Annotated in this window: 59 protein-coding genes (2 of these 59 cut by a window edge); 40 read left to right on the top strand and 19 right to left on the bottom strand. The window is 70.2% G+C overall.

All coding sequences use genetic code 11. The annotated features are described in order from the left end of the window. The 7 genes from pyrF to QQX04_RS10035 form a co-directional block, all read left to right on the top strand. Window positions 1-122, top strand: partial view of an orotidine-5'-phosphate decarboxylase gene (pyrF, locus tag QQX04_RS10065; RefSeq protein ID WP_301128761.1) — the final stretch only. It extends 736 nt beyond the left edge of the window; the window shows 122 of its 858 coding nt (coding positions 737-858); the start codon falls outside the window, past its left edge; the stop codon is at window positions 120-122. 19 nt (window positions 123-141) lie between these two features. After that, complete coding sequence (mihF, locus tag QQX04_RS10060) at window positions 142-456, top strand: integration host factor, actinobacterial type (RefSeq protein WP_301128758.1); 315 nt, start codon at window positions 142-144, stop codon at window positions 454-456. Beyond that, the gene (gene gmk, locus QQX04_RS10055) at window positions 453-1,007 is read left to right on the top strand and encodes a guanylate kinase (RefSeq protein ID WP_301128757.1); all 555 of its coding nucleotides are present in this window, start codon (window positions 453-455) and stop codon (window positions 1,005-1,007) included. The genes mihF and gmk overlap by 4 nt, the downstream gene beginning before the upstream one ends. A gap of 68 nt (window positions 1,008-1,075) precedes the next feature. Beyond that, window positions 1,076-1,342, top strand: coding sequence for a DNA-directed RNA polymerase subunit omega (rpoZ, locus tag QQX04_RS10050; protein WP_301128755.1), 267 nt, complete (start codon window positions 1,076-1,078; stop codon window positions 1,340-1,342). A 10-nt stretch (window positions 1,343-1,352) separates the two neighbouring features. Next, the gene (coaBC, locus tag QQX04_RS10045) at window positions 1,353-2,588 is read left to right on the top strand and encodes a bifunctional phosphopantothenoylcysteine decarboxylase/phosphopantothenate--cysteine ligase CoaBC (protein ID WP_301128753.1); all 1,236 of its coding nucleotides are present in this window, start codon (window positions 1,353-1,355) and stop codon (window positions 2,586-2,588) included. Between the two features lie 52 nt (window positions 2,589-2,640). After that, entirely contained in the window at window positions 2,641-3,807 is a 1,167-nt protein-coding gene (gene metK, locus QQX04_RS10040) for a methionine adenosyltransferase (protein WP_301128751.1), read from the top strand. 8 nt (window positions 3,808-3,815) lie between these two features. After that, window positions 3,816-5,771 carry a primosomal protein N' family DNA-binding protein gene (locus QQX04_RS10035; RefSeq protein WP_301128749.1) on the top strand — a complete coding sequence of 652 codons (1,956 nt, stop codon included), beginning with the start codon at window positions 3,816-3,818 and terminating at the stop codon, window positions 5,769-5,771. 46 nt (window positions 5,772-5,817) lie between these two features. Here QQX04_RS10035 and QQX04_RS10030 read toward each other — a convergent pair whose 3' ends face one another. Then, the gene (locus QQX04_RS10030; RefSeq protein WP_367312954.1) at window positions 5,818-6,330 is read right to left on the bottom strand and encodes a CAP domain-containing protein; all 513 of its coding nucleotides are present in this window, start codon (window positions 6,328-6,330) and stop codon (window positions 5,818-5,820) included. 77 nt (window positions 6,331-6,407) lie between these two features. Here QQX04_RS10030 and fmt point away from each other — a divergent pair, with 77 nt between their 5' ends. Genes fmt through QQX04_RS09945 form a run of 17 tightly spaced genes read left to right on the top strand, consistent with a single transcriptional unit; the run spans window position 6,408 to window position 22,812 of the window. After that, entirely contained in the window at window positions 6,408-7,343 is a 936-nt protein-coding gene (fmt, locus tag QQX04_RS10025; RefSeq protein ID WP_301128746.1) for a methionyl-tRNA formyltransferase, read from the top strand. Then, window positions 7,340-8,704: an RsmB/NOP family class I SAM-dependent RNA methyltransferase gene (locus QQX04_RS10020; protein ID WP_301128744.1), complete on the top strand. Its 1,365-nt coding sequence runs from the start codon at window positions 7,340-7,342 to the stop codon at window positions 8,702-8,704. Before fmt ends, QQX04_RS10020 begins: the two co-directional genes overlap by 4 nt. 30 nt (window positions 8,705-8,734) lie before the next feature. Continuing rightward, window positions 8,735-9,400 (top strand): ribulose-phosphate 3-epimerase, encoded by a 666-nt coding sequence (gene rpe / locus QQX04_RS10015; RefSeq protein WP_301128742.1) that lies wholly within the window; start codon window positions 8,735-8,737, stop codon window positions 9,398-9,400. Window positions 9,401-9,419: 19 nt separating this feature from the next. Continuing rightward, a complete protein-coding gene (gene ribD, locus QQX04_RS10010) occupies window positions 9,420-10,430 on the top strand; it encodes a bifunctional diaminohydroxyphosphoribosylaminopyrimidine deaminase/5-amino-6-(5-phosphoribosylamino)uracil reductase RibD (RefSeq protein WP_301128740.1) in 1,011 nt (336 codons plus the stop codon). After that, entirely contained in the window at window positions 10,430-11,023 is a 594-nt protein-coding gene (locus QQX04_RS10005; RefSeq protein ID WP_301128738.1) for a riboflavin synthase, read from the top strand. Before ribD ends, QQX04_RS10005 begins: the two co-directional genes overlap by 1 nt. Continuing rightward, window positions 11,020-12,261, top strand: coding sequence for a 3,4-dihydroxy-2-butanone-4-phosphate synthase (ribB, locus tag QQX04_RS10000; RefSeq protein WP_301128736.1), 1,242 nt, complete (start codon window positions 11,020-11,022; stop codon window positions 12,259-12,261). The genes QQX04_RS10005 and ribB overlap by 4 nt, the downstream gene beginning before the upstream one ends. Then, on the top strand, window positions 12,258-12,722 hold the full coding sequence (gene ribH, locus QQX04_RS09995; RefSeq protein ID WP_301128734.1) for a 6,7-dimethyl-8-ribityllumazine synthase: 465 nt from the start codon (window positions 12,258-12,260) through the stop codon (window positions 12,720-12,722). The genes ribB and ribH overlap by 4 nt, the downstream gene beginning before the upstream one ends. Before the next feature lie 59 nt (window positions 12,723-12,781). Next, window positions 12,782-13,045 carry a phosphoribosyl-ATP diphosphatase gene (locus QQX04_RS09990; protein WP_301128732.1) on the top strand — a complete coding sequence of 88 codons (264 nt, stop codon included), beginning with the start codon at window positions 12,782-12,784 and terminating at the stop codon, window positions 13,043-13,045. Between the two features lie 14 nt (window positions 13,046-13,059). Further along, window positions 13,060-13,902 carry an ATP phosphoribosyltransferase gene (gene hisG, locus QQX04_RS09985; protein WP_301128730.1) on the top strand — a complete coding sequence of 281 codons (843 nt, stop codon included), beginning with the start codon at window positions 13,060-13,062 and terminating at the stop codon, window positions 13,900-13,902. After that, window positions 13,903-14,868, top strand: coding sequence for a helix-turn-helix transcriptional regulator (locus QQX04_RS09980; RefSeq protein WP_301128728.1), 966 nt, complete (start codon window positions 13,903-13,905; stop codon window positions 14,866-14,868). Further along, complete coding sequence (locus tag QQX04_RS09975) at window positions 14,861-15,784, top strand: helix-turn-helix transcriptional regulator (protein ID WP_301128726.1); 924 nt, start codon at window positions 14,861-14,863, stop codon at window positions 15,782-15,784. The genes QQX04_RS09980 and QQX04_RS09975 overlap by 8 nt, the downstream gene beginning before the upstream one ends. Before the next feature lie 42 nt (window positions 15,785-15,826). Next, complete coding sequence (gene tatA / locus QQX04_RS09970; protein ID WP_301128724.1) at window positions 15,827-16,030, top strand: Sec-independent protein translocase subunit TatA; 204 nt, start codon at window positions 15,827-15,829, stop codon at window positions 16,028-16,030. Beyond that, the gene (gene tatC / locus QQX04_RS09965) at window positions 16,020-16,826 is read left to right on the top strand and encodes a twin-arginine translocase subunit TatC (RefSeq protein WP_301128723.1); all 807 of its coding nucleotides are present in this window, start codon (window positions 16,020-16,022) and stop codon (window positions 16,824-16,826) included. The genes tatA and tatC overlap by 11 nt, the downstream gene beginning before the upstream one ends. Further along, a complete protein-coding gene (locus tag QQX04_RS09960) occupies window positions 16,823-17,758 on the top strand; it encodes a diacylglycerol/lipid kinase family protein (protein ID WP_301128721.1) in 936 nt (311 codons plus the stop codon). The genes tatC and QQX04_RS09960 overlap by 4 nt, the downstream gene beginning before the upstream one ends. A 9-nt stretch (window positions 17,759-17,767) precedes the next feature. Further along, on the top strand, window positions 17,768-20,500 hold the full coding sequence (locus QQX04_RS09955) for a DEAD/DEAH box helicase (RefSeq protein ID WP_301128719.1): 2,733 nt from the start codon (window positions 17,768-17,770) through the stop codon (window positions 20,498-20,500). A 27-nt stretch (window positions 20,501-20,527) separates the two neighbouring features. Next, window positions 20,528-22,066 (top strand): apolipoprotein N-acyltransferase, encoded by a 1,539-nt coding sequence (gene lnt / locus QQX04_RS09950; protein WP_301128717.1) that lies wholly within the window; start codon window positions 20,528-20,530, stop codon window positions 22,064-22,066. Then, the gene (locus QQX04_RS09945; protein WP_301128715.1) at window positions 22,060-22,812 is read left to right on the top strand and encodes a polyprenol monophosphomannose synthase; all 753 of its coding nucleotides are present in this window, start codon (window positions 22,060-22,062) and stop codon (window positions 22,810-22,812) included. The genes lnt and QQX04_RS09945 overlap by 7 nt, the downstream gene beginning before the upstream one ends. A 108-nt stretch (window positions 22,813-22,920) precedes the next feature. Here the strand turns inward: QQX04_RS09945 and QQX04_RS09940 are convergent, their stop codons facing one another. Beyond that, window positions 22,921-23,256, bottom strand: a complete 336-nt coding sequence (locus tag QQX04_RS09940) for an RNA polymerase-binding protein RbpA (protein WP_301128713.1) — start codon at window positions 23,254-23,256, stop codon at window positions 22,921-22,923. Window positions 23,257-23,313: 57 nt separating this feature from the next. Further along, entirely contained in the window at window positions 23,314-24,219 is a 906-nt protein-coding gene (locus tag QQX04_RS09935) for an EamA family transporter (protein WP_301128711.1), read from the bottom strand. An 83-nt stretch (window positions 24,220-24,302) separates the two neighbouring features. On the opposite strand from QQX04_RS09935, the gene QQX04_RS09930 reads away from it, so the two are divergent. Further along, the gene (locus tag QQX04_RS09930; protein ID WP_301128709.1) at window positions 24,303-24,824 is read left to right on the top strand and encodes a MarR family winged helix-turn-helix transcriptional regulator; all 522 of its coding nucleotides are present in this window, start codon (window positions 24,303-24,305) and stop codon (window positions 24,822-24,824) included. A 106-nt stretch (window positions 24,825-24,930) separates the two neighbouring features. On the opposite strand, the gene QQX04_RS09925 is transcribed toward QQX04_RS09930, so the two are convergent. From QQX04_RS09925 to QQX04_RS09880, 10 genes are all read right to left on the bottom strand, one after another. After that, window positions 24,931-25,365 carry a DUF4190 domain-containing protein gene (locus tag QQX04_RS09925; RefSeq protein WP_301128707.1) on the bottom strand — a complete coding sequence of 145 codons (435 nt, stop codon included), beginning with the start codon at window positions 25,363-25,365 and terminating at the stop codon, window positions 24,931-24,933. 83 nt (window positions 25,366-25,448) lie between these two features. Then, window positions 25,449-25,793, bottom strand: a complete 345-nt coding sequence (locus tag QQX04_RS09920) for a hypothetical protein (RefSeq protein WP_301128705.1) — start codon at window positions 25,791-25,793, stop codon at window positions 25,449-25,451. A gap of 123 nt (window positions 25,794-25,916) precedes the next feature. Then, window positions 25,917-26,414 (bottom strand): flavodoxin domain-containing protein, encoded by a 498-nt coding sequence (locus tag QQX04_RS09915; protein ID WP_301128703.1) that lies wholly within the window; start codon window positions 26,412-26,414, stop codon window positions 25,917-25,919. A 93-nt stretch (window positions 26,415-26,507) separates the two neighbouring features. After that, window positions 26,508-29,963 (bottom strand): pyruvate carboxylase, encoded by a 3,456-nt coding sequence (locus QQX04_RS09910; RefSeq protein ID WP_301128702.1) that lies wholly within the window; start codon window positions 29,961-29,963, stop codon window positions 26,508-26,510. A 122-nt stretch (window positions 29,964-30,085) separates the two neighbouring features. Continuing rightward, window positions 30,086-30,664, bottom strand: a complete 579-nt coding sequence (locus QQX04_RS09905; protein WP_301128700.1) for a MerR family transcriptional regulator — start codon at window positions 30,662-30,664, stop codon at window positions 30,086-30,088. A gap of 127 nt (window positions 30,665-30,791) precedes the next feature. After that, window positions 30,792-31,532 carry a transcriptional regulator FtsR gene (gene ftsR / locus QQX04_RS09900; RefSeq protein ID WP_301128698.1) on the bottom strand — a complete coding sequence of 247 codons (741 nt, stop codon included), beginning with the start codon at window positions 31,530-31,532 and terminating at the stop codon, window positions 30,792-30,794. Window positions 31,533-31,538: 6 nt separating this feature from the next. Further along, window positions 31,539-31,964 carry an FHA domain-containing protein gene (locus QQX04_RS09895; protein WP_436968476.1) on the bottom strand — a complete coding sequence of 142 codons (426 nt, stop codon included), beginning with the start codon at window positions 31,962-31,964 and terminating at the stop codon, window positions 31,539-31,541. Between the two features lie 33 nt (window positions 31,965-31,997). Continuing rightward, entirely contained in the window at window positions 31,998-32,585 is a 588-nt protein-coding gene (locus tag QQX04_RS09890; protein ID WP_301128696.1) for a CDP-alcohol phosphatidyltransferase family protein, read from the bottom strand. Window positions 32,586-32,622: 37 nt separating this feature from the next. Beyond that, the gene (locus tag QQX04_RS09885) at window positions 32,623-32,772 is read right to left on the bottom strand and encodes a hypothetical protein (protein ID WP_301128695.1); all 150 of its coding nucleotides are present in this window, start codon (window positions 32,770-32,772) and stop codon (window positions 32,623-32,625) included. 95 nt (window positions 32,773-32,867) lie between these two features. Beyond that, window positions 32,868-33,512 (bottom strand): class I SAM-dependent methyltransferase, encoded by a 645-nt coding sequence (locus QQX04_RS09880; RefSeq protein WP_301128694.1) that lies wholly within the window; start codon window positions 33,510-33,512, stop codon window positions 32,868-32,870. A 65-nt stretch (window positions 33,513-33,577) separates the two neighbouring features. On the opposite strand from QQX04_RS09880, the gene QQX04_RS09875 reads away from it, so the two are divergent. Next, complete coding sequence (locus tag QQX04_RS09875; protein WP_301128692.1) at window positions 33,578-34,036, top strand: MarR family winged helix-turn-helix transcriptional regulator; 459 nt, start codon at window positions 33,578-33,580, stop codon at window positions 34,034-34,036. A 3-nt stretch (window positions 34,037-34,039) separates the two neighbouring features. Continuing rightward, entirely contained in the window at window positions 34,040-35,122 is a 1,083-nt protein-coding gene (locus QQX04_RS09870) for a flavin-containing monooxygenase (RefSeq protein ID WP_301128691.1), read from the top strand. Between the two features lie 48 nt (window positions 35,123-35,170). Here the strand turns inward: QQX04_RS09870 and QQX04_RS09865 are convergent, their stop codons facing one another. Further along, window positions 35,171-38,563 carry a bifunctional proline dehydrogenase/L-glutamate gamma-semialdehyde dehydrogenase gene (locus QQX04_RS09865; RefSeq protein WP_301128689.1) on the bottom strand — a complete coding sequence of 1,131 codons (3,393 nt, stop codon included), beginning with the start codon at window positions 38,561-38,563 and terminating at the stop codon, window positions 35,171-35,173. A 107-nt stretch (window positions 38,564-38,670) separates the two neighbouring features. Here QQX04_RS09865 and QQX04_RS09860 point away from each other — a divergent pair, with 107 nt between their 5' ends. Next, window positions 38,671-39,600 (top strand): LysR family transcriptional regulator, encoded by a 930-nt coding sequence (locus QQX04_RS09860; protein WP_301128687.1) that lies wholly within the window; start codon window positions 38,671-38,673, stop codon window positions 39,598-39,600. Here the strand turns inward: QQX04_RS09860 and QQX04_RS09855 are convergent. Further along, window positions 39,584-40,009: an OsmC family peroxiredoxin gene (locus QQX04_RS09855; protein ID WP_301128683.1), complete on the bottom strand. Its 426-nt coding sequence runs from the start codon at window positions 40,007-40,009 to the stop codon at window positions 39,584-39,586. The two genes, QQX04_RS09860 and QQX04_RS09855, sit on opposite strands and share 17 nt — an antisense overlap. Before the next feature lie 196 nt (window positions 40,010-40,205). On the opposite strand from QQX04_RS09855, the gene QQX04_RS09850 reads away from it, so the two are divergent. Genes QQX04_RS09850 through QQX04_RS09825 form a run of 6 tightly spaced genes read left to right on the top strand, consistent with a single transcriptional unit; the run spans window position 40,206 to window position 45,613 of the window. Beyond that, entirely contained in the window at window positions 40,206-40,988 is a 783-nt protein-coding gene (locus QQX04_RS09850; RefSeq protein WP_301128680.1) for an SDR family NAD(P)-dependent oxidoreductase, read from the top strand. Window positions 40,989-40,991: 3 nt separating this feature from the next. Next, the gene (locus QQX04_RS09845) at window positions 40,992-41,603 is read left to right on the top strand and encodes a TetR/AcrR family transcriptional regulator (protein ID WP_301128679.1); all 612 of its coding nucleotides are present in this window, start codon (window positions 40,992-40,994) and stop codon (window positions 41,601-41,603) included. Between the two features lie 9 nt (window positions 41,604-41,612). Then, window positions 41,613-42,389, top strand: coding sequence for a hypothetical protein (locus QQX04_RS09840; protein ID WP_301128677.1), 777 nt, complete (start codon window positions 41,613-41,615; stop codon window positions 42,387-42,389). Window positions 42,390-42,391: 2 nt separating this feature from the next. Beyond that, window positions 42,392-43,654: an aminotransferase class III-fold pyridoxal phosphate-dependent enzyme gene (locus QQX04_RS09835; RefSeq protein ID WP_301128675.1), complete on the top strand. Its 1,263-nt coding sequence runs from the start codon at window positions 42,392-42,394 to the stop codon at window positions 43,652-43,654. 9 nt (window positions 43,655-43,663) lie between these two features. After that, the gene (locus QQX04_RS09830; protein ID WP_301128673.1) at window positions 43,664-44,908 is read left to right on the top strand and encodes an MFS transporter; all 1,245 of its coding nucleotides are present in this window, start codon (window positions 43,664-43,666) and stop codon (window positions 44,906-44,908) included. 57 nt (window positions 44,909-44,965) lie between these two features. Then, entirely contained in the window at window positions 44,966-45,613 is a 648-nt protein-coding gene (locus QQX04_RS09825; protein ID WP_301128672.1) for a TetR family transcriptional regulator, read from the top strand. Window positions 45,614-45,647: 34 nt separating this feature from the next. Here QQX04_RS09825 and QQX04_RS09820 read toward each other — a convergent pair whose 3' ends face one another. After that, window positions 45,648-46,124, bottom strand: coding sequence for a hypothetical protein (locus QQX04_RS09820; RefSeq protein WP_301128670.1), 477 nt, complete (start codon window positions 46,122-46,124; stop codon window positions 45,648-45,650). Window positions 46,125-46,148: 24 nt separating this feature from the next. Beyond that, window positions 46,149-46,973: a Cof-type HAD-IIB family hydrolase gene (locus tag QQX04_RS09815; protein ID WP_301128668.1), complete on the bottom strand. Its 825-nt coding sequence runs from the start codon at window positions 46,971-46,973 to the stop codon at window positions 46,149-46,151. A 101-nt stretch (window positions 46,974-47,074) separates the two neighbouring features. Here QQX04_RS09815 and QQX04_RS09810 point away from each other — a divergent pair, with 101 nt between their 5' ends. From QQX04_RS09810 to QQX04_RS09795, 4 genes are all read left to right on the top strand, one after another. Continuing rightward, window positions 47,075-47,710, top strand: coding sequence for an alpha/beta hydrolase (locus QQX04_RS09810; protein ID WP_301128666.1), 636 nt, complete (start codon window positions 47,075-47,077; stop codon window positions 47,708-47,710). Between the two features lie 72 nt (window positions 47,711-47,782). After that, the gene (locus QQX04_RS09805) at window positions 47,783-48,496 is read left to right on the top strand and encodes an ATP-binding cassette domain-containing protein (RefSeq protein WP_301128664.1); all 714 of its coding nucleotides are present in this window, start codon (window positions 47,783-47,785) and stop codon (window positions 48,494-48,496) included. Between the two features lie 25 nt (window positions 48,497-48,521). Continuing rightward, window positions 48,522-50,672, top strand: a complete 2,151-nt coding sequence (locus QQX04_RS09800) for a YhgE/Pip family protein (RefSeq protein WP_301128661.1) — start codon at window positions 48,522-48,524, stop codon at window positions 50,670-50,672. A 23-nt stretch (window positions 50,673-50,695) separates the two neighbouring features. Next, window positions 50,696-51,283, top strand: coding sequence for a TetR/AcrR family transcriptional regulator (locus QQX04_RS09795; RefSeq protein WP_301128657.1), 588 nt, complete (start codon window positions 50,696-50,698; stop codon window positions 51,281-51,283). On the opposite strand, the gene QQX04_RS09790 is transcribed toward QQX04_RS09795, so the two are convergent. Beyond that, window positions 51,277-51,861: a MarR family winged helix-turn-helix transcriptional regulator gene (locus QQX04_RS09790; RefSeq protein WP_301128656.1), complete on the bottom strand. Its 585-nt coding sequence runs from the start codon at window positions 51,859-51,861 to the stop codon at window positions 51,277-51,279. The two genes, QQX04_RS09795 and QQX04_RS09790, sit on opposite strands and share 7 nt — an antisense overlap. Window positions 51,862-51,966: 105 nt before the next feature. On the opposite strand from QQX04_RS09790, the gene QQX04_RS09785 reads away from it, so the two are divergent. Then, a complete protein-coding gene (locus tag QQX04_RS09785; RefSeq protein ID WP_301128654.1) occupies window positions 51,967-52,545 on the top strand; it encodes an NADPH-dependent F420 reductase in 579 nt (192 codons plus the stop codon). Window positions 52,546-52,636: 91 nt separating this feature from the next. After that, window positions 52,637-53,599, top strand: coding sequence for a VOC family protein (locus QQX04_RS09780; RefSeq protein ID WP_301128652.1), 963 nt, complete (start codon window positions 52,637-52,639; stop codon window positions 53,597-53,599). A 68-nt stretch (window positions 53,600-53,667) separates the two neighbouring features. Here the strand turns inward: QQX04_RS09780 and poxB are convergent, their stop codons facing one another. Further along, a protein-coding gene (gene poxB / locus QQX04_RS09775) for a ubiquinone-dependent pyruvate dehydrogenase (protein WP_301128650.1) crosses the window boundary here: on the bottom strand, window positions 53,668-54,900 show its 3' portion. 513 nt of this gene lie beyond the right edge of the window; the window shows 1,233 of its 1,746 coding nt (coding positions 514-1,746); its start codon lies beyond the right edge, outside the window — the gene reads right to left on this strand; its stop codon occupies window positions 53,668-53,670.

Genomic DNA, 54,900 nt, shown 5'->3' with positions numbered 1-54,900 from the left:
TCGTGAACCAGTCGCGAGGGGTCCTCAACGCGGGACCTTTCGTGGAGAAGCTGCGCGGCGCGATCCAGGCGGCCGCCGGTGCAGCGCAGTACACCCTGCAGTCCGCGGACGTGCAGGACTAGCGACGAGGAGGAAAGGTCCATGGCCACTCCGGAGCTGTCACAGGAGCAGCGCGCCGAAGCGCTGGTGAAGGCGACGGCCGTGCGTTCCGCACGGCGCGTGTTCAAGGAGGATCTCGCGGGCGGCGGCATGACGCTCGAGCAGGCGATCTCCAAGGCGAAGTCCGACGAGGCGCTCGCCGGGATCCGTGTCAAGGATCTCCTGCAGTGCCTGCCGGGCATCGGGCCCAAGCGCGCGATCGTCGTCATGGACGACATCGGAATCTCGCACGCCCGTCGTATCCGCGGTCTCGGAACGCATCAGGTCGAGGCGCTGCTGGCGCGCGAGCGCCAGTGAGCAGACTCGTCGTGCTTGCCGGCCCTACGGCGGTCGGCAAGGGAACAGTGGTGCGCGCTCTGAGCGAGGCACGGCCTGAGATCTGGGTGTCGGTATCGGCGACGACGCGCGCGCCGCGCCCGGGCGAGATCGACGGCGTGCACTACTTCTTCGTGTCGGATGCCGAGTTCGATCGCATGATCGCGGATGGGGAGCTGCTCGAGTGGGCGACGGTGCATGGCACCCACCGCTATGGCACCCCCCGCCGGCCGGTGGAGGAGCGTCTGGCGAAGGACGTCCCTTGCGTGCTCGAGATCGATCTCCAGGGCGCCCGCCAGGTGCGCGAGGCGATGCCAGAGGCGCTGTTCGTCTTCCTGGCGCCGCCGTCATGGGAGGAGCTGGTGCGGCGCCTCGTGGGCCGCGGCACCGAGTCCGAGGAGGAGCGCGAGCGTCGGCTCCACACGGCTCGTCAGGAGCTCGCCGCCGTCTCCGAGTTCGACGAGGAGCTCGTCAACGACGAGCTGGACACCGCCGTGGCGGGTCTCGCCGCTCTGGTTGACGCCGCACGGTAGACTGAGCAGGTTTGCGGGCAAGGCCCCGCCTATCGAAGCACGACCTCAAGCAATGCAAGGAGCATGACGTGGCTGGAACCGTCGCAGACCCCCAGGGCATCACCAACCCGCCGATCGACGAGCTTCTCGAGAAGGTGGACTCGAAGTACGCGCTGGTGATCTACAGCTCGAAGCGTGCGCGTCAGATCAACTCGTACTACGAGGTCCTCGGCGAGGGCCACTTCGACAACGTGGGCCCGCTCGTCGAGGCCGACCAGACCGACAAGCCGCTGTCGGTCGCGCTGCGCGAGATCAACGCGGGCGGACTGCTCGAGCTCGGCGACGACGCAGAGTAGCCCGCGCCGCATGCGCGTCCTGCTGGGGGTGACGGGCGGCATCGCCGCCTACAAGGTCGCTCTCGTGCTGCGACGCCTGGCGGAGGATGGTCACTCGGTCAGAGTGATCCCCACCGCCAACTCGCTGAACTTCGTCGGGCGTTCCACCTGGGAGGCCCTGTCTGGCGCCCCGGCGCCGACGGATACGTTCGAGGACGTGCCTTCGGTGCAGCACGTGCGGCTCGGCCAGCGCGCCGATGTCGTTCTCGTCGCTCCTGCGACTGCGGACTTCCTGGCGTCGATGGCCAGGGGAGAGGCGCGCGACCTTCTGGGCAACGCGCTCCTGGCCACGTCAGCCCCCGTGGTGGTCGCTCCCGCGATGCACACGGAGATGTGGGAGAACCCCGCCACCCGTGCGAACGTGGCGACGCTGCGTGAACGAGGCGTGCATGTGATCGAACCCGCGGTCGGCAGGCTCACGGGTCCCGACTCCGGCCCGGGCCGTCTGCCCGATCCCGAGGACATCGTCTCGGCGCTCTATCAGGTGGTCGACGGCATCACCCCGGCGCTCCGGGCATCGGGCGGTGCAGAAGGCTGGGGGGACCTCCACGGCGTGCGCGTGGTCGTCAGCGCCGGCGGGACGCGCGAGCCGCTCGACGCGGTGCGCTTCCTCGGCAACCGTTCCACCGGACACCAGGGTTTCGCGCTCGCTGAGGCGGCGCGCGAGCGCGGGGCCGACGTCACCGTCGTCGCGGCGCATGTGAACCTTCCGGTCGGGGAGGGGATCGCACGCATCGACGTGTCGACCACTGCCGAGCTGGGCGCGGCCATGCGCGCACAGGCGGAGAGCGCCGACGTGGTCGTCATGGCCGCCGCGGTCGCGGACTTCCGTCCCGCGCAGGTCGCCGGCCACAAGATCAAGAAGTCGGGCGACGGTGGGCTCACCCTCGAGCTCGTCCCGACCGAGGACATCCTCAAGCGCCTGACGGCCGCGCGACGGCCAGGTCAGCTCGTCGTCGGCTTCGCTGCGGAGACGGGCGATGACTCAGGCTCCGTCGTTGAGCACGGAGCCGCGAAGGCTCGGCGCAAGGGCGCGGACCTGCTGTGCCTCAACGAGGTCGGCGCCGCGAAGGGCTTCGGTGACCGGCCGAACGCGGTGAGGATGCTCGACGCTCAGGGCGCCGAGGTGGCGTCGGTCGAGGGCTCCAAGCTCGTGGTGGCCCACGGGATCCTGGATCAGGTCGTGCGGCTGCGTCACCAGGTGTGATGCTCGTCGCTCAGGGGTCGCCTCGTCGGACCCTGGCCGTACGATGGTGCGCATGACCGAGCTCCGCCTTTTCACCTCAGAATCCGTGACCGAGGGCCACCCCGACAAGGTGTGCGACCAGGTCTCCGACGCGATCCTCGACGAGATGCTGCGTCAGGACGCGCTGTCCCGGGTCGCAGTCGAGACGATGGTGACGACCGGCCTCGTGCACGTCGCGGGTGAGGTCACGACGGAGGCGTACGTCGACATCCCCGGCACGATCCGCAAGGTGGTCAACGGCATCGGCTACACCTCGTCGAAGATCGGCTTCGATGGCGACTCGTGCGGCGTGTCCGTGTCGATCGGCGAGCAGAGCCCCGACATCTGGATGGGCGTCGGCCACGCGACCGACGTCGACGGCGACGACCTCGGCGCCGGCGACCAGGGCCTCATGTTCGGGTATGCGTGCCGCGACACGGAGTCGCTGATGCCGCTGCCCATCGCGATCGCGCATCGGCTGACGGCGCGCCTCGCCGAGGTACGCAAGACGGGTGAGGTCCCCGATCTCCGCCCCGACGGCAAGGCGCAGGTGACGATCGGCTACGACGGCGACGTCGCGCGCACGGTGGACACGGTCGTGCTGTCGAGCCAGCATGCCGAGGGCATCGAGATGACCGCTCTCCGTGGCGCGCTCGAGGAGGCGGTGATCGCTCCGGTGCTCTCCGAGTTCTCGCTCGATGCGACCGGACACCGGAGCCTCATCAACCCCACCGGCAAGTTCGAGATCGGCGGCCCCAAGGGCGACGCGGGGCTCACCGGCCGGAAGATCATCGTCGACACCTACGGCGGCATGGCCCGGCACGGTGGCGGCGCGTTCTCAGGCAAGGACCCGTCCAAGGTCGATCGCTCCGCGGCGTACGCGATGCGGTGGGTCGCGAAGAATGTGGTCGCGGCCGGCCTGGCGGACAGGTGCGAGGTCCAGGTGGCCTACGCGATCGGCACGGCGCACCCCGTCGGTCTCTACGTGGAGACGTTCGGCACCGAGCACGAGGCTCCTGAGCGGATCGTCGCGGCAGTGCGGGAGGTCTTCGACCTGCGCCCCGCCGCCATCATCGAGGCGCTCGACCTCCGTCGCCCGATCTACCGCCAGACGGCGGCCTACGGCCACTTCGGCAGGGAGCTCGACGACTTCACGTGGGAGCGCACCGACCGGGTCGACGACCTGCGCGCGGCGATCTGACCCCCGCGGTGACCCAGCCGGAGGGGGATCGGCAGCGCATCGCGCGGGTCGTGGTGGACTCACCGCTTCCGCATTTGGACCAGCCGTTCGACTACCTGATCCCTGACAAGCTGTCGCGCGTGCGACCCGGCTTCCGGGTGCGCGTGCCCTTCGCAGGCAGGCTCGTGAATGCCGTCGTGCTCGCTGTCGACGACACGACGGAGTTCGGCGGACGGCTGCTCGACATGCGCTCCGCCGCCTATGCCGAGTCGTACACACCCGAGTCGCTCCGGCTCGCGGAGGCGCTCGCGCGGCGCGCAGGCGGTTCCGTGTGGGACGTGCTGCGGCTCATGGCGCCGCCGCGTGTGGCGGCCGTGGAGAAGCGCGAGGCCGAGCACGGAGACCCGCGTCCGCGGCTCGAGGCTGCTGCGGAACGCCTGACCGCACGCGGTGAAGGCGAGGCTCCAGCGCACTCGCCGCGGTGGAAGGGTCGCTCGGTCCTGCAGGCGCTTCCCGACCCTGAGGCACCCGGCGCGACGCCGGCAAGGCTGCTCGCGTCGGAGGCCGTTGCGGCTGCCGCGAGCGGTGAGGGCTCCGCCATCCTCGTGGTTCCCGACGCCCGTGCGGTACGCGCCGTCTCAGCGATGCTCCGAGAGGCGGGGCTCGAGCGGTGGACTCCTCGCGGCGGGGGAGAGTTCGCGGTGCTGGACGCCGACGACGGCCCCCAGGTCCGCTACGGGCAGTACCTGGCGGCGCTCCGCGGAGAGGTCCCGCTCGTGATCGGCACCAGGCCCACGGCCATGCAGCCAGTGCCGCGGCTCGCGGCGATGGTGATGTGGGATGACGCGCACACCGCCTACGAGGATCCCCACGCGCCCTACCTCCACGCCCGTACGGTCGCGAACGTCCGGACGGAACTGGAGGGGAACGGCCTTGTGCTCGCGGCGTATGCCCCCTCGATCGAGGCGGTCTCGCTCGCCGAGCACGGGTGGGCCGAGCTGGTCGCGCCGAGCGCCGACGAGGTGCGCCAGGCGACCGCCACCGTGGACGTGTGGGATGACGCGCGGCGCGAGGAGGAGGGACCGGCGGGCCGTCACTGGATGCCTCCGGGCGTGTGGCGCCGGGCGAATGCCTCCCTCGCGCACGGGCCCGTCGCGATCGTCGTGCCCCGTGCGGGGTATGTCGCGGCGACCGCGTGCGCGCGCTGCGACGCGTGGGCGGAGTGCCGCGAGTGCGGATCCTCGCTGAGCCTCCCCGCGGCGGGAGACGCTCCGGTGTGCGTCGCGTGTGCGCATGTGCACGTGGACTGGCACTGCCCGCACTGCCATGGCGCGCGCCTTGCCCACCGTCGGCAGGGCATCGGGCGGATCGGTGAGCAGCTGTCCGCGATGGCGGGTGACACCCCGGTGTCGCTGTCCTCGGGCGCGTCGGGGGTGCTGGACGACGGCGCGGTGACCGAAGGCTTCGTGGTCGCCACGCCTGGAGCGCTGCCCGCGGCGCCTGGGGGATACGGGCACGTGGTGGTGGTCGACGCGGGGGTCCCTGCGGGGGGTCTGGGGGGCGAGATCGTCGCGCTCCGGCACTGGCTCGTCGCGGCCGCGCACGCGCGCCCGCGCTCGGCGGGCGGAGGCGTCTCGATCGTCGGCGAGCTGCCGGCGCTCACCACGCGAGCGCTTGCGTCGTGGCGTGCCGCAGAGGCGGCGCAGGAGGCCTATCAGGAGCGCCGAGAGCTGGGCCTCCCGCCCTTCACGCGGCACCTCCGTGTCGACGGGCCTCGGGTGGACGTGAGCGCGGCGCTGAGAGCCTCCCGCGCCGAGGAGCAGGGGGCGCTTGTGGCGCGGGACGACGACGGCGCGTCGATCCTTTCCCCCCGTGGAGCGGCGCAGGGATGCGTGGATGCCCTCAGGGAGACGGTACGAGAGCAGTCCAAGGCCGGTCGCGAACCGTTGCGGGTGCGCGTGGACGGTCCGCTGCGGCTCCAGTGAGCCCGCCGCACGGAGTCGGCTGGGGCGTAGCGCTAGACCGCAGGCCTCAGCTCGTGGCGCTGTCGACCACCACGATCGAGCAGGTGACGTACCTGTCGATGTCGATCTCGTAGGTGCGGCATCCGAGACCGACCTGGTCCGCGTCGGCGCTGAAGGCGATGTCGCGACGGTAGCTGGAGCGCTGCCAGTTCTCGACCGCGTACTCGGGGGAGTTGCGACCCCGGATGGCCAGCTCGCCGATCACCGTGGCGCCCTCGCACGGCACCTCGGTGACGAACGTCTCGACCCTCAGGCTCGACTCGTACACCTCGGCGGCCGCGGCGGCCTCCTGGGACACGCACTCGTTAAGCGTGACGGGCGTGAGCCCCGCCTCGACGCGTGTGTCGTTGAGCGCGGTGAGCAGCCGGTTCTCGTACTCGTCCGCGACGGGCACGCGGTCGACGATGCGTCCGAAGGCGACGACCACCACGAGAGCGATGGCCGCGATCCCGCCGAGGATCCACCGGCGGCGGATCTTGCGACGATGCAGCTGTGCTCTCGACTCGGTAGCCGACTCCATTCCCACCCCAGCACTATAGGCGGCGCGAGCGTCTGAGACCGCCAGAGCGGGGACGGCGTCGCACCTACGATGGGGGGATGCGCGTGATCTTCGCCGGCACCCCTGAGGTGGCCGTTCCCAGCCTTGAGGCGCTGCTCGCCTCGGACCACGAGGTGGTCGCCGTCATCACCCAGCCGGATGCCCGTGGGCGGCGCGGCAAGGCGCTCCACCCCTCGCCCGTGAAGGAGTTCGCGTTGGCGCAGGGGCTCGACGTGCTCACGCCCGAGAAGGCCTCCGATCCGGAGTTCATCGCGCAGGTGGCCGCGCTCGAGGCCGACGCGGGCGCGGTCGTCGCGTACGGCCAGATCCTGCGCCCGGCGCTGCTCGAGTCCACGCGTCTGGGCTGGGTGAACCTTCACTTCTCGGTCCTGCCTGCGTGGCGTGGCGCGGCTCCCGTGCAGCGGTCGCTCATGGCGGGGGACGACGTGACGGGGGCGACGACGTTCCTGCTGGACAAGGGCATGGACACGGGCCCGGTGCTGGGCCTCCTGACCGAACGGATCAGGGTGACCGACACGGCGGGCGATCTGCTGGATCGCCTTGCGCAGGCGGGTGCGCCGCTGCTCGCCCAGACCCTTTCCGGCATGGAGGCCGGCGTGATCGTGCCCGAACCGCAGAGCGTCGAGGACATCTCCTACGCGCCGAAGCTCACCAGGGACGACGCGTACGTGCGGTGGGAGCGCCCGGCTCACGTGGTCGACCGTCAGGTGCGAGGCTGCACGCCTGCGCCGGGGGCGTGGACCACCCTCCCCGACGGTCAGGTGGCGAAGCTGGGCCCGGTGTCGCCGCGCCTTCACGCGCCTCGCACGGTGCCGGGTCAGGTCCGTGAGATGGACGGTGAGGTGCTGGTCGGCACCGGCACCGAGCCGGTGGCGCTCAGCACGATCGCCCCGGCGGGCAAGCGCGCGATGGCGGCCGCCGACTGGTGGCGGGGAGCGCGCCTGAGCGAGGGCGCCGCCCTGGGCGAGGCATGAGCCGCCAGGACCCTGCGCGCCTCGCCGCCCTCGAGTGCGTCGAGGCGGTCGACGCGGACGGCGGCTACGCGAACCTGGTCATGCCGCGCATCCTCGCGGCGCACCGGCTCTCCGGCCGGGACGCGGGCTTTGCGACCGAGCTCGCGTACGGCGCGCTGAGGATGCACGGGCTCTACGACGCGATCATCGCGAAGGCGGCTGGCCGGCCCATCGGCAAGGTGGATCCCGCAGTGCGGCGCATCCTCTGGCTCGGCGTGCACCAGCTCCTGGGCATGCGGGTGCCGTCGCATGCGGCGGTGAGCGAGACGGTGTCGTTGGCGCGCGGGCGCGTGGGGGTCGGTCCGTCTAAGTTCGTCAATGCCGTGCTCAGGCGCGTGAGCGAGGCCACCAGGGAGGCGTGGATCGCTCGCGTCGCCCCCGGGTCCGGTCGGGATGCGGTCGCGCTACGAGAGTCGCACCCCGCGTGGGTCGCGGCGGAGCTCGAGCGCGCGCTTGCGGCGGACGGGAGGCGGGGCGAGCTCGCGGCGCTGCTCGAGGCTGACAATGCACCTGCGAGGGTGACGCTCGTCGCGCGCCCCGGCCTCGCCGATCCTGACGAGCTGATGGATGAGGTGCCCGGGGCGGTTCGGGCCGCGTACGCGCCGACGGCGGTGGTCCTTGCGGAGGGCGGCGAGCCCGGCGCGGTGGCCGCTGTCCGCGAGCGCCGTGCGGCGGTGCAGGATGAGGGCAGCCAGGTCGTCGCGTCCGCGCTTGTGGCGGTCGACGGGGTGCAGGAGGGGGAGCGCTGGCTCGACCTCTGCGCGGGCCCCGGCGGCAAGACCGCGCTGCTGGGGGCCTTCGCGGCCCCGAAGGCCGCGACTCTCGATGCCGTGGAGCTGCACGAGCATCGGGCGCGCCTGGTCGAGGACTCGGTGAAGGCTGTGCCGGCGGGCACGGTCGCGGTCTCGGTGGGTGACGGCACGACGTGGGGCGAGCCGGGCGCGTACGACCGGGTGCTGCTCGACGCACCGTGCACGGGGCTCGGGGCCCTGCGCCGTCGACCCGAGGCGCGTTGGCGCAAGTCGAAGGAGGATCTTGCGGATCTTGAGGACCTTCAGGCACGGCTGCTCGAGAGGGCGCTGACGCTCGTGAAGCCGGGCGGACTGGTCGCCTACGTGACGTGCTCGCCCCTGGTGGGGGAGACCCATGACGTCGTTGCTGGCGCTCGAGGCGCGACTCAGCTGGACGCGCGCGACGCCGTCGCACGCGCCACCGCGACGGCGCCCGACCAGTGGGGGGCGGGGCCGCATGTCCAGCTCTGGACCCATGCGCACGGCACCGACTCGATGTTCCTCGCGCTGCTGCGACGCGACGAGGAGTAGCGACGCCTTCACGGGCGTTAGGTTGATCCCATGGCTATCCAGATGGCGCCGTCGATCCTGTCGGCGGACTTCGCGAACCTTGAACGTGACATCACGACGGTGTCGAACGCGGACTGGCTCCACGTGGACGTGATGGACGCGCACTTCGTGCCCAACCTGACACTTGGCCTTCCGGTGCTCGAGCGTCTCGCGGAGGTGTCCCCGCTCCCTGTCGACGCCCACCTGATGATCGAGGACCCCGACCACTGGGCTCCGCGGTATGCGGAGGCGGGCGCCACCTCGGTGACGTTCCACCTCGAGGCCGCGGCGGACCCCGTGGCGATCGCGCGCGACCTACGTGCCCTGGGGGCCCGCTCGTCGGTGGCGCTGAAGCCGGGCACGCCTGTCGACCAGGTGCTGGACATCCTCACCGAGTTCGACATGGTGCTCATCATGACCGTGGAGCCTGGCTTCGGTGGCCAGGCGTTCATGCCTGAGACGATGCCGAAGGTCACGGCGCTGCGCGAGGCCGCGACCGCCTCAGGCCAGGCGCTGCGGATCGAGGTCGACGGAGGAGTCGCCAGGGACACCGTCGCCACGGTGGTGGAGGCCGGCGCCGACGTGCTGGTCGCCGGTTCCGCCGTCTTCGGGGCCGAGGATCCTGCCGCTGAGGTGGAGGCGCTGCGCGCCCTTGCGGAGGAGGCCTCCCATCGCTGAGCTCCCGCCCGTGCACGTGATGGCCGACGACGGCGCGGCCATGGCGAGAGCCGTCATGCTTGCACAGCGTGGTCCCGTGTGGGGGCCCAACCCTCGCGTCGGCTGCGTCATCGTCGCTGCCGATGGTCGAGTGCTGGCCGAGGGCTGGCATCAGGGCGCGGGCACGCCCCACGCGGAGGCGGATGCCCTGTCCAAGGCTGACGACGCCGGGGTGGACGTGGCGGGCGCTACCGCCTACGTGACGCTGGAGCCGTGCACCCACACGGGCCGCACGGGGCCGTGCGCCGATGCGCTGACCGTGGCGGGCGTCGGCCGGGTCGTCTTCGCGGTGGAGGACCCCAACCCGCAGGCGGCGGGCGGGGGAGAGGTGCTGCGCTCTCGCGGGATCGACGCCGAGTTCGTTCCCGATGCCGCGGCGCGCGAGGTCAACCGGCGTTGGCTGCGCGCGATGGAGCTCGGCAGGCCCTATGTGATCGCGAAGTGGGCGCAGACCCTCGATGGCCGGACGGCCGCCTCGGACGGCTCGAGCTTCTGGATCACGGGCGAGGAGGCACGGGCGCACGCGCATCATGTGCGCGCCGAGGTGGACGCGATCCTCGTGGGCACCGGCACCGTCGGCACCGATGACCCGTCGCTCAGCGCCCGCCCGCCCGGGACGGACGAGCCGCACCAGCCGTTGCGCGTCGTCATGGGAACGTCTGCGACCGACGGCGCGAAGGTGTGGCGGGACGGCAACTCGCTCTCCGCACGGACCCATGACCCGGCCGAGGTGCTCTCGGAGCTGTGGAGGCGGGACGTGCGCACCGTGATCGTCGAGGGCGGGTCCGTGGTGACCACCGCCTTCTTCCAGGCCGGACTCGTGGACGAGGTCAACGCCTACATCGCACCCGCGCTGCTCGGGTCGGGCCCGACCGTGGTCGGGGACCTGGGAATCGGCACCATGACCGACGTGTTGAGGGGGACGGACGTGACCTCGACACGGCTCGGCGCCGATACCCTGGTCACAGCAGTGTTCACGAAAGGACCTTGATGTTCACCGGCATCGTCGAGTCGGTCGGCACCGTCATGGCTGTCACCGACAACGGCGCCCAGTCTCAGATCGCGATCTCCTCTCCGGGATTCGGCGACGACTTCGTGCATGGCGAGTCGATCGCCGTGGACGGAGTCTGCCTCACGGTCGCGAAGCACTCGGGCGACACCTGGATCGCAGACGTCATGCGCGTCACACGCGAGACCACCACCCTTGCTGACGTCGCGATCGGTCAGCGCGTCAACCTCGAGCGCGCCATGCGTCCTGACGGACGCCTGGGCGGCCACATGATGCAGGGCCACGTGGACGGCATCGCCGAGCTGGTCTCGCGCGACTCGCAGCCCGACTGGACCGACCTCACCTTCCGCGTGCCCGCCGAGCTCGAGCGCTACGTGGTCGTCAAGGGCTCGATCGCGCTCAACGGCGTCTCCCTCACGGTGGCAGCGCTCGAGGGCGATCTCGCGACCGTCTCGCTGATCCCCACCACGCTCGCAGAGACCGGCTTCGGCGAGATGGCGGTCGGCGCGAAGGCGAACGTCGAGGTGGACGTGATCGGCAAGTACGTCGAGAAGATGCTGGCGGCACGGTCATGACGGCCGAGATGGTGGCGCTCGTCGAGCGCGCCCTCGAGGACATCCGCGCCGGGAAGCCCGTGCTCGTCGCCGACTCCCATGATCGCGAGGACGAGGCGGACTTCATCATGTCCGCCGAGCGTGCCACGGTCGAGTGGATCGCATGGGGCATCCGGCACTCGTCCGGCTACCTCTGCGCGCCCATGACGGGTGACCGGGCCGACGCGCTCAACCTGCCGCTGATGGTGCCTCAGAGCCAGGACCCTCGCCGCACCGCGTACACGGTGTCGGTCGACGCCGCCGAGGGCGTGACGACGGGCATCTCGGCTGCCGACCGCCACCACACCCTGCAGCTGCTCGCTGACCTCGAGGCCGGCACCGAGTCGTTCATCCGGCCGGGTCACGTGCTGCCGCTCCGTGCGGTCCCGGGTGGCGTGTTGCACCGTCCCGGCCACACCGAGGCGGCCGTGGACCTGTGCCGTCTGGCCGGCGTGTCCCACGTGGGCGTGATCGCCGAGCTCGTGAACGACGACGGCACGATGATGCGGCAGGGCTCCGCCACTGCGCTGGCGGAGAAGGAGGACCTCGTCTTCCTGACCATCGCGGACCTGATCGCGTACCGCCGCCACGTGGATGACCTTCCCGAGCCTGTCGCGCCGCAGCCGCATCGCGTGCTGCGCGAGGGAGAGGCGCGTCTTCCCACCATCCACGGCGAGGTCGAGGTCTACGGATACCGCGACGCCCGCACGGGTGACGAGCACGTCGCGCTGTACGTGCCGCCCAAGGACGGCATCACTCCCATCGTGCGCGTCCATTCTGAGTGCCTCACGGGTGACGCCTTCGGTTCACTCCGTTGCGACTGCGGGCCCCAGCTCGACGCCTCGATCGCGAGGGTGGTCGAGGAGGGCGGCGCCGTCGTCTACCTGACGGGGCACGAGGGCCGCGGCATCGGGATCCTGTCCAAGATCAAGGCCTACGGCCTCCAGGATCGTGGCCTCGACACCGTCGACGCCAACACTGAGCTCGGCCTGCCGGTGGACCGTCGCGAGTACGGCGCGGCCGCCGCGATCCTGCACGACCTGGGTCTCGACGAGGTCCGGCTGCTGACGAACAACCCGGCGAAGGTCGAGGGCCTGAGGGCTTCCGGCATCGCCTGCATCGAGCGCGTACCGCACCACGTGGGCGCGCATCCTGAGAACGAGTTCTACATCCGCACCAAGCGCGAGCGGATGGGCCACCTGCTGGGAGAGGACGCATGAGCGGAGCCGGAGCACCTGAGATCGCCGTCGACGGGAGCGGCCTGACGGTCGAGATCGTCGCCTCGTCGTGGCACACGGAGGTCATGGACGGCCTCGTCGCGGGCGCCGTGCGTGCCGCCGAGGCCGCGGGCGCCGGCTACCGCGTCACCAGGGTGGCCGGGGCCGTCGAGCTCACCGTCGTCGCCGAGGCCCTCGCCCGGCGTGGCGCCGACGCGATCGCATGCCTGGGCGTCGTCATCCAGGGCGAGACCCCGCATTTCGAGTACGTCTGCCAGTCGGTCACGCAGGGCCTGACCGACGTGGCGCGCGAGCATGCCGTGCCGGTCGGTTTCGGCGTCCTCACCGTGGACGCGCTCGATCAGGCGCTCAATCGTGCGGGCCTTCCCGACTCCGACGAGGACAAGGGCGCCGAGTCCGTCCAGGCCGCGCTGCAGACGGCCGTCACGCTCCGCTCCCTGTAGTCCGGCATCCGGTGGCGGCTCGGTCGCTGGTCCCGCTCGCGCCCCGATAGGGTGGTCGCGTGAAGACCTTCGAAGAGCTGTACGCCGAGCTGAGCACCCGAGCTGCCGAGCGCCCTGAGGGCTCCGGCACCGTCGCCCTCCTTGACAAGGGCGTCCATGCCATCGGCAAGAAGCTCGTGGAGGAGGCCGCCGAATCCTGGATGGCCGCCGAGTTCCAGACGGACGAGGAGGCCGCCGAGGAGATCTCTCAGCTGCTCTATCACGCGCAGGTGATGATGATCGCCAAGGGCCTGTCCCTCGAGGACGTCTACCGCTACCTGTAATCGACGGAGGCACAGTGCTTCGCATCGCAGTTCCCAACAAGGGCTCCCTGTCCGAGCCCGCCACGCAGCTCCTCAAGGAGGCCGGCTACAAGCAGCGCCGGGATCCCCGCGAGCTCGTGCTGGTGGACTCCCGCAACGACGTGGAGTTCTTCTTCCTCCGCCCCCGTGACGTGGCCGTGTACGTCGGCTCCGGCACGGTGCAGGCGGGCATCACCGGGCGTGACCTGCTGCTCGACTCGGGTGCGCCGGCCATCGAGCACCTCGAGCTCGGCTTCGGCGGGTCCACGTTCCGCTACGCGGCGGCCGCCGGCGTGGCGTCCTCGGTCGAGGACGTCCAGGGCAAGCGCGTCGCGACCTCGTACCCGCGCCTCGTGAAGCACCACCTGAAGTCCTTCGGTGTGGAGGCCGACGTGGTCCGCCTCGACGGCGCCGTCGAGTCCTCGGTGCGCCTGGGCGTCGCGGATGTCGTGGCCGACGTGGTCTCCACCGGCACCACGCTGCGTGCGGCGGGGCTCGAGATCTTCGGCGACCCGATCCTGAAGTCCGAGGCGATCCTCATCAAGGGGCCGGACACGACGGACGACGAGATCTCCGTGCTCGTGGGCCGCCTCCGGGGCGTCCTCATGGCCCGGCAGTACGTGATGGTGGACTACGACGTTGCGGCGGACAAGCTGGCCGACGCGCTGGCCGTCACCCCTGGTTTCGAGGGGCCCACCGTCTCCCCGCTGCACGGCTCCGACGGCTCCGCCGTGCGGGTCATGGTTCCGCGCGTCGAGATGAACCACATCATGGATCAGCTCTACGCCGTAGGCGCGAGGGCCATCATCACGACCGAGCTGCTGGCGGTGCGCGTCTAGATGGCGGACGCGACGGCGCGGCTCCTCAACCTCATCGTCGCGCTGACCGACACCGGTCGGCGCATGACGCGTGAGACCATCCGTGCCACCGTGGAGGGCTACGACCCCGTGCCGCAGGGCGCTGACGCGGAGGAGCTGTCCCGGTCCGAGGCCGCCTTCGAGAGGATGTTCGAGCGCGACAAGGACGCGCTGCGCAGCCTCGGCATCCCGTTGCGGACCATCCAGGACGCGGTGCACGGCGACGACATCGGCTACCGCATCGACAGCGCCGACGCCGCGCTCCCCGCGCTCGACCTGACGGCCGCGGAGCTCGCCGTGCTCTCGGTCGCGGGCGCCTACTGGGAGGATGCGACGCTCGGAGACGACGCGCGTCAGGCGCTGACCAAGGTGGCGTCCGCCGCGTCGTCCCGCCCCACCGAGGGCGTGCTCGCCGCGGCGCGCACACGCGGGTCCGAGCGTGCAGTCTCCGTGCTGCTCGAGGCACGTGACGAGCGCCGCGCCGTCACCTTCGACTACTCCTCGACCACCTCGGGGCTCCAGCGCCGGACCGTGCAGCCGTGGAGGCTGCTGACGCGGTCAGGGGTGCTGTACGTCCAGGGTCTGGACACTGACAGGGGTGCGCCGCGCACGTTCCGTCTGTCGCGCGTGCAGGGCCGGGTGAGACCGGTCGGGGACGAGGGCGCGTACGAGATCCCACCCGAGCTGCCGGCGGCCTTCTCGCCCGAGCAGGGCGGGACCGCGCTCGTCGCCATCCGCCCCGAGGCGGGTCACGCGCTTCGCGCGAGGGGAGAGGCAGCCGGTTCCGTCGAGGGATGGGACCTGGTCCGCGTCGAGTTCCGACACCCCGACGCCGTGCGCGACGAGGTGCTCGCGCTCGGAGGCGCGGCACGCATCGTCGAGCCCGCGGCGCTTGCGGAGCAGGTGGCCGAGCACGCGCGCCGCGCCCTGGAGGTGGCCGGTGGCTGAGAAGGCTCTTGCACGCGTCACGCGGCTGCTCGGCATCGTGTCGGTGCTCCAGCACCAGGACGAGGCCAGCTTCGAAGAGCTCGGCGAGCGGTTCGGCGTCTCCGCGGAGCAGATCCGTTCCGACGTCATGCTGCTGTTCACGACCGGCAAGCCCGGCGGGATGCCGGACGAGTACGTCGACTTCGATCCGGATGCGCTTGATCGGGGCATCGCGCGCCTGTGGGACGCCCAGGGGCTCACCCAGGTGCGGCTGAGCGCCCGCGAGGCCGTAGCGCTGATCGCGTCGCTCGGCACCCTCGTCGCCTCGGGCGCCGCGCCTGCCGCTGCCGAGCCCGCGCTCGCCAAGCTCAGGGACGCGATCGGCTCCGAGCCGATCGACGTCGTCACCGACGCGCGGGTCGACCCGGCGCGGGTGCAGCCCGTGCGCGACGGTGTGGAGCAGCGTCGCGCGGTGCGGCTCGACTACGTGGATGCGCAGGATCGCCGGTCGGAGCGGGTGATCGAGCCTCATCGGCTCGTCGCGATCGACGGCGTCGGCTACATCGAGTGCTGGTGCAGACGTGCCGGGGACTATCGAACGCTTCGGCTGGACAGGATCGTCGGTGCGGAGCTCACCGATGAGCCCGTGACGACGCCGCCGGCCGAAGGCCTCGGGTTCTCGCTCGAGCCGCGGTTCGACGCCACGGTGACGGTGCATCGGTCCGCGAGATGGGCGCTCGAGGCGATGCCCGGCGCCCAGGTCTCGGACGACGGCGAGGACGTCACCGCGTCGTTCCCCGTGGCCGACGCTGACTTCACCGCGGGTCGCCTGCTCGCGGTCGGTCCCGCGCTTCGTGCCGTCGCGCCTGAGGCGCTCGCCGATGCCGTGGCGCGCCACGCGCGAGCCGTTCTCGACGCGCAGGTCGGAACGCCCTGACCGGGCGGCTACACTGAGTCCGCACAAGACAAGGGAGAGATCATGGGACCTCGAGAGTGGATCATCATCGCGGTGATCGTCCTGATCCTGTTCGGCGCACCGAAGCTCCCGGAGTTCGCTCGCTCGTTGGGCAAGTCGATGCGGATCCTCAAGGAGGAGACCACCTCGATGACCTCGAACGACTCCACTGCTGACTCCGCGAGCAAGGGGAGCGACGCCGGCGACGGCGAGACGCGTGACAAGTAGTCGCGCGCGGCGGAAGGTCAACCCCGACGCGCGCATGCCCTTGCGCGCCCACCTGGTGGAGCTGCGCAAGCGCATCACGCTTGCCGCGATCGGCATCGTCCTCGGCGCGATCGGTGGGTGGTTCCTCTACACCCCTGTGTTCGAGGCGATCCAGGCGCCTATCATGGAGATGGCGGAGCGCGACGACGCGCTCGTGACCGTCAACTTCGCAGGACTCGCGTCCGCGCTCGACATGCAGCTCAGGGTGTCGCTGATCCTGGGCGTCATCATCTCCTCGCCCTGGTGGCTCTATCAGCTGTGGGCCTTCGTCGCCCCAGGCATGCGCAAGATCGAGCGCCGGTACACGATCGGCTTCATGGCAGCCGCGATCCCGCTGTTCTTCGGAGGCATCGCCTTCTCGTGGTGGGTGCTGCCGCGCGCGGTCGCGATCCTCGTCGGCTTCACGCCCGAGGGCGCCGCGAACGTGCTCGATGCGCAGATGTACCTGACCTTCGCGATGCGGCTCGTGCTCGCGTTCGGCATCGCGTTCGTGTTCCCCGTGCTCATGGTGGCGCTGTCGTGGGCGGGCGTGGTCCCCGCGCGTGTGTGGCTGCGAGGCTGGCGCTGGGCGATCGTGATCATCGCGGTGGGGGCCGCCGTCCTCACGCCTACGCCCGACGCGGTCACGATGATGCTGATGTTCGTGCCCATGACCATCCTGTACTTCGCGGCGATCGGAGTCTCGATGATCCGTGATCGGTCGCGGCTCAGGGCCAAGCGTGAGGCGCGCGAGAGCGAGGCGGAACAGGCCGCGTGAGCACGATCGGGGTCCTGACGAACCCGACCTCGGGCTCCGGCAGGGGCGCGCGGTGGGGCGTCGAGGCGCTGGCGGCGCTCGCCGGCCGCGGGCACCGGCTGCACGACCTCTCAGGCGGTTCCTGGGCGGCGTCGTACGAGTCCGCGATGAGGCATCGCGACGAGCTCGATGCGCTTGTGGTCGTCGGCGGCGACGGCATGGTCCACCTGGGCGCCCAGGTGTGCGGGGAGCACCGCCTCCCGCTGGGGATCGTCGCCGCGGGCTCTGGGAACGACGTCGCGGTCTCGGTCGGGCTGCCGGTGCACGACATCGAGGCGTCGGTGGCGCGGATCGACTCGGCGCTGCGGGACGGCGATGCGGTCGAGGTGGACGCTGCCGCCGTGCACGGCCCCGCGATCGAGCACCCTGCGCGTCCTCGCTACTCGCTTGCGATCACCTCTGCGGGCATCGACGCGGCCGTCGCCGCCCGCGCGCGCGTGATGCGACGCCCTCGGGGGCCCGCGAAGTACCGGGTCGCCGTGCTCCAGGAGCTTCCGAGGTTCCGGCCGTACGGCGTGCGCATCGAGGCGGACGGAGTCTCGTGGTCTCAGCAGTGCACGCTCGTCGCCGTGGCGAACGGCCCGATGTTCGGCGGCGGGCTGCCGCTGTCCCCGGACTCCTCGCTGGTGGACGGCACGATGGAGCTGGTGGTCGCCGACGGCCTCACTCCGTGGGAGATCCTCCCGCTGTTCCGCGCGCTCGGAAAGGCCCGTCACCTGGACGATCCGCGAGTCCGCGTGGTGAACGCGCACACCGTGAGGGTCTCGCACGACCCCGACGCAGGCGATCCTCTCCCACCCGCCTTCGCGGACGGCGAGCTCGTCGGTGCGGGCCCGCTGACCGTGACGGCGGTACCGCGCGCGCTGCGCGTCCTGGGTGCCACGCCTCGGTAGCCTGGAGGCATGACGAGCCCGGCGGAGCGCTACGCGGCCTCTCGTAAGAGGAACCGCCACCCAGACCTGATCGAGTTCGAGCAGTCGCTCGCCTTCCCGCTCGACCAGTTCCAGCGCGAGGGGTGTGCTGCGGTGGCCGAGGGAAGGTCGGTCCTCGTCGCCGCGCCCACCGGCGCAGGCAAGACGGTCGTGGGCGAGTACGCGATCCGCCACGCGCATGCGCAGGGGCTCAAGGCCTTCTACACGACGCCCATCAAGGCGCTGTCGAACCAGAAGTTCCACGACCTGCGCGCGGCCTATGGCGAGTCCGCCGTCGGCCTCCTCACGGGCGACACCAGCATCAACCCCGAGGCGGACATCGTCGTCATGACCACCGAGGTGGTCAGGAACATGATCTACTCCGGCTCGCACACTCTCGACCGTCTCGGCGTGGTGGTCCTGGACGAGGTCCACTACCTCGCCGACCGGTTCCGTGGGTCGGTGTGGGAGGAGGTCATCATCCATCTGGATCAGATGACCTCGATCGTCGCGCTGTCCGCAACGGTGTCGAACGCCGAGGAGTTCGGCGCCTGGCTGTCCGAGGTGCGGGGCGATACCCGGGTGATCGTGAGCGAGCACCGCCCCGTGCCGCTGTGGCCCCACGTCCTGATCCGCGAGGGCATGTTCGACCTGTACGCGCCCACGGTCAACGCGCAGGAGCCGGGACCGAATCCGCGCATCAACCCGGAGGTCGAGGCGATCCTGCGCAGGCATGCGCATCATGAGGGTCCGCGGGGGAAGCACGTGGTCGGGGGAAGGCACGGCCGCGCGCGTCGGAGCCCGCCCCGCTTCGCGGTGGTCGACCAGCTGGACCGGCAGGGTCTGCTGCCAGCGATCGTGTTCGTCTTCTCGCGTGCGGGTTGCGAGGACGCGGTGGACCAGGTGCGGGCCTCGGGACTTGCGCTCACCACCGACGAGGAGCGCGAGGAGATCGCTGCGATCATCGAGGAACGGTGCGCTGGCGTGCCCTCGGAGGATCTGGGGGCGCTGGGCTACCTGCACTGGCGCGACCACCTCGAGGCGGGGATCGCGGCGCACCATGCCGGCATGATCCCGCTGTTCAAGGAGGTCGTGGAGGAGCTGTTCCGCAAGGGCCTGATCAAGGTCGTGTACGCGACTGAGACGCTCGCGCTCGGCATCAACATGCCGGCGCGCTCCGTCGTCCTCGAGAAGCTCGTGAAGTGGGATGGGCAGGGGCACAAGGATCTGACGGCGGGGGAGTACACGCAGCTCACCGGCCGCGCCGGGCGGCGGGGCATCGACGTCGAGGGGCATGCGGTCGTGGTCGAGCATCCGGGTCTCGACGTCAGCCAGCTGGGACGCCTCGCGTCACGGCGCACCTACCCCCTCATGAGCTCGTTCCAGCCCACCTACAACATGACGGTCAACCTGGTGCACTCCGTGGGCGCGGAGCGCGCACGCGAGGTGCTGGAGATGTCCTTCGCCCAGTTCCAGGCGGATCAGGGCGTGGTCGGCAAGGCGAGGCGGGCGCAGGAGCTCGAGCGCACGCTTGAGGGGTACCGCGACGCGGTGAGCTGCGACCGCGGCGACTTCATGGAGTACGCACGGCTGCGCCACGATCTGAACAGGCTCCAGAAGGGTCAGTCGAAGGCCGCGAGCCGCAAGCGCCGGGAGGCGACGGCGGAGACGCTCGCGGGCCTGCGGCGAGGCGATGTGGTGAAGGTCGGCGGCGGCCGACGCGCAGGGGTGGCCGCGGTGGTCGTGCCTGATGATCGGGCCGACGCACCGCGCCCGGTCGTGGTGACCGATGAGGGCCGCCAGTTCAGGCTCGCGGTCGCCGAGCTGCACCACGGCATCGACGTGGTGGGCACGGTCAAGATCCCCAAGCGATTCGATCACCGCAACGCCCGGCAGAGGCGTGAGCTCGCGCAGGTGATCGAGGAGGCGAAGCCCACCTTCGACCTTCCCTCGCGCCGCAAGCACGGCGCCGCCCCGCACACTCCGGACGCGGAGATGACGCGCCTGCGGCAGCGCATGCAAGGGCACCCGTGCCACGCCTGCCCGGATCGAGAGGATCATGCCCGCTGGGCGGAGCGGTACTTCCGCACGCTGCGCGACAAGGACAGGGTGGTCGGGGAGATTCAGCGTGCCACCGGCTCGATCGCCCGTGTCTTCGACCGCCGCTGCGACGTCCTGGGCGAGCTCGGGTACCTGGTGCGCGAGGGCGAGGCGTGGACGGTGTCGGAGTCCGGGGAGATGATGCGCACGCTCTATTCGGAGAACGACCTGGTGATCGCGGAGTGCCTCCGCACGGGCGTCTGGAACGACCTGCAGGCGCCCGCGCTGGCCGCGGCCGTCTCCACGCTGATCTACAACGGCCGGCGCGACGACGAGATGCGCCCGCCTCGGATCCCCGGCGGACAGCATGGTGCCCTCGGACGCGCGCTTCAGGAGACGGTGCGCGTGTGGTCCCGGGTGTCGGACCTGCAGGAGGCTCACCGGCTCGGCGAGCTGCCGGCGCCCGAGTGGGGCATCGTCTCGCCGATCCACGGCTGGGCGCAGGGGAGGTCGCTCGACACCGTGCTGTCGGGCTCGGAGATCGCGCCCGGCGACATGGTGCGTTGGACCAAGCAGGTGATCGACGGGCTCGACCAGATCGCGGACGTCGCGCCGACGGAGACGGTCCGCAATCGTGCCCGCACCGCGATCGCTGCGATGCGGCGAGGCGTGGTCGCCTACTGATCCGAGCCGACCTTAGGCTAGATCCTCGTGAGGACGCAGTGGAACATGCTCGTCGCGGTCGTGTCGGGCCTGGTGCTCGCCGCCGCGTTTCCTGATCTGGGCTGGTGGCCGCTTGCCTTCGTGTCGATCGGAGGCCTCTGGTGGGCCCTCCGCGACGTGGGTGCGTGGGGCGGCCTCGGTCTCGGGTGGCTGTATGGGATCGCCTTCTTCGCCCCGCACGTGTGGTGGGCGTACATCGCGACGGACGTGGTCCCTTGGGCGGCCCTGTCGATCGCGGAGGGACTCGCCTGGGGCCTGATGGGCGCCGTGTGGGCGCATGTGCGGCGCAGCGGGCTGATCGGCAACAGCCTCCTTGCGGGACCCGCGCTCTTCGCAGTCCTCTGGACCGGCATGGAGCAGCTCCGGTCCGTGCTTCCCTTCGACGGGTTCCCGTGGGGCCGTGTCGCGTTCTCGATGGCTGACGCTCCCGTCGCCGCGCTCGCGTGGCTCGGCGGGGTGCCGCTGGTCGGCTTCGCCGTCGCCCTCGCGGGCGCGTTCCTGGGGCTCGCGGCGGAGCGGGGCGTGCAGCGTCGTCCCGTGCACGCGGCTGCCGCACCGGCATTGGCGATCGTCGTGGTGTTCGCCGGCGGCCTCATCCCGCTCGACTCCCGTGCCACCGACGGCGAGGTCAACCTCGCGGTCGTCCAGGGCAACGTCCCCGACCGGGGCCTGGACTCGTTCTCCCAGGCACGGGAGGTGCTCCACAACCACGCGGCGCAATCCACGCTCGCGATCGAGGAGGCGGCGGAGCAGGGCTTCGACATCGATCTCGTGATCTGGCCGGAGAACGCGGCCGACATCGACCCGCGCGGCGACCAGGAGGCGTACGACCTGGTGACGAACGCGGCTCAGGAGGCGCAGGCGCCTCTCCTGCTCGGCACCGTCGACTACACGCCGGTGGACGGTCGCTACAACACGTCGCTGCTGTGGTCGCCCGAGGGAGCGGTGCTCGACACGTACACCAAGCAGCGACCCGTGCCGTTCGCCGAGTTCATCCCCATGCGCGACTTCGCGCGCATGTTCTCCGAGGATGTCGACAGGGTGAGCGTCGACATGCTCGCGGGCGAGGATCCCGCCGTGATGGACGCCTACCTTGAGTCGCAGGGTCGGGTGGTGACTCTGGGCACGGTGATCTGCTTCGAGGTCGCGGTCGACGACGTGGTGCGCGAGTCGATCGCGCTCGGCGGTGAGCTGCTGATCGTGCAGACGAACAACGCCACGTTCGGCCATACGGCCGAGAGCACCCAGCAGCTCCAGATGACGAGGATCAAGGCGATCGAGACCGGGCGCTACGCGATCCAGGACTCCACGGTCGGCGTCTCCGCCATCGTCACGCCCACCGGGCGCGTGGTGCAGGAGACGGGACTGTTCACCGCCGAGCACATGCTCGCCACCGTCGGCCTGCGAACGGACATCACGCCCGCCGTCAGGCTCGGCGGGTGGATAGCATGGGGATTCCTGGCGGGTGCAGGCGTGCTCGCCGTGAGCGCGATGGGGCGCAGGCTGAGGGAGAGGTACGAATGGTGAGCACCCTGGTGATCATCCCCACCTACAACGAGCTCGAGTCGCTCCCGGTGCAGATCGCAGGCGTGCGCGAGCACGCGCCGGACGTGGACATCCTCGTGGTGGACGACTCGTCGCCGGACGGCACGGGGGAGTGGGCCGACCAGAAGGCGGAGTCCGACGCGCAGGTGCACGTGCTTCACCGACCGGGTAAGCAGGGTCTCGGGGTCGCGTATCGCGCCGGATTCGCGTGGGGACTCGAGCGCGGCTACGAGACGCTCGTGGAGATGGACGCCGACGGCTCGCATCAGGCGCATGAGCTCCCTTCGCTGCTCGCGCGTACCGACGACGCCGACCTGGTCATCGGGTCGCGTTGGGTGCCGGGAGGGTCGGTGAAGAACTGGCCGCGCCACCGCAAGCTGCTCTCCACCGGGGCGAACACGTATGTGAGGCTCGCGCTGGGCATCAAGGTGCGCGACGCCACGGCGGGTTTCCGTGCGTACAGCGCGGACATGCTTCGACGGCTCGACCTCGACTCGGTCGAGTCGCAGGGCTACTGCTTCCAGATCGACATGTGCTGGCATGTCCTGCAGGCCGGCGGGACCGTGGTCGAGGTGCCGATCGAGTTCGTGGAGCGGGCGCAGGGTGCCTCCAAGATGAGCGGGGCGATCATCCGTGAGGCGCTCATGAAGACGACTGCGTGGGGATTCACGCGCAGGTTCCGTCAGGTGACCGGTGCAGAGCGGCGGGAGCGCGACACCGCCGCGTAGGCGCGGTTGCCTGGGGCCGAGCCATCCCCGCGGTGAGGGGTCCGGACATGGAACGAGCGGCGCCGCCGTGGAAGGCGGACGCCGCTCGAACGTCTCGGTGGCGCCGTGTCAGCTGGCGCGCATGCTGCGGAGGTACTCGAGCCGCTCCTCGAGGAGCTCCTCGAGCTCCGGGATCGTCCGACGCTCCAGGAGCATGTCCCAGTGCGTGCGGGCGGCCTTCTCCTCCTTGGCCTCCGGCTGGTCGCCGTCGCGCAGCAGCGCCAGGGCGCCGCAGTGGCATTCCCAGGACAGCGGCACGTCGGCCTCGACGGAGAACGGGAAGGTCAGGATGTGCCCGTTGGGGCAGTCGTAGTGGACGTCGCGGCGTGCCGCGAGATCGGCGTTCTCGATCGACTCGAGCGACTGGGTTCCCAGTCGCATTCCGCGTAGTGCTCGATCAGCCATGTCAGCCTCCCTCTCCAGCAGGCGGGGTGTTGCCTGCTCCTCCCGTGAACGTCCGCCTCAGGGGCTTTGTTCCAGAGCGACCCTCGGTGACGGGCACACCTCCATCGTGGCAGAGTCGCGGCGGCTCGGCGCGGTGGAGAGGGCGACGGATGCCAGGACCGTCGCGGCTCCCGCGAGCTGCACGACGGTGAGGCTCTCGCCGAGAACGGCCCACCCGAGAAGGACGGCCGTCAGAGGCGTGAGGAAGACGAGCACGCTGACCTGCGTGGTCGGCAGCGCCTGGATGCCGCGGAACCAGAGGAGGTGCGCGACGAGCGTTCCCGGGATCGCCAGCCAGAGGTATCCGAGAGTCGCGGGGGCCGTGAGCTCTGGCGGTGGGCCTTCGATGAGCAGCGCGGCCGGAACGAGCAGCGCGCCACCCCAGACGAGCTGCCACGCGGTGAACGGGACGAGCCCGGTGGGGCGTCCCCAGCGCTTGACCAGCACCACGCCGACAGCGCTGGACGCTCCCGCCCCGACCGCGGCGAGGGCGCCGATCGGGTCCAGTGCGACGTCGGGTCCCAGCACCAGCATCCCGACGCCCGCCAGTCCGACGAGGGCTGCCGTCGCCCGCCGGCGGGTCCACGCCTCGTGGAGGACGACGGCGGCAAGGACGGCGACGACCAGAGGATGCGTGGCGCTGAGCGTTGAGGCGACTCCACCAGGCAACCTGTAGGCGGAGAGGAAGAGCAGCGAGAAGAAGAACGCGATGTTCGCGGCTCCGAGCACTGCTGACCGCCACCACCACCGGCCTCGTGGCAGCGCGGGGGAGAGGAGGAGCATCAGGAGCCCGGCGGGCAGCGCGCGCAGCACCGCAGCCGTCAGCGGTCGATCGGGTGGCAGGAGCGTCGCGGTGGCGAGGTAGGTGGTGCCCCAGAGGAGCGGCGCTCCGGCGGTGGCGGCGAGCATGCGCGTCGGGGACACGAGGACCTCCATTTATCTTGATGTCAAGATAAGCAGGGTGATATCTTGATGTCAAGACAATTGCGGATGGCACAGGAGGACTCATGGACGCCGTGGAGCACTTCGTTGAGCAGTGGCGCGCGGAGGCACCCGAGATCGACGTGACGCCCATGGCGACCATCGGCCGCCTCAGTCGGCTCGCGCAGCTCGTCCAGGCGCGCATCGACAGCGTCTTCGAGGAGCTCGGCCTGCAGTCCTGGGAGTTCGACGTGCTCGCGTCGCTGACGCGTCAGGGCGCACCGTACGCGTTGACGGCGGGCGATCTGGAGCGTCAGATGATGATCTCGTCAGGAACCACGACGCATCGCATCGGGAGGCTCGAGCAGCGCGGCTACGTGACGCGCACGCGTGACGAGGACGACGGTCGCGTCGTCTGGGTCACGCTCACGGACGCAGGACGCGCCGCATGCCTCGAGGCGTATCCCGTGCACCTGGAGAATGAGCGCCGGATCCTCGAGCTGCTGAGCGACGATGACCGGGAGATGCTCACCACGGGACTGAGGGCGCTTGGAGTGGCGCTTCGTGACGAACCGCCGACTCCACGCACACCTGCACAGCGCCGATAATGCACATTATGTCAATTCAACGCAACGTAGGCGGCAACGCCGACACGCGTGGCCAGGAGCGCCCCTCCCCGGTGGATGTGCGGCGCGTCCCGAAGGCGAGTGCGTCCTAGAACATCCCGTCGGACGACGTCGAGCTGATCGCGAAGCCGATGAACGCGATGTAGGCGATGACGAACAGCACGGTCAGAGCGATCCCGATGTAGCCGAGGATCACGCCGGCGAGCGCGAGGCCACGGTTGTTCGCCTCGCCCTTCTTGACTGCCGAGAGTCCGAGGTGTCCGAAGACCACCGCAGGGATCGAGGCGAGGATGCCTGCGACGAGAGCGGCGAGGCTCAGCGCGAGGGCCGTGATCCCCATCCAGTTCTTCTCGGTGGGGTTCTGGCCGACGTATCCGAGCGCGGGCGTCACATATCCGCCCTGTCCGTAGGCGTACGGCGCCTGAGGAACGGGCTGCTGAGCGTAGGGCTGCGCCGGCATCTGCTGCGCGGCACCCGGCTGCGGCGGCGCGGCGAACGGGTCCTGAGAGGTCGGCTCGGTCATGGTGTTCCCCCTGGTGTCTGTACGAACTACGTCCGCAGACTACCGCGTGCGAGGCCAGCCTCTCCCCCGCCGCTCCGAGTCGATCAGGGCTCTTGAAGGTCGATCAGGGAGCGGGTGTGGCCGTCCATCAGCTCGCGGTTCTGGAGCGGCGCGCTGAGGGTGATGACCTCCTCGGCGGTGCGCGAGGTGCACGAGAGCAGGCCCATCCACTCGGTCCTGGCCGTGAGGGTCACGCGGCTGGAGGTCTCCTCCACCACGACGTCGTGGTCGCGCGTGCAGTCGTTGAAGACGACGGTGATCTGCTGCTCATAGTCGTGGCCCTCGACCGCCTCGATCTCGACTGCCGTGAGCGCGTTGAGCCGAGGCACGTAGTAGATCGCCGCTCCGATCAGTGCGACCAGGAGGATCCGCCAGATCCACTTGCCCATCCAGCGCCCCCTCAGATCGTCTGCTCACTACCGCTGTGCGAGATGTTATGGCAGACAATACGCCCGATTCGGACGAACACGCGAGAGTCTGGCATGCGGAATTCACCACATGGGTGTGGCCCCTCAGGCGAAGGCGAGCTCCTCGAGCTTCTGGACGATCGTCGAGGTCCAGTCCCTGACGCCTTCGAAGTCACGGAAGTCGCCGCGCGGCGGGTTCAGCGCGGTGATGAGCGCCTTCTCACCCACGTTCAACCTGTCGTAGTCGAGGGCGCCCGGGAAGCGTGCGTGCTCGTGAGCGCCCACCAGTCCGGCGAAGCCGTCTGACTCGTCGAGGGGCTGTCCGGGCTTGACGACGGTCTCCATGCCGACGGAGAAGAGCCACACGTCCTTGTCCTTGAGCTCCTCCACGTTCTGGCGCAGGAGCGACGAGGCGTCCCGACGCCAGAGTCCGCCGTACACGGCGGAGCCGAGGATGACGGCGTCGTAGAAGTGGAGCCCCTGAACATCGCAGGCATCCGCGACGTCGACGTCGAATCCACGCTCGGCGATCTGCTCCGCGATCGCCTGGGCGATCTCGCGCGTGGCACCGTACTTGGAACCTACTGCGACCAGGATCTTCATGGCTCCTCCTTCTTCCGGGGTCTGGCTCCATCGTGCACCGAAGTGCCGGTACCTGCGCGGGACGAGGGTCCCGGAGGTTGGAGGACCAGTCCCCTACTCCCCTGCCTCGTCCTCGACCTGCGCGGGCGCCCCTTCTGACGAGGGCTCGATGACCACGACGAGATCGCCTCCGGACATCGCCTCCGTGCCGGAGACCGCGAGCCGGGTGACCGTGCCTGCGACGGGCGTCGTGATGGACGACTCCATCTTCATCGCCTCGATCACGGCGACCGTCTGGCCGGCGGCGACCTTGTCCCCTGCGGCCACGGAGGCCGTGACGGAGCCCGTGAAGGGTGCAGGGATGTGACCCGGGTTGTTCTTGTCGGCACGCTCGCGCGACACGATGTCCACCTTCACCGAGAGATCGCGGATCTGGATGGGCCGCATGGTGCCGTTGTAGGCGAAGATCGCGGTCCGCTCGCCGTGCTCGTCCGGCTCGCCGAGCGCCTCGAGAGCGACGATCATGCGGACACCAGGAGCGATGTCGACGTTCGCCTCCTCGCCGGAGCCCACGGTGAGTCCGTAGAGGTAGTGGTACGTGTCGATGACGGAGATGTCGCCGTACTTGTCGATCGCCTCGTCGAACTCCTTGGCCGGTCCGGGGAACAGCAGGTGGTTCAGACGACGCTGACGGTCGGCTCCTGAGTACCGCAGCAGTGCGCGGTCCTCCTCGGTGAGCTCCGCGGTCGGCTTCTTGTCCGCACGGCCCTCGAGCGCCTTGGTGCGGAACGGCTCCGGCCAGCCGCCAGGCGGGTCGCCCAGCTCGCCGCGCAGGAATCCGATGACGGAGTCCGGCACGTCGTACTTGTCGGGGTTCTCCGCGAAGTCCTTGGGGTCGGCGTCGTTCGCGACGAGGTGGAGCGCGAGATCGCCCACCACCTTCGACGACGGCGTCACCTTCACCAGGTGGCCCAGGATGCGGTCCGCGGCGGCGTACATGTCCTCGATCGCCTCGAAGCGGTCAGCGAGTCCGAGCGAGATGGCCTGCTGACGCAGGTTCGACAGCTGACCACCGGGGATCTCGTGGCGGTACACGCGGCCCGTCGGCCCCGGCAGGCCCGACTCGAACGGCGCGTACAGGCGGCGCACCGACTCCCAGTAGGGCTCGAGATCCTGGGCTGCGGACAGCGACAGGCCCGTGTCACGGGTGGTGTGCTCGAGCGCTGCGACGAGGGCCGACATCGGCGGCTGCGAGGTGGTCCCCGCCATCGCCGCGTTCGCCACATCCACCGCGTCCACGCCGGCCTCGGCCGCTGCGAGGAGCGTGCCGAGCTGGCCGCCCGCGGTGTCGTGGGTGTGCAGGTGCACAGGAAGGTCGAACCGCTCGCGCAGCGCCGACACGAGCATGTAGGCCGCTGCGGGGCGCAGCAGCCCGGCCATGTCCTTGATGGCGAGGATGTGCGCGCCTGCCTCGACTAGCTCGTCCGCGAGCTTCAGGTAGTAGTCGAGCGTGTAGAGCTTCTCGTCCGGGTCGATCATGTTGGACGTGTAGCAGAGGGTCGCCTCGGCGACGGCCTGACCGGTGCCCCGCACAGCCTCGATGGCGGGACGCATCTGGTCGACGTCGTTGAGGGCGTCGAAGATGCGGAAGATGTCGATGCCGGTCTCGGTCGCCTCCTCCACGAAGGCGTGCGCCACCTCGTCCGGGTACGGCGTGTACCCGACGGTGTTGCGACCACGCAGGAGCATCTGCAGGGCGATGTTCGGCATGGCCTCGCGCAGACGCGCCAGCCGCAGCCACGGGTCCTCCGAGAGGAACCGCATGGAGACGTCGTACGTCGCTCCGCCCCAGCACTCGACCGAGAACAGGTTCGGGGTCATGCGCGCGGTGTGACCGGCCGCAGCCAGAAGGTCGAACGTGCGCACGCGCGTCGCGAGCAGCGACTGGTGCGCGTCACGCATCGTGGTCTCGGTGACGGCGAGCGCGGTCTGGTCGCGGAGGTGCTTCGCGAAGCCCTCCGGGCCCTTCTCGAGCAGCAGCTGACGCGTGCCGGCCGGCGGCTCGACGTCGAGGTCGATCGCGGGCAGCTTGTCGGCCGGACGCAGGACCTTCTCGCCGTGCTCACCGTTGGGCTTGTTCACGGAGACGTGGCCGAGGAACTGCAGCACCTTCGTCGAGCGCGCCTTGTCCTCACCCACGTCGAGCAGGTACGGGCGCTGGTCGATGAAGGCGGTGGTCACGCCGCCCTTGCGGAAGTCCGGGTCGTCCAGGACCGCGCGCAGGAAGCGGATGTTGTTGGTGACTCCACGGATGCGGAACTCGGCGAGCGCGCGCGAGGCGCGACGTGCCGCGGTGTCGAAGTCGTGCCCGCGGCAGATGAGCTTCACCAGCATCGAGTCGAAGTGACCGAGGATCCGGTTGCCGGCCATACCGGTCGCGCCGTCAAGACGGACGCCGGCGCCGCCCGGCGAGCGGTACGCGATGATGCGACCCGTGTCGGGGAGGAAGCCGTTGGTGGGGTCCTCGGTGGTGATGCGGGTCTGGATCGCGTAGCCGCGGACCTCGATGTTGTCCTGGCGGATGCCGATCTGCTCGAGCGTCTCGCCCGACGCGATGCGCATCTGAGCGCTCACGAGGTCCACGTCGGTGACCTCCTCGGTCACCGTGTGCTCGACCTGGATGCGGGGGTTCATCTCGATGAACACGTGCTCACCGGCACGCTCACCCTCGGTGGCGACGAGGAACTCGACGGTTCCGGCGTTCACGTAGCCCAGGGACTTGGCGAACTTCACGGCGTCCGCGCACAGGGCGTCGCGGATCGCAGGGTCCAGGTTGGGCGCAGGAGCGATCTCCACGACCTTCTGGTGGCGGCGCTGGACCGAGCAGTCGCGCTCGAACAGGTGGACGACGTTGCCCTCGCCGTCGGCGAGGATCTGCACCTCGATGTGACGCGGGCCGAGCACGGCCTGCTCGAGGAAGACGGTGGGGTCGCCGAACGCGTTCTGCGCCTCACGCATCGCGGAGGCGAGGGCCTCGGGCAGCTGGTCGCGCGTCTCGACGCGCCGCATGCCGCGGCCGCCACCGCCGGCGACGGCCTTGACGAAGATCGGGAAGCCGATCTTGTCGGCCTCCTCCACGAGCCATTCGGTGTCCTTCGAGGGCTCCGAGGAACGGAGGACAGGCACGCCTGCCTCGCGCGCAGCCTTGAGGGCCGCGACCTTGTCGCCGGCCTTCTCCAGCACCTCGGGCGGCGGGCCGATGAAGGTGAGACCGGCCTCGCGCACCCGGCGGGCGAACTCGACGTTCTCCGAAAGGAAGCCGTAGCCCGGGTAGATCGCGTCGGAGCCCGAGTGCTTCGCGACCCGCAGGATCTCGTCGATGTCCAGGTAGGCCTTCACAGGCTCTCCCGGTGTGCCGATCTGGTACGCCTCGTCGGCCTTCAGGCGGTGTTCCGACATCCGATCCTCGTGCGGGAACACTGCGACGAAGCTGGAGCCGAGCTCATAGGCGGCGCGGAAGGCGCGCACGGCGATCTCGGCTCGATTGGCGACAAGCACCTTGGAGAACATTGACTTCCCTTCGACGATGTCTTTATCTTGCCAGGTTTGCAGAGTAGGTGAAGCACCCCGGATACGCGAACTCCTGGGCCTTAGGGCCCAGGAGTGGCGAGAAAGTACGAAAGCGGGGTCTGTCAGCCGACCTGACTGTGGCGGGCGCGACGTGCGGCGAGCTCGTCGACCACTCCGGGATCGGCCTGCGGTCCGGGCTCGCCCCGGTCGGTCGGCAGCGCGGACAGCGAACCCTCCAGCTCGCGCCAGACCTTGCCGAGCGCGATGCCGAACACGCCCTGGCCGCCCTGGACCAGGTCGATCACCTCGTCATCGGAGGTGCACTCGTACACCGAGGCTCCGTCGGACATGAGGGTGATGCGGCTGAGGTCCTCGACACCGCGGTCACGCAGGTGCTGCACCGCGAGCCTGATCTGCTGCAGCGAGACACCCGAGTCGAGCAGTCGCTTGACGACGCGCAGCACGAGGATGTCTCGGAAGCCGTAGAGGCGCTGGGTCCCGGAGCCGGTCGCCGACCGCACCGTCGGCTCCACGAGGCCCGTCCGGGCCCAGTAGTCGAGCTGGCGATACGTGATGCCGGCCGCCTTGCATGCGATGGGACCGCGGTAGCCCGCGTTCTCGTCCAGGTCGGCGATGCCGTCAGCGAACAGCACGCCCTGATCCACGATGACGGGAACCCGCTTCTCGTCTTCCTCTGCCATCGTTCCTCCCCAGAGCTTCAACCTGTGGTTCAAGGTTAGAGGTACATGGCCCCTGAACCCGCGACATCCTGGTTTCACGGTACCGCGTGTCGCGCCGCCACGACCGGAGCCACGCGGCCCGTCGCCTCTAGGACAGTGAGGCGCGGCGCAGCGCGGCCGCGAAGAGCGCGACTGAGGCGTCAGCCATCGCAGTAGCCGCGCCTTCCGCGCCTTCGGCGTCTCCCCTGGCCCTGCGCGGACCGGCGACCGCATGCGCGAGCTCAGCCTCCCTGTCGGCGGCTCGCACGAGCGCGCGCAGGGTGCGCACATCTCCCCCGGCCTCGAGGTAGCCACGCGCCGCCACGATCGCGTGCACGCCCTCGGACTCGAACCCCGAGGTGGACTCCTGTCCGAGGAGCCCCGAGTCCGCGCACGCGTCGACCACCGAGCGGTCCACGCCAGCGGCACGCGCGAGCTGATCCCGGTCGAGGTAGGCGGGTGTCGCGTCCTCCGTGGGTCGCGGGCTCACCGCCTCATGCATGGTTCCAGCATCGAGCGCCTCGAGACGCTCGGCGATCACCGCGAGCGGGCGGTAGTGATCGCGCTGTTGGCGCAGCACGAAACGCACACGTTCCACGTCTGCGGGCGAGTACTGCCGATACCCGGACGGCGTGCGCACCGGAGACACGAGCCCGTGCGAGTCGAGGAAGCGGAGCTTCGACGGCGTGAGCGTGGGGAACTCCGGCTGGACGAGCCTCAGGACATCAGAGACGCGCAGCAGCGGCTCGTGCGACAGCTGATGGGGCCACGTCCCCTCCGCGGCCCGCGCGTCAGCGCCTTGGCGCGCGCGAGGCTCCGGCGAGGAGGCGGCGTGAGCGGCGAAGGGCATCGAGACCTACGCGCGACGTCCCGGGTAGAACGTGAGCCGGTACTTGCCGATCTGCACCTCGTCGCCCTCGTGCAGCTCCGCCTCGGCGACGGGCTCCCGGTTGACGTAGGTGCCGTTGAGCGAACCGGAGTCCTTCACGGTGAAGGCGGTGCCCTGCCGCACGAACTGGGCGTGCTCGCGGCTCACGGTGACGTCATCGAGGAAGATGTCGCCCGAGACGGATCGACCAGCGGTCGTGACGTCCACGTCCAGCAGGAAGCGCGCGCCGGCGTTCGGTCCGTGGTGCACGATCAGCAGCGCGTGGTCGTCGGCGAGCGCGTCGACCGCCGCCTGGTCCTGCGGCGAGAGACGGTAGGGGCCGGTGTCATCGCTGGCAGGGACGCCCGAGCCGAGCGACATGGTGCGCTCGACGGGGCTCTCGTCGTAGGTCATGGTCTCTCCAGGCATCGAGGGGGCACTTGCATTCTAGGCGGGTGAGGCGTCGCTCTCCTCTGCGGCGCGCGCGCTGTCCGCCACCCGCGAGAGCACATCGCGGACATAGCCCACGCCGGCCCACCAGTACACCACCGCTGCGAGGCTGGCACCGACGATCGCGATGGTGTGGAGCACATCCACCCGCTCGAAGGAGACGTAGGCGAGCGGGAAGAACACGTACAGCGCGGCGGTCGCGGCCTTGCCCACATAGGTGACGTGCGGCGACCTCACGCGCTTGGACCAGCCGTAGAGCAGCACGACCCCGACCATCACGTCGCGCGCGAGCAGCACCAGCACGAGCCACCACGGGATGATGTCGCGCGCGAGCAGCCCGAGCACGACCACGATCGTCAGGAGCCTGTCGGCAGTGGGATCGAGGATCCGGCCGAGCTGCGTGACCTGGCCCCAGCGCCGCGCCAGGAACCCGTCAAGGAAGTCCGAGACCCCGGCAGCCGCCAGCACGACGATGGCCCACCCGTCCTGCTCGGCGACGAGAAGCGCACCGAAGACCGCGACGAGGACGATCCGAACCACGCTGATGAGGTTCGGAATGGTCCAGATGGCGCGAGAGGTCTCCACGCCGCACGAGTCTAGACGTGCCTCGTCGTTGGAGGTGTCAGTCCTTGAGACCCTTCTCGGCCATGACCTTGTCCACGGTCTCCGCCGCGACCTTCGCGGCCTCGTCCTCGGTGGCGCCGCGGGCGATCTCCTTCGCCCGGATCTGCTCGTAGGTGTAACGACGGGTGTCGGTCGCGTTGCCGTCCATGACAGCTCTCCCTTCGCAGTGGGCGGACCGCGGTGTCCGCACCTCCAGCGTAGCCGCGAGGCCGTGCCGAGGCGCGACCGCAGCGCACATGAGGCTCAGGGCGCCGGGGCCTCGGCGATCAGCACGGCGTCGAGCCGCTCCACCGTCCGACCTTCCCTGACCGAGGTGCGAGGTCGCGAGGCTGCGCGCACCGCCCAACCGTCACCGAGCTGGAGCGATCCCGCGAGTGCTTCGGCGGTGAATCGCTGGTCGCGATGCGGTCCCTGCAGCGCCTCCGGCTCGTCAGGGTGGTGACCGACGACCAGCAAGGTGCCGCCCGGGGCCACGGCGCCGGCTGCCGCGCGGAGCACGGACTCCCTCAACGCGGCCGCCTCATGCAGGTAGTGGCACGTCACGAGGTCCCAGCGCAGCTCGGGCCACCACTGGGAGAGGTCCGCTTCGACGAACGTGGCGCGCGAGCCGACCGAGCGCCGAGATGCCTCCTCCCGTGCGCGGGCGAGCGCGGGAGCGGCGCCGTCGATGCCTGTCGCACTCCACCCGTGCTCTGCAAGCCAGAGAACATCTCCGCCCTCGCCGCATCCCAGGTCGAGCGCGGTGCCAGGCTCGAGCGCTGAGGCGACCTGCTCGAGCGCGGGGTTCACGTGTCCGGACCACGCGGCACCCGCCGCGTAGCGGGCGTTCCAGAACTCGCGCCGCTCGTGGTCTGGAGCTGGCAGCCGGAAGTCGTCAGGATGGTCCACGGCCCCACCCTAGGCCCGGCGCGCCGCGGCGAGAGGTCCCGGTTGGGCCTCGCTACTCTGGAGGTATGACCGAGATGCCGCTTGACGAGCGCGAATGGGCGCTGTGGAGATCCTTCGCGCTGATGTCTCGTCAGCTGTGGAATCGCGTCGAGCAGCGGCTCCAGGCCGATGCCGGCATCTCGGCGGCCGACTTCGAGATCCTTCACGCCCTGTCCACCGCGGAGAACCAGCGTGTGCGAGTGGGCTCGCTCGGCGAGATGCTCATGTGGGAGAAGTCCCGCATCTCCCACCAGGTCTCGCGGATGGAGCGCCGTGGGCTGGTGGAGCGCGTGGTGTGCGAGGAGGATCTCCGCGGCACGTGGGTAGGGCTCACGCCGGAGGGCAGCCAGGTGCTCGAGCCGGCGCTGCTCGTCTTCGCCAACGCCGTCCGTGAGGCCTACACCTCGCGCATCACCCCCGACATCGCGCCGCAGTTCGCCACCACGCTGATGCGCGTGGTGATGGCTACCGATCCGACCGCTTGACGCGTGGACGTCGCCGTCATCGGCGCCGGACAGGCCGGTCTGGCCGTCGCGTATCACCTGCGGCACCTCGGCGCACGGCTGACAGTGCTGGACGCTGGGCCTGGCGCGGGAGGCGCGTGGCAGCATCGATGGCCTTCGCTCACCTTGGGCCGCACCCACGCCCTTGCGGATCTGCCTGGGATGCGCGAGGCGGGTCTGAGCTTCTCCGACGCCGCGGCTGGACGGCCCGCGCGCGAGGTGGTGGCGGAGATCATGAGCGCCTACGAGGCCGCGTACGACCTGGCCGTCGCGCGCCCGGCGCGCGTCGACAGCGTCAGCAGGTCCGGCGGGTTCTTCACGCTTGAGACAGCGCCGGGCAGCGTCGTCCCTCGCCTCGAGGCGCCAGTCGTGGTGAGCGCCACGGGCACCTGGACGCGACCCCGAACGCCCGACCTCCCGGGAGTGGATGACTTCGCGGGCCTGCAGGTCGACACCCCGTCCTACCCAGGAGCGGCGCGCTTCGCGGGGCTGCGGGTCGCGGTCGTCGGTGGCGGACTCTCCGCGATCGGCTTCCTGGACGAGGTGTCCACCGTCGCGGCTGGCGTGCGGTGGTACACGCGCCGCCCTCCGAGGATCTTCGAGGACACCACGTCGGAGCTGGGCCTCAACCGGGGGCGCGCGGCCGTCGCGGCCCAGGACACGGCTGCGCGTGCAGGCGAGCCGCTTCCCTCGATCGTGGCGAGCACGGGCATCCCCTCGACGCCTCCTGTACGACGGCTGCGTGCCAAGGGGCTGCTCCACGCGACACCCATGCCTCGGCGAGCAGTGGCGGACGGGTTCCAGGAGCAGGACGGCACCGTGTGGCAGGCCGATGCGGTGATCTGGGCGCTCGGCTTCTCCCCCGCCCTCGATCACCTTGAGCCGCTGGGGATCCGCGAGCCGGGAGGCGGCGTGAAGGTCGACGACAGCAGGGTGGTGAAGGTCCCGGGACTGCTGCTCGCGGGGTACGGCGGTCAGGCGTCGACGATCTCCGCGGCGCGGGCGGCGAGAAGGACGGCCTGGCGCGTCTCCGCCTTCCTTGACGGCACCGAACCGTGGCCGGTCTGAGGGGTTCCGCCGACGACGTGTGGGACGACGCCGGCGGAACCCGCGTCGCTACAGCCGGGCGGCGATGGCGCGAGCGGCCTCGAACGGCGTCCCGTACCGGTGAGCCGTGAGCGACACCGCCTGCTCCCGCAGGAACGGCGTGAGCTCGAGATGCGGAGATGCCGTCACTGCGTGATCGAACACCGAGACGACCGTGTTGCCGACGAGCCGTCCCACGGCGCGGACCCTCGTCCCCTCGTGAGCCGACGCGCGCTGCAGGCACATCGCGTCGTCCTCCAGACGCAGATCGATGTCGAGCTCGTCCAGTGCGAGCGCGAGGGGGCCGGGCAGCGGCACGGGAGCCGAGACGACGCCCTCTCCCCCGGTGACGAAGTGCGCCGCACAGGCACGGATCAGATCGTCGGTAGAAGCCTCGCCGTCCCAGCGGATGTCGACCTCCGCGGGCCGGTAGCGCAGTGCGTCCACCTCGCATGCGAGCCCGCTGCGATCAAGAGCGGCGCCGTACTGCTCCTCCCACGCCACCTCGTCGGCCGCGACAGCGCTACGCACCCACGCAGGAGCCTGCGCCCTGTCGAGGAACGCCTTCAAGCGAGGGGACCGTGGCTCCGCCTGAGCGATCTCCGTGCGCTCCCAGTCGACCAGTGACGAGAGGTAGTGCGGCCCGCCTGCCTTGAACGTGGGCCCGACGACTGAGCGCTTCCACCCCCCGAACGGCTGGCGCTGCACGATCGCGCCCGTGATCCCACGGTTCACGTAGACATTCCCTGCCTGCACCCTGTCGATCCAGTGCGACACCTCGGCGGGGTCGAGCGAGTGGATGCCGGCGGTGAGGCCGTAGTCGACGGCGTTCTGCACCTGGAGCGCATCGTCGAGCGTGCCGACGGCCATGACCGACAGCACGGGGCCGAAGCACTCGGTGAGGTGGAAGAAGGAGCCCTGTCGGGTGCCCGCCTTGAGCGCGGGGGTCCAGGAGCGTCCGGAGTCGTCGAGCGGGCGCGGCTCCACGATCCAGCGCTCACCCGGCTCGAGCGTGGTGAGGGCGCGTTCGAGCTTGCCCCGGACGGGCTCGATGACGGGGCCCATCTGCGTGCTGGCAGAGTCGGCGGGGCCGGCGGTCAGCGAGCGGACCGCGTCCTCGAGCTGCGTGAGGAAGCGGTGCGAGGTGGCCACCGAGCCGACGGCGATCACGAGCGACGCAGCCGAGCACTTCTGGCCCGCGTGGCCGTACGTCGACGCCACGATGTCCCGGACCGCGAGGTCGAGGTCTGCGGAGGGGGTGACGACGATGGCGTTCTTCCCGCTCGTCTCGGCGAACAGCTTGAGGTCGGGCCGGATCGACAGGAAGCGTGCTGCGGTCTCGAACCCGCCGGTGAGGATCACCTGGTCCACGCGCGGGTCGCTCAGCAGGGCGTCGCCGAGCTGCTCGGGATCGATATCGATCAGCCGCAGGACCTCGCGGGGCACTCCCGCCGCCCACATGGCCTCGGCGAGCACGGCGCCGCATCGAGGCGACTGCTCGGCGGGCTTGAGGACCACGGCGCTTCCTGTCGCGAGGGCGGCGAGCGTCGAGCCGGTGGGGATCGCGACAGGGAAGTTCCATGGAGGCGTGACCACTGTGACCTCGCGCGGCACAGGCCGTGCGCCCTCGAGACCCTCGAGCTCGACGGCCCGCTCGGCGTAGTAGCGCGCGAAGTCGATCGCCTCGGAGACCTCGGGATCCGCCTGGTCGACGGTCTTGCCCGCCTCGGACATCATGACCTCGACCAGCGCGCCGCGACGCTGCTCCAGCTCCTGGGCGACGCGACGCAGCACAGCGGCCCGCGCCGCGGCTCCCTGGCCCGCCCACGAGGGTGCCGCGCTCTTGGCCGCCGTGACCTCGTCGGAGAGCGCGTCAGCGGACTCGATCCGTGCGGCCGCGAGCGTGTCGACTCCCAAGGTCGAGGTTGCAGACCTGGCGCGGATGGCGTCGGCCCAGGCCCGTGAGGAGGCGACCGAGGGGTCCATGTCAGCGGCGTTGGTGAACGGCGCGTCATCAGTCCCGGGCTCGGGTCGCTGGACGTCTCGATACGAGTCCACGACGGGCTCGGCGGCGAGCTTCCATGACTGGAGGAAGCGCGACTCCTCGCGAGCGAAGACCTGCGGGTCCGCGTCGAGACGGTAGAGCGAGGACATGAAGTTCTCCTTGCTCGCGACCTCCTCGAGCCGCCTCACGAGGTAGGCGAGCGCGACGTCGAACTCCTTGGGGTGCACCACGGGCGTGTACAGGCGCAGCGAGCCGACATCCTTCGCGACGGCCTTGGCGACGTGCTCACCCATGCCGAGGAGCATCTCGAAGTCGATCGCGTCGCTCACACCGCGCTCGGCCGCGAGCAGGTGGGCGTGCGCGATGTCGAAGAGGTTGTGCCCGGCGACCCCGATTCGGACGGCCCTGGTGCGCTCAGGGGTGAGCGCGTAGTCCAGCAGGCGCTTGTACTGGGCGTCGGACTCCGCCTTGGAGCCCCACGTGGCGAGCGGCCAGCCGTGGATCTCGGCGTCGACCTTCTCCATGGACAGGTTGGCGCCCTTGACCAGGCGGATCTTGATCGGGGCTCCACCGTCCTCGACACGGGCGGCGGCCCACTCCTGGAGACGATGCATCGCCGGGAGCGAGTCAGGCAGATAGGCCTGGAGCACGATGCCGGCGGTGAGCGATCTGAACTCCTCCTCGCCGAGCAGCTCCATGAACACGGCCGTGGTGAGGTCGAGGTCCCTGTACTCCTCCATGTCGAGGTTGACGAAGCCGCCGGCGGACCGGGCTCTGCGCAGCAGCGGACGGAGGGTGTCGACGATGTGGCCCACGGACTCGTCGAGCGCCCACGGGTTGTGCGGGGCGATGGCTGCGGAGACCTTGAGCGAGACGTAGTCGACATCGGTCCTCGAGAGGAGCTCCTCGGTGCGGGCGAGCCTGCGCGAGGCCTCCTGCTGTCCCAGGACCGCTTCCCCGAGCAGGTTGACGTTCAACCGGTGGCCGTCGCGGCGCAGCCGGGCGAGCGCTCCCCCGAGCCGCTTGGGGGTCGCGTCGACGATCAGGTGGCCCACGAGCGTGCGGACGGTGAGGCGTGCGGCGCCGACGACGAGCCCGGGCATGAGGCGCGACGCGACGGAGCCCAGCGCGAGCGCTCCCCTCTGCCACGGTGCGAGCCGGCCTTCGCTCTGGCGCGAGAGTGCGCGAAGACTCCGCGCGGCCACCCGCCTGTCCTCGGGCCGGATGACCTCGTCGACGAACTGCGTCAGGAACGCGAGTCCGCCTTCGCGGTCGAGCAGGTCGGCGAGCATGGCCGCTGCGCCGGTCACCCGGTACCGTCGCGAGTCCTCGAGCCAGGCGCGCACCTGCGCGGTGACAGCGTCGGGCGTGTGGGAGGCGACGTCGTCATGGTGCGACGAGGGTGCCGTCCTGGTCATCGTTGCTCCTCCGGATGCTTCCATGACATCACAGTCTGGGTGCGATGTCTGTTCAGCACCAGTTCACGTTGCTTCGCAATAAGGGGTAGTGATGCTTAACTGATTCCATGCTCGATCTGACCCGCCTCTCGATGCTCAAGGAGTTCGCCCAGCGCGGCACCATCGCGGAGGCCGCCGACGCCATGGGATACACCTCCTCCGCGGTCTCGCAGCAGCTGTCCACGCTCGAACGGGAGGCCGGGGTGCCGCTGACGGTCCGCACCGGCCGGCGGCTGCGGTTGACCCCGGCAGGCGAGCGGCTCGTGGCGCGCGCGGACGAGCTGCTGTCCGTCATGGAGCGCGCCGAGGCGGAGCTCCGCACCGAGAGCGGAGCGGTCGGTGGCACTGTACGGCTGGCCGTGTTCCAGTCGGCCGCGCTCGCGTTGATCCCCCGGGCGCTGCAGGCGCTTGCACAGTCCCACCCCGGCGTGCGGGTGAACGTGACACAGTCCGAGCCCGGGGCCGCGCTGGCCGAGACGTGGGCGAGGGACTTCGACCTGGTGGTCGCGGAGGAGTACCCCCATCACTCCGCACCGCACTATCCCGACATGGTGCGCAGCACGCTCGTGAGGGACGAGATCCGCCTGTGCGTGGCCGGGCCCTGGGAGGAGGCGCGGGCCCTCGGCGACGTCGCGTCGGCACCGTGGGTGATGGAACCCCGCGGCACCGCTACTCGACACTTCGCTGAGCAGGCCTGCCGACTCGCAGGCTTCGAGCCCGACGTGCGGTTCGAATCGGCCGACCTGCAGTCGCATGCCGCGTTCATCTCTGCAGGCCTCGCAGTCGGCCTGCTGCCCGGCCTGATGTGGGCGCGCCCGGAGCTCGTCAGTCATGCACGGCCTCTGTCCCCTGCGGTGTTCCGCGGGGTCTTCACTGCGGCACGCGCGGTCTCCGCCACGGATCCCGCCGTCGTCGCGCTGAGGCGCGCCCTCGAGGAGGCGGCGCGAAGCGTGGGAGGCGAGGATGCGACGGTGGGCGCCGTCACTCCTGGAGAGTAGCGCTCTCGAGACTCACGTCTATCGCGCCGAGCGCCTTCGACATGGGGCAGTCCTCCTTGGCCTGCTCCGCGATCCTCGTGAACTCGAGCACCTCCATCCCCGGCACATGCGCGTGGACCGTGAGCATGCTCCACGTGATCCCCTCGCCCGGCACGAACTGGACCCGCGCGTCGGTGCGCATCTCGAGCGGCGGCGTGCCGTTCTGCTCGAGCGCGTGTGAGAGCGCCATGGCGAAGCAGGCGGAGTGAGCGGCTGCGAGCAGCTCCTCTGGAGTCGTCGACGTCCCTTCTCCCGTGGACCGCTTGCGCCAGTCGACGGCGACGTCAGCGTTGCCTGACTCGAGGCTCGTCCGTCCGTTTCCGTCCGAGAGTCCGCCTTGCCATCGGGTGGTCGCCTTGCTGGTGATCATGGTGATCCGCTCCCTCCTGCTGGGTGATGTGGCCGTGCGCTTTCAGTCTTTCACCTGGTTGCCACGCATGCGACGTGAGCGTGTCCGGGTGTTACGGGTGCGTTAATTCTTGGACCCCGTACTTGCCGCGCCCGCCTCGCTACGTGTTCAGTGGCCTCCATTGGACGAACGTCCAAGAATCGAGAGAGGCAGGTAGATGACCACCACACCCGGTTGCGTCGTCATCACAGGCGCGAGCTCAGGCTTCGGGGCCGAGTTCGCGCGACGGTTCGCCGCCGCTGGCGCCGACGTCATCCTCGTCGCACGCCGGCTCGACCGGCTCGGCGTGCTCGCGGAGGAGCTCAGCAGCGCGCACGGCGTGCGCGCGGTGCCGATCGAAGCCGACCTGGCGCTCCCCGGGGCCGCCGAGCGCCTTGTGCGGGAGATCGACGCTCGCGGGATGAACCCGGACGGGCTCGTGAACAACGCAGGCTTCGGCATCGACGGACCGCTCGCCACCGCGGACATCGCCGACGTCTCCGGACTGCTCCAGGTCAACGTGGTCGCGCTCACCGAGCTGAGCGTGCTCCTGCTCCCCCGCCTCCTCGCGCATGAGTCCGCAGTCCTCGTCAACGTCGCGAGCACGGCCTCGTTCCAGCCCTTGCCCCATCTGGCCCTCTACGGAGCCTCCAAGGCCTACGTCCGCACTCTCACCGAGGCGTTGTGGAAGGAGGCTCAGGGAACCGGGCTCAAGGTGCTCGCGCTGTGCCCCGGCCCCACGGAGACCGAGTTCTTCCAGGTAGCAGGATCGGAGCGGTTCAAGGTCGGCCAGATGCTCACGGTCCCCCAGGTCATCGACCATGCCTTCGACGCGCTCGGTCAGCGACGCGCCGGACCCACGCGAGTCGCCGGCTGGCGCAACCGGGTCACGGCGCTCGCCCCCCGACTCGTCCCCACCAGAACCGCGCTCGCCGTCGCGGGCTCGCTCACGAAGGACTGAACCATGGCCCGCATCCCCCTCGAGGAGCGTCGACGACTCCTCGTCGCAGCCACCCTCGCCGTCATCCAGCGCGACGGTATCGCGGGAGCCACCGCGCGGCGCATCGTCCAGGAGGCGGACATGCCCCTCGGTGCGCTCCACTACGCCTTCGACAGCGTCGACCACCTGCTCACGGCCGCCGCGGACGAGGTGACGGCGTCCGAGCGGCTCGTCGCCGAGGAGGGCCTCGCCTCTGCCGGAGACGCGTCGCTGCGCGACGCGATCCACGCGGGGCTCGATCGCTACATCGACCTCCTCGAGGAGCGTCCGGGACACGAGCTCGCATTCCTGGAGCTCATGCTCCACGCCTCACGCGCACGCCTCGGATCCCCGGCCGGGCCGGGGCGCTACGAGGAGTCGTACCGGCTCGTCGCCGCACTGCTCGCGCAGGCTGCCACCGCCGCGGGAGCGACGTGGCAGAGGCCCGTGGGAGAGCTCGCCCGCCACACCGTCACGGTGCTCGACGGCATCACGACGACATGGCTCGCCGACCACGACACCGCCGCCGCACGTGCCACCGCCCGCTTCCACGCCGACGCCCTGGCCGCCCTGGCCACGACGCCCGACCCCAGCTGAGGAGACGAAGTGCTCACCGAGCTCGACCCGCGCGTGACAGCGCACATCAACGCTCACGCGGTCCTGGGCGCCCTGCCCGTGCTGGTCGCACGAGTGCCGGAGGCCGCGCAGGCCCTCGCGGCGCTCGACAAGCCGACCACGGTGCTGTTCAAGGCGCCGGGTGTGGCAGAGGCCGCGTACACCTTCACCCGCGAGGGCGTGACGCCCGGCGCCGCCGCCGGTGCGCGCAAGGTCACGCTGCGCTTCACCTCTCCCGCGCACCTCAACAGGATGGTCGACGGCGCCGCGCAGCCCATCCCCTTCGGGTCGCCTGCGGGGCTGCGCTTCCTGGTCGGACCCTTCTCAGAGCTCGCGGACCTGCTCGGAAGATACCTCCGGCCCGGTCCCTCCGATCTGTCGGACCCTGAGTTCGCCGAGACCTCCACCGTGATGACCCTCCACGTCGCTGCCGCGGCGATCGCGCAGGTCGCGAACCACGACCGGTCGGGCCGGTTCAGCGCCTCGATGGTTCCTGACGGTGAGGTCGCGCTCGAGGTCGGGGACCAGATCGACCTGCGCCTGCGGGTGGACGACTCCGACTTCGCGTTCGTGAGAACCGCACCGAGCGCACCGCCCAGGGCGGCCCTCAGGTTCGCCGACCTGACAGTCGCGGGAGACGTCCTCGCCGGACGGGCATCCGCGCTCGGCTCCATCTGCGACGGCACGTTGGGCATGCGCGGCTACATCCCGATGCTCGACAACGTCAGCCGCATCCTCGACCGCGTCGGCCACTACCTCGGAGACTGAACATGACCCAGACGCCCCTCGCCCCCTACACGTACCAGGCCTCGTTCGAGGCGTTCGACCGTGCGGCCAAGGTCATCCCCGCGGGAGTGCCGGGACACCTCGGTCCCTCGGAGGGATGCTTCATCCCGAACCGTGCGTTCCCCCGTTTCTCGTCGCGCGCCGAAGGCTCCCGCTTCTGGGACATCGACGGCAACGAGTACATCGACTACATGTGCGGCTACGGTCCGAACGTGCTCGGCTATCGCGACCCTGATGTCGATGCGGCAGCGGCGGCGCAAGCCCGCGTCGAGGATGTGGTGACCCTCCCGTCGACCATGATGATCGATCTGGCCGAGCTGCTCGTCGACACCGTCGCGTCGGCCGACTGGGCGTTCTTCGCCAAGAACGGCGGCGACACCACGACCCTCGCGATCATGACCGCGCGGGCGCACACCCGTCGCAAGAAGATCGTCTTCGTCAAGGGGTACTACCACGGCGTCGCCCCGTGGACCCAGAAGCTCGACTACCCCGGCGTCCTTGAGGAGGACGTAGCCCACAACCTGTATGTGCCCTGGAACGATCTCGCGGGGCTCGAGCGCATGTTCCAGGAGCACGAGGGGCAGATCGCCGCGTTCATCTCGACGCCCTACATGCACGGCAACTTCGTGGACAACGTGCTTCCCGCGCCTGGCTACTGGCAGGGCGTGCGCGACCTGTGCGACAAGTACGGCGTGGTCCTCATCATGGACGACGTGCGTGCGGGGTGGCGGCTCGACCTGGCGGGCTCGGACCATCACTACGGGATCGAGGCGGATCTCATCTGCTTCTGCAAGGCGATCGGCAACGGATACAACCTGTCGGCGCTCTGCGGCAAGGACGAGCTCAAGGAATCGGTCGCGTCCCTGACCTATACAGGCTCGTACTGGATGAGCGCCGTCCCGTTCGCGGCGGCGATCGCGACGATCACCAAGCTCAAGGAGATCGATGCGCCCTCGCTGTTCCGGGCGCGCGGCGAGGAGGTGACCTCGGGGATCGTCGCTGCTGCCGCCCGGCACGGTCTCACCATGGTCGCGTCCGGGGAGCCCGCGCTGTTCTATCTGAGGCTCGCCGACGACGACTCGCTCATGCTCCACCAGCAATGGGTCGCGGAATGCGTCCAGCGAGGTCTGTGGGTCACGTCCCATCACAACCACTTCCTCAACGCGTCCCTCACCGACGACGACGTGTCCCGCACCCTTGAGATCGCCGACGAGGCCTTCCGGCTCGTCGCCGCACGGAACGGGTGAGGTGAGGTCATGACCGCGCTCGTCCCCACAGGCGTTCCTCAGCGCACCGAGCGGCTGGGCGTCACCGCCGCGTACGCCGCCCAAGGTCTCAGCTACGCGACGGTGGTGACCGCGCTCCCCTTCTTCCGGGACCGGTACGGCATCGACGAGGAGACCGTGTCGCTCATCACGCTCACCGTGGTGGTCGGGGCGGCCTTCGGCTCCATCCTCGCGGATCGGGTCTCCGTCCGCTGGGGCTCCCGCACCTCGTTGATGCTGGCGCTCGGAGCACAGGCGGCCGCGCTGTGCGTCGTGCTCCTGCCGGTGCCGTTCCCGCTCTTCTGGGCCTTCTTCGGCGTCTACGGCCTGGGCCTGGGCGGCGTCGATGCCTCGGCGGCGATGCAGGCCGTCCTCGTCCAGCGTCGCATCGGCCGCGCGGTCATGGGCTCGTTCTTCGCGACCGCCACGGCGGCGTCAGCGGCGGGCGCGGTGCTGATGTCGGGCGCCTCGGGATCGGCGCTCGGCGCCGGACTGGCTCTCGGAGTCGCCGCCGTGGTCGCCGCGAGCGTCGCCGGCGTGGGCGCGCGCATCTTCGACCGGACGCGCGAGGTGCGCGCCACGACCGCAGAGCAGAAGGCCGCCCGGACTCGCATCCCCACGCTCGGACTGCTGCTGGTGGGCTTCGTGGTCTTCGCAGCCTTCACCGCGGACTCGACCCTGAGCACGTGGACCACGCTGTATCTGCACGACGAGCTCGCGGTCACGGGCACGTGGACCGTCGCGGGGCTCGCCTTCGCGATCGCTCCCTTGGGCTACGGCACCTATCAGGTGGCGACGCTCGTCAGCCGGCTCGGCTCCGATCTGGTGGTGCGGCGCTGGGGCCGGGCGCCGCTCGCGGCCGTCACCGCGATGGTCGGCGCGGTCGGGCTCGCGATGATGGCACTGCTGCCTACGGTCGGCGCGGTGTTCCTGGGGGTCGCGCTGGCAGGCGCGGGGGTGGGCGCGCTCGTCCCGCTCGCCTATTCGGCGGCCGGCGACCTTGAGCCGAGCCGGTCCGACGAGATCGTCGCGAGGGTCAACCTGTTCACCTATCCCGGCTCGGTGATCGGCGCCGTGGTGCCGGGGCTCGTGGCTGCGTCGGCCGGGTATGGTCCGTCGCTCCTGGTGGCGGCAGTCATGCTGATCCCTGTGCTCGTGGCGGTGCCGTGGTTCAGGTCCACCCGCGGCGAGTCGGTTCCGCGAGACGACGCCGCCGAGGGAGCTGTCGTCGACTAGGGTCATCGGGACCATGCGTTCTCAAATGTGAGTGAGTGTCACGTAGAATCGTTGACCATGACTGAAGAACGACCCATCGGAGCACGCGAGGCCGCCCGTCGCCGCGTGCGCGCAGCCCTTGCCGGCGCAGCACGCTCGCTCGTCGTCGAGAACGGCTATGACGAGACCACCATCGAGATGATCGCGGAGAGGGCCGGCGTCTCTCGCCGCACCTTCTTCCGCCACTTCGAGACGAAGGACGCAGTGCTCCTTCACTACTACGACGACCTCGGTGAGCAGATCGCCGACGCGATCCTCGGCATGCCCGACGACATTCCGTCGCTCGCGGCCGTCACGGAGTCCTTCCGCGTCGTGGAGCGCTTCCTGTCCGAGGGGGACGAGCGCGCCTCGCAGTCGCAGCTCGCGCAGATCGTGGCCGAGTCGCCCCGCCTGCACGCCGCGCGGAACTACCGCCGGCGCCACAACGTCGAGCTCGCGGTGCGCGCCCTCATCACGCGCGAGCACCGCGCGGGGCGCGAGATGAGCCAGGTGGCGGCGAGCGCCATCGCAGGCGCTGCGTTCTCGTGCCTCTACGCCGCCGAGAAGGTGTTCCTCACCGACCCGAGCACGGATGCGGTGACGCTGTTCGAGGAGGGCGCGAACGCCCTCGCCGACGCCATGGGCGCCATGCAGGCCTACCAGGCGCGGGAGGCTGCCGTCGCGTGATGCCCCTGCGGCGTCCCGCGCCGGATGGCGCCTGTCAGGCGACCGGCTGCGGGACGCTGCGGATCACGCAGGACTGCTCGCGTCGCACGCGTGCGACGAAGGCCCACCCCAGGAGGACGATCGCGCCGAGCGCGAGGTAGGGCTGGATCGGCTCGAACCACTGGATCGCGCCGGTGTATCCGAGGGCGAGAAGCACGAGCTTGTTGCAGACGGGGCATCCGACGGCGAAGAACGTGACGATCCCGCCGGCCATCCCGAGCCGCCCCTCGCGCTCGCTCCGTGCCTCCTCGGGAGTGGCGACATAGGTGGCGGCGACGAGCCCGGCGAGCACCGAGCTGAGGCCCAACGCCCACCACGACCACGGCGTCGGGGGGATCTCTCGTCCGAAGATCGGGTTCGGGATCAGGTCGGTCGGAATCGCGATGAAGAGGAAGGTCGCGAGTGCGGTGCCGGTGGCGAACCACCACCGGCGGGCGGGCCACTGGCGAAGAGCGTCAATGATCGTCGTCATGCCACCACGATACCCCATGGGGTATTAACCGAGGCGCGCGAGCAGCTCCTCGAGCACGGTGATGACGCCCTCCTCGGCGTTCGAGGGGGCTCGGTAGCGCGCCGCCGCTGCAACCTCCGGGTGAGCGTTGGCCATGGCGAAGGACAGCTCCGCCTCCCCCATCATCTCCAGATCATTGAGGAAGTCGCCGAAGACCGCGGTCTGACTCGGCGTGATGCCCAGAGACCGCTGAAGCGCAGCGAGCGCCTTTCCCTTGTTCACTCCAGGTGCCATCACATCGACCCAGTGATGATCGGAGACGACCACGCGCAGGTGGTCCTCGAACGACGCCAGCGAAGCGGCCGTGCCCTCTGCCCCGCCGAAGTCGTAGACGGCGATCTTGAGGAACTCGTCCTCCGCGGTGCCCAGGTCCTCCAGGACCGTCAACGCCTTGTAGTAGTGCTCCACCTTGCTCAAGAAGGCCTCATCGGTGCGCTCGACATAGGCCGAGCGCTTCCCGCACAGCACGATCCCCAGGTCGGCGCCCGACGCTGCATGCTCGCGCAGCGCCTCGACGAGCGCGGGCACATCCGACGCCGGGAGCGGGCTCGAGCTCACCTCGGCCCCTTCCCTCATGACGAGTGCGCCGTTCTCCGCGATGTAGTCGAGATGGGAGCCCACCTCGCCGAACTGCTTCGCGAGCGTCGCGTACTGCCTGCCCGAGGCGGGAGCGAAGGCGATGCCCCGCCGGCCCAGCTCCTCGAGCAGGGGCCACAGCCGCTCCGGGATGCGCTTGTGCTCGTCGAGCAGCGTGCCGTCCATGTCGCAGACGACGAGCCTCAGGTCGATCGGAGAAGGGGGCAGCTGCACGGTCGGTGGTCCGCCTTTCGTGGGTTCGGAGCGGGGCTGGCACTCGCTGGCATGCTACCTGGCACCGCGAGGTCGACCCGCCGCGGGCCATACTGGGGCGCATGACAGCGCTTCAGTCGATCCACTCGTCGTCCTGGCCCTCGCCCGAGTCGGACAGCACGGAGCCCGTGCTGCTCCTGCTGCACGGATTCGGCTCGCACGAGCACGACCTGGCGGGCCTCGCGCCGATGCTTCCGTCAGGAGTGCCCTGGGCCTCCGTGCGCGCCCCGCTCGAGATGGGCTTCGGAGGCGCTGCGTGGTTCGCCTTGACGCCGCCGACTCTCGCCTACGACCTGGACGAGGTGAACCGGGCGACGGAGGCGCTGTGGGACTGGATCGACGCCCATGCGCCGGCCGGCGCTCCGCTCATCCCTCTCGGATTCTCGCAGGGCGGCCTCATGGCGCTCGAGCTGCTTCGCTCCCGGCCCGAGCGGGTGGCGGGGACGATCGTGCTGTCAGGGTTCGTCGTCGATGCTCCGTCGCCGACGGACGCCCGCCTCTCTGAAGAGCGACCACGAGTGCTGTGGTCCCGCGGTGACGCCGATCCCGTGATCCCGCCCGCCGAGGTGGCGCGCATGGAGCGATGGCTTCCCGCGCACGCCTCCCCCACGATCCGCGTGCACCGTGGGCTCGGGCACGGCATCGATGAGCAGACGCTGGCCGAGGTCGAGGAGTTCGTGAGCGGCCTGACGCAGTAGGCCGCGTGGCACACGGTGTCACGGGTGTCCCGCGTCCGTACTAGACTGACTAGTCAGTACAAAGGAGCGCACATGACAGTCGAGATCTCCACCCCCTCACGCACCACCCACCCGGCCGACGCGACGCCGACGCTCGTCATCGACCGCGCCGCCGTCGCCACCCGACGGGCGCCCGTCTTCGGCCCGGTCACCGCCCGCCTCGACACCCCCGTGACCGTCGTGATCGGAAACCGCGGCAGCGGTCGCACCTCGCTGCTGCTGAGCATGGGAGGGCGCATGCGCCTCACGGGCGGCCGGATCCGCACCCTCGGGCTCGACGTGACCACCCGCGGGCGCGACCTGCGCAGGATCACGGCGCTCGCGGGCTTCGACCCGATCGACCGACCTGATGGCGCGGCGCGTGTCTCGGAGGTGCTCCACGAACGCCAGACGTGGACAGCGCCCTGGTATCGGCGCGTGCCCCGTCCCGCCGAGAAGCAGGTGCATGCTGCTCTGATGCCGGTGTTCGGGGACACGCCCGCACCGCCGGCGGGAGAGCTCGTCCGCGATCTCTCCGAGAGCCAGGACCTGCTGCTCCGCATCGCGCTTGCGCTCGTGGAGCGCCCGCGACTGCTCCTCATCGACGATCTCGATGCGGTGAAGAATCCGGAGCAGCGCGCCCACGTCGCCTCGCGGCTCGAGGCCATCGCTCGGGGCGGGACCGCAGTCGTCGTCGGATCCGCCGATCCGCGCGACGTCGCGCTGTTCGCACCTGAGCTGACCTCCGCACTCCTCCTCACCCGCTGACTCAGCACAGAACGAAGGCCCGACCATGTCCGTCCTCTCCCCCGGCACCGAGCTCACGCGCTTCCGCGCGGGCGTCCTTCCTCGCGTCGCGCTCGGCGTGCTCCTGTTCATCCCGCTCATCTACGGCGCCCTGTACCTGTGGGCGTTCTGGTCGCCCACGGAGAACCTCGATCAGATCGCCGTGGCGCTCGTCGACGAGGATCAGCCGGTGGCGCTCTCCGACGGCACCACGATCGATGCCGGTGCCGAGGTGGTCACCGAGCTGGTCGAGTCGGCGGACCTCGGGTGGGTGCTGACCGATGCCGACGACGCTGCGGAAGGGGTCGCGCACGGCGAGTACTACTTCGCCGTCACGATCCCCGCCGACTTCTCGGCGTCTCTCGCCTCCGTGGACTCCGCTGACCCCGTGACAGCACCGCTCGAGGTGCACTACAACGAGACCAACAGCTTCCTGGCGACCACTCTCGGACGTACCGCGATGGACCGCGTGCACGAGGCCGTCGCCGACACGACCGCGGCGCGCACGTCGCTGCTCCTCATCGAGGGGGTAGACGCGCTCTCCGCCGGACTCTCTGACGCGGCCGACGGCGCCGCGACGCTTGACGACGCGACCACCGAGGTCGCCGACGGTGCCGCAGCGCTCGAGGAGGGCCTGCAAGGACTCGACGCGGGAGCGCAGGACCTCTCCGCAGGCGCTTCGACTCTCGCGGACGGCGCGGGGGATCTCGCCGACGGAGCAACTCAGGTCGCCGCAGGCGCCGGCTCGCTCGCGGCGGGAGCGTCGAGCCTCGCCGATGGCACCGACGCGGTCGCGTCGGGTGCGGAGGACCTCGACGGAGGACTGGCGACGCTGTCCACCGGCGCGGAGCACCTGTCCCAGGGTCTGTCCGCGCTCGACGAGCAGACCGCGACGCTGACGGACGACGCCGCCGCCCTCGACACGGGCGCCACGCAGCTGAGGGGCGCCCTGGGTCTGATCTCTCAGATCGCCGCGGCGGACCCGACCGCGAGCCTGGCTGACGTCGACGCGGCGCTCCGCGCTCAAGGCTCGAGCCTCACCGACCTGGCAGCGGGCGCGTCGCAGCTGGCGCAGGGCACCAGCACCCTCGCCGATGCGGCGCCTGACCTGGTGGGGGCGATCTCCGCGCTCGACTCCGGCGCCGGTGATCTTGCGGCGGGTGCCACGGAGGCGGAGCAGGGAGCGGACAGCCTCGCGCAGGGGGCGCGCGCTGCGGCCAGCGGAGCGCGGGACGTCTCCGCGGGCGCGACGACTCTCTCGGCCGGCGCCTCTGAGGTCTCCGGGGGCGCGTCTCGGCTCGCACACGGCGCAGACGACCTCGAAGACGGCGCCGCGCGGCTTGCCTCCGGCGTGGACGACGCGCTCGGTGGGGGCGTGACGCTGGCCGACGGAGCGGACCAGGTATCGGCCGGTGCGGGCGACCTCTCCTCCGCACTGCGCGACGGCGCCTCGCGCGCCCCGCACTACTCGGATTCCCAAGCGGCGAGCATGTCCGAGGTGATGGCTGACCCCGTGGCGCTCGAGGCCATGACGGAGAACGAGACGCAGGGCTTCGGCGAAGGCTTCGCACCGTTCTTCATCGCTCTGGCGGCGTTCGTCGGCGCGCTCATCACGTGGCTGATCCTCCGTCCGCTTCCGGTGCGGCTGCTGGGCACACGCGCCTCCGGCCTGCGCACGGTGCTCACGGGTTTCGTGCCTGCCGCGCTCCTGGGGCTCGGTCAGACGCTCATCATGGTGCTCGTCCTCGTGCTTCTGATCGGCGTGTCGCCCGTGCACCTCCTCGGTATGACGCTCTTCGTGCTGCTCACGACGCTCGCGTTCCTGGCCCTCCAGCAGATGTTCGTCGTGCTACTGGGGTCGGCGGCTGGACGCGTCGTGAGCCTGGTGCTCCTCATGCTCCAGCTCTCGTCGTCGAGCGGCACCTACCCCGTCGAGACCTCGCCGCGGTTCTTCCAGATCCTCCATCCCTTCATGCCCGCGTCGTACGTCGTGGACGGTCTGCGCGCCATGATCGGAGGCGGCGTCGACGCACGTTTCTGGGCGGCGCTCGCCTATATGGTGGGGCTCCTGGCCGTCTCGCTCACGATCAGCGCGATCGCTGCGGGGCGTCAGAAGGTGTGGACGATCGCACGTCTGCACCCTGAGCTGTCCATCTGACCGCGCGGCCTCCAGGAGGAGCAATGGCACGCCCCAGCACCAGGCAGGCGATCCTCGCCGCTGCCGTCACCGTCGCCGCGCGCCAGGGCATCTCGTCGGCGACGATGGACGCCGTCGCCGACGAGGCAGGGGTCGCGAAGGGCAGCCTCTACTACAACTATCCGAACAAGGACGCGATCTTCGAGGCCGTCATGCGCGACGGCTTCGAGGCGCTGCGGGTGCGTGTCGAGGCGGCCCGACTCGAGTCGCCGGGTCCGGGCGCTCTTGCCGCCGTATCGGAGGCCACGCTCGAGGCGCTGCGGGAGAACACCGACCGAGCGAAGGTCATGGCCGCCGAGCTCTTCCGTACGGATCGCCCGTGGAATGGCGCCGTCGCCTCGGCCCGTGCTGGGCTGGTGGAGGTGTACCTCGTCGCACTGCGTGACTCCCTGCCGGCCTCCGAGACGCGAGGTGCCGTCACGGAGATGACCGCCGGCGCGTTCATGGGTGCGCTCGTCGGCGCCGCGCTGTCATGGCTGGTGCTTCATCCCGAGATGGAGGCGACGGAGGTCGTCGCACAGGTGCTCGCGCTCACTCCCCTGCCGCTGGAGGGACCAGGAGTGGCTCAGTAGGGCTCAGGGTCCGCGGCGCACGCCGGCGCAGGGTCTGCGTCGCAGGTGGGCACGGGTGCAGGGTCGGCCGCGCACGCCGGCGCCGGATCGGCCAGGCAGGCCGTCACCTCGAGGCGTCGGTCGGGGTCGAGCCGTCCCAGGATCTTGAGGCACAGCTGGGCGAGATCCTCCACCTCGTCCTCTGACAGGTCGTCCAGCACCATCGTGCGCACCGCCTCCGCGTGAAGCGGCTGGGTGGACCGCAGCGCCTCACGGCCGTGGGCGGTCAGGACGGCGTTGAAGGCGCGTCCGTCGTCAGGGCACTGCTCGCGGACCACGAAGTCCTTGCGTTCGAGCGCCGTCACCACGCGCGACAGGCGCGGCAGCGTCGCGTTGGTGCGCGAGGCGAGCCTGCTGAGGCGGAGCGTGCCCGAGGGCGCCTCGTCGAGCGCCTCGAGAAGGGTGTACTCGAAGGCGGTCAGCGAGGCAGGTGCGAGCTTCTTGTCGAGCGCGGCCGGAAGCAGCTCCAGCAGCGCATGCAGGCGCGCGATCGCGACGCGCTCCTCCTGCCGCAGCAGGCTGTCCGTGCGTGTGTCCATGCCCCTATCGTAGCGGATAGTTGTATCTACAACAATGATGCGCTACAGTCTCTAGTTGTAGATACAACCAATTGCCCCGAGGGGCGCCCTGAAAGGAAGAGCGACATGACCTCCACCACCATCTTCGGCACCGGCAACATGGCGAACGCGATCGGCGGCCTGCTCGCCGACGGCGGCGCCTCCGTCACCTACATCTCCGAGGGCGAGTCCGGCACCGCTCCGATCACCGGCGACATCGTCGTGCTCGCGGTCCCCTACCCCGCCGTGGACGCGATCATCGACGCATACGCCTCGCAGCTCGAGGGCAAGATCGTCGTCGACATCACCAACCCGCTCGACTTCTCCACGTTCGACTCGCTCGTCGTTCCGGTGGGCAGCTCTGCCGCCGCTGAGATCCAGGCGAAGCTCCCCGCCTCGAAGGTGCTCAAGGCCTTCAACACCACCTTCGCCGCGACCCTCGCGAGCAAGAAGGTCGGCGAGCTCGGCACGACCGTGCAGATCGCGGGCGATGACGCCGACGCCAAGGCCACCCTGGCTGCCGCCGTCGAGGCCGGCGGCGTGTCGGCCATCGATGCCGGCGCCCTCAAGCGCGCGCACGAGCTCGAGGCCTTCGGCTTCCTGCAGCTCACCCTCGCGGCCGCGGAGAAGATCTCGTGGACCGGCGGCTTCGGCGTGGTCCGCTGACCTCCCACCATCACCAGGCCCGGCCGGGGAGCAATCTCCGGCCGGGCGTCGTTGTGCTTGACGCCTGTATCGATTGACTGAGGAGTCCCCCTTGCCACTCGCACGTTCCCGCAGACGCGCCGTCGTCGTCACGGCTGGCGCTGTCGCGCTGGTCGCGATCGCTGCCGTCGTGATCCTGCTCACCCGCTCCGCGTCCGCGGAGTCCATCCCTGCCTCCGCCCTCGGCCCTGGAACCCACATGGGAGCGGTCGAGCTCGCCTCGGCAGACCCTGCTGCGCTCTCGGAGTTCTACATCGATGGAGTCGGGCTTGAGCTTCTCGACTCCCAGGCGTCGGCGTTGACCCTCGGCATGGACGGCGTGGAGCTGCTGCGCATCGTCCCGTCGGACGCTGCCGCCGACGACCAACGCGAGGCCGGTCTCTACCATTCCGCGTTCCTGTACACCGATGAGGCAAGCCTCGCGGCAGCCATCCTGCGCACCGCGACCGTGTACCCGACGTCCTTCGTCGGCTCAGCCGACCACACCGTGAGCCAGGCCTTCTACTTCGTGGACACCGAGGGCAACGGGGTCGAGCTCTACGTCGACCGTCCCGCAGACACCTGGACCTGGACGGGCGGAGAGGTCACGATGGGCAGCTACGCGCTCGACCCCAACGCGTTCATCGCGGAGCACCTGGACGGCGCCGCTGAGGAGATCGCCGCTGCAGGGCTCACCATGGGGCACGTGCACCTGAGGGGCGGCGAGCTCGAGGCGGCGGAGGCCTTCTACGAGGACGCGCTCGGCATGGCTGTGACCTCTCGCTCGGAGGGCGCGCTGTTCTTCTCCGCCGACGGGTACCACCACCATCTCGCGGTGAACGTGTGGTCATCCGAGGGCGCCGGACCACGACCCGAGTCGCGCGGCCTCTCGGAGGTGCGCGTCGAGGTCGCTTCCACCGCCGAGCTCGATGCGCTCGAGCAGCGGCTCGGAGAGCACGGTGTCGCCTACGAGCGAGAGGGCGACGTGGTCACCACGGCTGACCCGTGGGGCACCACGGTGGTCGTGTCCGCGTAGCGTCACCCGCCCACGCGAGGAAGGGCCGCGCCCGGCCGTTGAGGACCAGGCGCGGCCCTTCTGCTCGTTCAGCGCTGTCGGCCCCTCGACACTCGTCGCCACACGTTGGTGTCGGCGAGGTCGAGAAGCTCGTCCCCGCGTCCTGACATGACGGTCTTGAGCGCCCACAGCGCGAAGCCCTTGGCCTGCGCGGTCGTGATCGTCGGCGGCAGCGTCAGCTCCTCACGGGCCGTGACGACATCCACGAGCACTGGACCCGGTGTGGCGAGCGCCTCGCGCAGAGCGGGCTCCAGGTCCTTCCCGTCCTCGACGCGGATCCCGTGGATGCCCATCGCACGAGCGACGGCGGCGAAGTCCGGGTTGTCGAGGCCGGTCGCGTAGGTCGGGATGCCCGCAGCCTTCATCTCGAGCTCCACGAAGTTGAGCGACGAGTTGTTCGAGACGACGATCGTGACCGGCAGATCGTTCTGGGCCGCGGTCAGCAGCTCTCCCATCAGCATGGTGAGGCCCCCGTCGCCCGAGAGTGCGATGACCTGGCGATCACGGTTGTCCGCCTGAGCCCCGAGCGCCTGCGAGAGGGCGTTCGCCATGGATCCATGGTTGAAGGAGCCCAGAAGCCGACGCTCCTTCGTCATGTCGAGGTAGCGGGCTGCCCACACCGTCGGACTGCCCACATCCGCAGTGAAGATCGCGTCGTCTGCCGCGACCTTCGACACGGTGCGCGTGAGGAACTGCGGATGGATCGGCTTCCTGCCGTCGTCGTTCGCCAGCTCGTCCAGGTCCTTGCGCGCCCGCTGATAGTGCTTCACGGCGTCGCGGAGGTGGCGACCCTCGCGTCCCGCTCGCAGGAGCGGCAGCAGTGCCTCGGACGTGGAGGCGACATCGCCGACGAGCCCGACGTCGATCGGGGTCCTGCGGCCCAGGTTCTCGCCGCGGATGTCCACCTGCACGATCGTCGCGTTCTCGGGATAGAACTGGCGATAGGGGAAGTCGGTGCCCAGCATCAGGAGCGCGTCGGCCCTCTCCATCGCGCGGTAGCCGGACGAGAATCCGATGAGCCCGGTCATCCCGACGTCGTAGGGGTTGTCGTACTCGATGTGCTCCTTGCCTCGCATCGCGTGGACGATCGGCGCCTGGAGGCGCTCGGCGAGCGCCATGACCTCCTCGTGGGCCCCTGCGACGCCCGAGCCCGCCAGGATGGTGACCCGTTCCGCGGCGTTCAGCGCCTTGGCGGCAGCCTTCAGCTCACCTTCCGAGGGCGTCACGCGGGAGGCCGAGGCCGTGATCGGGGCCGTGGGGCG

It is taken from the genome of Demequina zhanjiangensis (genome assembly GCF_030418315.1).
Lineage (GTDB): Bacteria > Actinomycetota > Actinomycetes > Actinomycetales > Demequinaceae > Demequina > Demequina zhanjiangensis.
The sequence above is the reverse complement of the archived record's forward strand: the minus strand, read 5'-3'. Positions and strand labels throughout refer to the sequence as shown.

What these genes read in the sequence shown, in the direction of transcription:
- mihF (WP_301128758.1), top strand. Translation starts at nt 142, where the DNA reads ATGGCCACTCCGGAGCTGTCACAGGAGCAGCGCGCCGAAGCGCTGGTG.
- coaBC (WP_301128753.1), top strand. Translation starts at nt 1,353, where the DNA reads ATGCGCGTCCTGCTGGGGGTGACGGGCGGCATCGCCGCCTACAAGGTC.
- metK (WP_301128751.1), top strand. Translation starts at nt 2,641, where the DNA reads ATGACCGAGCTCCGCCTTTTCACCTCAGAATCCGTGACCGAGGGCCAC.
- QQX04_RS10030 (WP_367312954.1), bottom strand. Translation starts at nt 6,330, where the DNA reads ATGGAGTCGGCTACCGAGTCGAGAGCACAGCTGCATCGTCGCAAGATC.
- fmt (WP_301128746.1), top strand. Translation starts at nt 6,408, where the DNA reads ATGCGCGTGATCTTCGCCGGCACCCCTGAGGTGGCCGTTCCCAGCCTT.
- QQX04_RS10020 (WP_301128744.1), top strand. Translation starts at nt 7,340, where the DNA reads ATGAGCCGCCAGGACCCTGCGCGCCTCGCCGCCCTCGAGTGCGTCGAG.
- rpe (WP_301128742.1), top strand. Translation starts at nt 8,735, where the DNA reads ATGGCTATCCAGATGGCGCCGTCGATCCTGTCGGCGGACTTCGCGAAC.
- ribD (WP_301128740.1), top strand. Translation starts at nt 9,420, where the DNA reads ATGGCCGACGACGGCGCGGCCATGGCGAGAGCCGTCATGCTTGCACAG.
- QQX04_RS10005 (WP_301128738.1), top strand. Translation starts at nt 10,430, where the DNA reads ATGTTCACCGGCATCGTCGAGTCGGTCGGCACCGTCATGGCTGTCACC.
- ribB (WP_301128736.1), top strand. Translation starts at nt 11,020, where the DNA reads ATGACGGCCGAGATGGTGGCGCTCGTCGAGCGCGCCCTCGAGGACATC.
- ribH (WP_301128734.1), top strand. Translation starts at nt 12,258, where the DNA reads ATGAGCGGAGCCGGAGCACCTGAGATCGCCGTCGACGGGAGCGGCCTG.
- QQX04_RS09980 (WP_301128728.1), top strand. Translation starts at nt 13,903, where the DNA reads ATGGCGGACGCGACGGCGCGGCTCCTCAACCTCATCGTCGCGCTGACC.
- tatA (WP_301128724.1), top strand. Translation starts at nt 15,827, where the DNA reads ATGGGACCTCGAGAGTGGATCATCATCGCGGTGATCGTCCTGATCCTG.
- QQX04_RS09955 (WP_301128719.1), top strand. Translation starts at nt 17,768, where the DNA reads ATGACGAGCCCGGCGGAGCGCTACGCGGCCTCTCGTAAGAGGAACCGC.
- QQX04_RS09945 (WP_301128715.1), top strand. Translation starts at nt 22,060, where the DNA reads ATGGTGAGCACCCTGGTGATCATCCCCACCTACAACGAGCTCGAGTCG.
- QQX04_RS09940 (WP_301128713.1), bottom strand. Translation starts at nt 23,256, where the DNA reads ATGGCTGATCGAGCACTACGCGGAATGCGACTGGGAACCCAGTCGCTC.
- QQX04_RS09930 (WP_301128709.1), top strand. Translation starts at nt 24,303, where the DNA reads ATGGACGCCGTGGAGCACTTCGTTGAGCAGTGGCGCGCGGAGGCACCC.
- QQX04_RS09925 (WP_301128707.1), bottom strand. Translation starts at nt 25,365, where the DNA reads ATGACCGAGCCGACCTCTCAGGACCCGTTCGCCGCGCCGCCGCAGCCG.
- QQX04_RS09920 (WP_301128705.1), bottom strand. Translation starts at nt 25,793, where the DNA reads ATGGGCAAGTGGATCTGGCGGATCCTCCTGGTCGCACTGATCGGAGCG.
- QQX04_RS09915 (WP_301128703.1), bottom strand. Translation starts at nt 26,414, where the DNA reads ATGAAGATCCTGGTCGCAGTAGGTTCCAAGTACGGTGCCACGCGCGAG.
- QQX04_RS09910 (WP_301128702.1), bottom strand. Translation starts at nt 29,963, where the DNA reads ATGTTCTCCAAGGTGCTTGTCGCCAATCGAGCCGAGATCGCCGTGCGC.
- QQX04_RS09905 (WP_301128700.1), bottom strand. Translation starts at nt 30,664, where the DNA reads ATGGCAGAGGAAGACGAGAAGCGGGTTCCCGTCATCGTGGATCAGGGC.
- ftsR (WP_301128698.1), bottom strand. Translation starts at nt 31,532, where the DNA reads ATGCCCTTCGCCGCTCACGCCGCCTCCTCGCCGGAGCCTCGCGCGCGC.
- QQX04_RS09895 (WP_436968476.1), bottom strand. Translation starts at nt 31,964, where the DNA reads ATGACCTACGACGAGAGCCCCGTCGAGCGCACCATGTCGCTCGGCTCG.
- QQX04_RS09885 (WP_301128695.1), bottom strand. Translation starts at nt 32,772, where the DNA reads ATGGACGGCAACGCGACCGACACCCGTCGTTACACCTACGAGCAGATC.
- QQX04_RS09875 (WP_301128692.1), top strand. Translation starts at nt 33,578, where the DNA reads ATGACCGAGATGCCGCTTGACGAGCGCGAATGGGCGCTGTGGAGATCC.
- QQX04_RS09865 (WP_301128689.1), bottom strand. Translation starts at nt 38,563, where the DNA reads ATGACCAGGACGGCACCCTCGTCGCACCATGACGACGTCGCCTCCCAC.
- QQX04_RS09860 (WP_301128687.1), top strand. Translation starts at nt 38,671, where the DNA reads ATGCTCGATCTGACCCGCCTCTCGATGCTCAAGGAGTTCGCCCAGCGC.
- QQX04_RS09855 (WP_301128683.1), bottom strand. Translation starts at nt 40,009, where the DNA reads ATGATCACCAGCAAGGCGACCACCCGATGGCAAGGCGGACTCTCGGAC.
- QQX04_RS09850 (WP_301128680.1), top strand. Translation starts at nt 40,206, where the DNA reads ATGACCACCACACCCGGTTGCGTCGTCATCACAGGCGCGAGCTCAGGC.
- QQX04_RS09845 (WP_301128679.1), top strand. Translation starts at nt 40,992, where the DNA reads ATGGCCCGCATCCCCCTCGAGGAGCGTCGACGACTCCTCGTCGCAGCC.
- QQX04_RS09835 (WP_301128675.1), top strand. Translation starts at nt 42,392, where the DNA reads ATGACCCAGACGCCCCTCGCCCCCTACACGTACCAGGCCTCGTTCGAG.
- QQX04_RS09830 (WP_301128673.1), top strand. Translation starts at nt 43,664, where the DNA reads ATGACCGCGCTCGTCCCCACAGGCGTTCCTCAGCGCACCGAGCGGCTG.
- QQX04_RS09825 (WP_301128672.1), top strand. Translation starts at nt 44,966, where the DNA reads ATGACTGAAGAACGACCCATCGGAGCACGCGAGGCCGCCCGTCGCCGC.
- QQX04_RS09820 (WP_301128670.1), bottom strand. Translation starts at nt 46,124, where the DNA reads ATGACGACGATCATTGACGCTCTTCGCCAGTGGCCCGCCCGCCGGTGG.
- QQX04_RS09810 (WP_301128666.1), top strand. Translation starts at nt 47,075, where the DNA reads ATGACAGCGCTTCAGTCGATCCACTCGTCGTCCTGGCCCTCGCCCGAG.
- QQX04_RS09805 (WP_301128664.1), top strand. Translation starts at nt 47,783, where the DNA reads ATGACAGTCGAGATCTCCACCCCCTCACGCACCACCCACCCGGCCGAC.
- QQX04_RS09800 (WP_301128661.1), top strand. Translation starts at nt 48,522, where the DNA reads ATGTCCGTCCTCTCCCCCGGCACCGAGCTCACGCGCTTCCGCGCGGGC.
- QQX04_RS09795 (WP_301128657.1), top strand. Translation starts at nt 50,696, where the DNA reads ATGGCACGCCCCAGCACCAGGCAGGCGATCCTCGCCGCTGCCGTCACC.
- QQX04_RS09790 (WP_301128656.1), bottom strand. Translation starts at nt 51,861, where the DNA reads ATGGACACACGCACGGACAGCCTGCTGCGGCAGGAGGAGCGCGTCGCG.
- QQX04_RS09785 (WP_301128654.1), top strand. Translation starts at nt 51,967, where the DNA reads ATGACCTCCACCACCATCTTCGGCACCGGCAACATGGCGAACGCGATC.